This window comes from Eubacterium sp. CAG:156, from assembly GCF_000434315.1.
Classification (GTDB): Bacteria; Bacillota; Clostridia; order Lachnospirales; family Lachnospiraceae; genus Eubacterium_U; species Eubacterium_U album.
Genome location: NZ_FR878142.1, coordinates 57,672 through 103,997, shown reverse-complemented (window position 1 = coordinate 103,997; position 46,326 = coordinate 57,672). Strand labels below are relative to the sequence as shown.

Below are 46,326 nucleotides of genomic sequence, written 5' to 3'. Positions count from 1 at the left end.
AACTCCTCTTATTACGACGATGGAATCCTTTCTTACTCCACTATTTTTCAAATATGTCGCTGCCCTTTGAATCATATCCCAAAATTCGCTGTAGGTTGCTGATTTTTTCTTATCCCCGGCACATAATTTATCAGGAGTTTCTTTCGCATGTATCTTTATTGCTTCTAAAATTGATGCTACTTCATTATTCATTATTGCTTTCTCCTCATATTGATTCTGATCATTTTTCTTTATTTTCTTCTGTTAATGCGTTATTCAAATGCTCCCACAATTCTCCGTATCCTTCGCTTGCAGGTGTTACAGGTTTAGAAATCGGATTATCCATTTTTTCCTTAATTGTTCCATTTTTAGACATAACCATAATTTTGTTTCCAAGAGAAATTGCCTCCTGAATATTATGTGTGATAAAAATTACAGTCATTTTTTCCTTTTCTTTAATATGAAGTAATTCCGACTGCATTTTATTTCTTGTCATGGCATCTAAGCTTGCAAATGGTTCATCCATTAATATAATCTTAGAACCTAACGCAAGTCCTTTTGCAATTGCTACACGCTGTTTCATACCACCACTTAACTGGTGTGGATAATAGTCTTTATACTGTAACAAATTAACTTTATCTAAATACTTTTCAGCTCTCTTTATTCGTTCTTCTTTATTTTTCATTCCACCAACTTTAAGTGGATATGTTATATTTCCTAAAACCGTCTTCCATGGAAATAGCTGATTAAAATCCTGAAATACCATAATTCTGTCAGGTCCCGGTTTTGTAACTTTTTCTCCACTTACTTCAATTGTTCCTTCGTATCCTTCAAATCCCGCTATGCATCTAATCATTGTTGATTTTCCGCATCCTGACGGTCCTAATATACATAAGAAATCTTCTTCGTTTAAATCTAAATCAATTCCTTTTAAAATTACATTTTGTGAATTATCGTACTGTTTTACCAAATTTCTGATTTTTAAAATATTCTTATCCATTATCTTGACATCCCCCATTTCTTAAATGTGTGATTCTCAATAGTTCTAAATACTCCGTATTCAACAACTAAACCAATTAAAATGATAACTAAAATTGTTGCAAATACTCCGGCGATATCCATATTTGTTCTTCTATCTGTAATGTAGTAACCAATTCCTTTTGAACCGCCACTTCCAAAAAGCATTTCTGCACTTATTAAACCTCTCCATGCTCTTGCCCATCCCATTTTTATACCTGAGAAAATTCTCGAAAGAGCTGCCGGCAAAAATACACCAAATACTAATCTTACAGGACTAAGTCCAATGTTTTCTCCTACTTCCAAATATAATTTTGGAACTGCATTAAAGCCATCTATAATACTTCTTGACATCGGCCATACAACTGAATGAATTACGATAAATATAATTGATGCATCTCCAATTCCTAACCAAAGAATTGCAATTGGTGTCAACGCAATACCCGGAATCAGGTCAAACATTGATACAATCATATTGTAAATAGCATAAAATGTATCACTTACAACTGCTAAACTTGAAAAAATAAGTGCCAATATTACACCTATTAAAAGACCTTTTAACATAAGCTGCATTGAATGTGCAACCATAGCTCCAAACCCATTTACCGTAAACGCATTCATAAATGCCTTACCCACACTTCTAAGTTCAGGGAATAAAAGTGTCTTACCACTTGGTTCAATTACGTTATAGTAATACAATTCCCACACTGCAAAAACTGCAACTATAAATACTAACTGTGCAATTAATCTTTTTGTACTTTTCTTCACTGCTTTTCCTGTTCCTTTCTACTCTCTTATGCCTTTATCCATATACGGTTTTCCCATTTATTCACACAAAAATACTACTAAGTTGTTTTACACTACTTAGCAGCATTTTCATTTATGTGATTACTCAATTTCTTCTACTTTATATTAATTTCCTTTTACATTATCAAATGCAATTTCACTTATATCTTTTGGACCATTTTCAAGAAATCCTGCTTCTACCATAAAGTCTGCTAAATCCATAATTCCCTGAAGTTGTGTTGTATAACTTGAAGCCGGATCATTCATCCATGAAAGAATTTCATCTGCTGTTGCATCATATCCATCTGACAATATTTCAGCTGTTTCCTGTGGATTTTCCTTAATGTATTCCATTGCTTCTTCCATTGCATCACAAACTGCCTGATATAATTCAGGTTTATTTTCTTTTAACTTATTTGAAGCAACACCTACAATAAATGTATTTCCATTAGGCCATACATCTTCACCTATTTCAATTTTATGAACATTATCCGCTGCTTCTTCCATAAAATTATATGGAGAAATTACCATGTGACATTGGACTGCACCACTTAATAATGATGTATATCCATCTGCATTTGATAAAACCGTAAGTTTTCCGTCTAGTGCATGTGCATCTCCAAGATATGCCTTAGCCGCCATTGCTAACAAAATATGTGGATGACTGTTCAATCCTGTAATTGCTATCTGATCCTGAGCTGTAATATCTTTTAATGAATTTATATCATCCTGATTTGTTAAAATACCATATGGCTGTGATGAAATTCCCGCAAAAATCTTTCCCGGAATTCCTGCTTTAATACCTGTAATCGCAGGAGCTGCTCCCATGCAACCAATATCAACTGAGCCTGATGTTAAACCTTCATTAATAGCTGCACCATTTGCAAGCATCTGCCAGTCTATATTCACTTCTCCGTCATAATGTTTTTCAATAAGTTTTTGATTCATCATTACCAGTATCGGTGCGTATGCAATACTTGACTGATATGCTATTGTGATTTTTTCTTTACCGTTATCTTTCTTACTTTCTGTATTGTCTGAACTGCTTCCACACGCTGTAAATGTTACTGCCAATATCATTGACATAATCAATGTCACAATTTTTTTCTTCATTTCCATGCTCCTTTATGTTTCATTTTGTAAAATGTTTAATTTTCTCTTTTGTGTTACTTATTTTTCAACTATTATTAATAACAAGCTAAAATATTTAAACAGGCTAGTCTTATTCAACTTTGTTATTTAAACACTTTAATTTCCTTCCACATTATCAAATGCTATTTCACTTATGCTTTCAGGTCCTTTATCGAGGAAATCTTCTTCTACCATAAAATCAGATAACTTCATAACGCCCTGAAGCTTTGCTGAAAATACTGACGCATCATTAGTTAACCATGACACAATTTCTTCCTGCGATGCATCGTAATAATCTTTTAAAATATCTGCTGTTTTTTCCGGATTATCATTTATAAATTCAATTGCTTCATCCATTGCCTTACAAACTGCTTCATATAACTTTGGTCTTTCTTCTTTTAACTTATCTGTCGCAACACCTACAATAGTTGTATCTCCTACAGGCCATACACTTTCATCAACCTCAATCTGATGAATTCCCTCTTTGTTTTGTTCCATAAAGCAATACGGTGACATTATCATGTGACACTGAACTGCACCACTTACTAATGATGTATATCCGTCTGCATTTGGCTGTGCTACAAGGTTAGCATCCAATGCATGAGCATCTCCAAGATAAGCTTTAGCTGCCATTGCCAAAACTATATGTGGCTGGCTGTTAATTCCTGTAATAGCTATCTGGTCTTCCTTTGTTATATCCTTTAAAGTCTTAATTTCTTCTTTATTTGTTGATATTCTATAAGGCTGTGATGACATTCCTGCAAAAATCTTATATGGTGCACCTGCTTTAGCCCCTGTAATTGCAACTCCTGTTCCTATTGCTCCTACATCAACTGTATTAGAAGTTAATCCCTCGCTGATTGCTGCTCCACCCGAAAGCAACTGCCAATCAATATCAACATTTCCATCATAATTCTTTTCAATAAGTTTCTGATCCTTCATTACTAAAATTGGTGCATAAGCAATTCCTGACTGATATGCAACTTTTAAAGATTCAGTACTATCCTTTCCCTGCTTATCGTTGTTCTTTCCTCCACAAGCTGTTAATGATACTACCATTGCAGCTATCATAGCTAATGCTATAACCTTTTTTCTCATTTTCTTCTCCTTCTCGAGTTGAGTTATTACTTTTTAGTTATATGTATTATAACTTTATTTTTAAATTACCAAATCATTATAACACTTATAATTAAAAAAGCAACAGGAAATTAAAAAAGTTTTTTGTTTAACTTTTACAATTTTCTGTTGCTTTATATTTTTATAAAATGATATTGAGGTCAAAAGCCTCAACTTTGATGCCTACGGATTGTTCCCCACAATCCTACCCAATCATAAAATCCCTTTAGAATTAATTCTGTGCCACTAATTTCATAAATCCCTGTTCATCTATTATTTCAACACCAAGTTCCTTTGCCTTTTTATTTTTTGATGAATTTGAATTTATATCATTATTGATCAAATAATTTGTCTTTCCTGTAACACTACCTGTTACTTTTCCCCCTCTATCTTCAATAAACTTTTTAAGTTCATTTCTATTTGAAAATTCATTTACAGTTCCTGTTATAACAAACGTTTTTCCTTCAAGTACCTGTTCATCATTGCTTTGCTCAATATAAAGTTCAACCTCTAATAATAAATTATTAAGCTTTCTATTGTTTTCTTCATCTGCAAAATATTCAACAAACTTCTTTGCCATAATCTCTCCAACTCTATCAATAGCCACAAGTTCTTCAACTGTTGCATTTCTGATTTTGTCGATAGAATCTAACTGCTTACAAATCATCTTTGCATTTGAAATTCCTATATTAGCAATTCCAAGACTATAGATAAACGAAGGAAGAGTTACTCTTCTGGATTTTTCAACTGCTGCTGTTATATTATTATATGATTTTTCACCAAATCCTTTTTTATTTACTATTTCCTCTTTAAATCTGTCTAAGTGGAAAATGTCAGCAAATTCTTTAATATAACCTTCATCTATAAATTTTTCCAAAGTTTCTTCTGATAGTCCTTCTATATTCATTGCATCTCTTGATACAAAATGAGAAAATGCCTTAACATGTTTTGCAGGGCATTTAGGATTGTCACAATACAAAGTCTTAATTCCGTTTTCATTCTTTATTATTGTATTGCCCATACATACAGGACATTTGTCAGGAATTTCTACATTTCCACTTTTTGTAAGATTTTCTGCAATCTGCGGGATAATCATATTTGCTTTATAAACTAAAATACTATCACCCACACCAAGTTCAAGTTCTTCCATAATACTTACATTATGAACACTTGCCCTGCTAACAGTTGTCCCTTCAAGTTCAACAGGTTCAAACACAGCCACAGGATTTATAAGACCTGTTCTGCTTGCACTCCATTCAATGTATTTTAATTTTGTTTCGGCCTGCTCATCTGCCCATTTGAATGCTATTCCATTTCTAGGAAATTTTGCTGTCGAGCCAAGAGATGCTCCATAAGCTAAATCATCATACATTAATACAAGTCCATCTGATGGAACATCAAATGTCTTTATTTTTTCTGCAAAATATTCTACAGCCTGCTGCATATTTGCTTCAGTTACCTCTTTATGTTCTACAACCTGAAATCCCTGTTCTTCAAGCCATTTCATCTGATTTGCCATAGAATTTCCAAAATCTACTCCCGGAGCACTAATCAGGGCAAATGCAAAAAAGTTTACATTTCTTTTTGCAGTTATCTCATTGTTAAGCTGACGTACTGAGCCCGAGCATAAATTTCTGGGATTTTTATATTTTGCATCCGCATCCTCTATTGTGGCATTTATTTTTTTAAAATCCGAATACTTAATTACCGCTTCTCCTCTTAGCACAAGCTGTCCCTTATATGAAATATTAATTGGAATATTTTTAAATGTTTTAGCATTATTTGTAATTACTTCTCCTACAATACCATTTCCTCTTGTAACTGCCTTTTCAAGAGTTCCGTTATTGTATGTTAAAACTACAGTAAGTCCGTCTAGTTTCCATGACAAAAGTGCTTTTCTTTCTCCTGCAAATGAAGCAAGTGTTGCTACATCCTTTGTCTTATCAAGAGATAACATAGGACTTTCATGTGTTTCTTTTTGTAATTCACTAATAACCTCGTAACCTACATTTACAGTAGGGCTATTTGCCAATACAATGCCTGTTTCCTTTTCAAGTTCTACTAATTCATCGTATAACCTGTCATATTCAATATTAGGCATAATTTCTCTGCTCTCCTGATAATATGCCTTTGAAGCTTCGTTTAAAAGCTCAACTAACTCCTTTATTCTATCTAACTGCGACATTTTATTTACCTTTCAAAATTATTTATAATTTTTATTTTCTAAAACTTTCTGCCATTGTTTCAAATTCTTCTTTTGTCACATCTCTATAACTTCCAATTGGAAGATTTCCTAACTCGATGTTCATTATACGGATGCGCTTTAATTTTACAACCCTATAACCTAATGCCTCACACATTCTTCTAATCTGTCTGTTAAGCCCTTGTGTAAGAACTATTGAAAACATATTTTTCTTTAATCTGACTACTTTACAAGGTCTTGTAACCGTATCTAATATTTCAACTCCACTACTCATCTTTTCAACGAATTCATCTGTTATCTGCTTATCTGTCCACACGTGATATTCTTTTTCATGTCCATTAGACGCTTTTAAAATGCTATTAACTAACGAGCCATCATTTGTCATTAATATTAATCCCTGTGAATTTTTATCCAAACGTCCCACCGGATAAATTCGCTTTGGATAATTTACAAAATCAACAATATTATCTTTATTATTCAAATCTGTTGTACATTCTATTCCAACAGGCTTATTAAGTGCTATAAGTATTCTTTCGTCTTCTCTTGAAACCCTTTGTCCATTTACAACAATATCGTCATTTATAGTCACTTTTTGTCCCATTAATGCGACTTTACCATTAACAACTACTTTACCTGCTTCAATAAGTCTGTCCCCTTCTCTTCTTGAACATACTCCTGCATCACTTAAAAATTTATTTAACCTTATTAATTCGTGTTCGTCTTTTACTTCTTTCTTTTTATTATCCATATCATGTTCCTTTAGAATAAAAAACGCCGGGATTATTCCCAACGCTATTTACATTTTTCTACATCTATCTTATCACCAATATTTTAACGGTCATAAATAATTAAAAGTGCACCTTTTTTCACTTCAACACTTACATCATTTCCCACAAATGTATTGCTTACTGCAAGTGGATAATCATTTGTCAAAGTTCCATCTTTAAGTTCATACTTTGCTCCTAAAATAGAAACTCCTTCCGCTTTATCACCTAAAGCAAAAATGGACAGATTTACGCAAATTCTATTTTTTAATATGATTTTAGAATCATTTATTACGTTGTAAACTCTATCGCTATCTACCATACGCATATCTGCACCTTTTTTTGCACCATAAAGCAAAGTCTGTATATTTGCAAATGTATGGTCAGCTCTTCCACCTGTACCACCGTAAATTCTAATATCTGTATATCCTAGCTTAATAGCTTCCATAACGGCAATCATTGTATCTGTATAATCTTTTTCTACTTGAAAAGTCTTTATATTTAATTCATCAGGAACATAACCTAATGAATCAAAATCTCCTAATGTCAAATCAGGACTAATTCCTAATTTTTTAACAATCTTATATCCGCCATCCACTGCTATTACATAATCATTTTCTTTTTTTGTAAAATTGGTGCCGGTATTATCCCCGGCACCAACTATATAGCATATATTATTCATTTTGTTCTCTCTTTATATATCTCTAAAGTTTCTAACTTTCAAATGCTACTGAGCTGCTCCATCATCTGTACTCTGATTTGCATTGTTCTTAGCTGCAAGTGCATCGTAGAAATTCTTTAAATCTCCATCTGCATTCAATGCATCATTTAATGAATTGTTAACTTCCGTATACAATGCTACAACATCGTCATCCTGAGAAATCATACTAATATAATCAAGAACTTCTTTATCTGTAACTCCATTATGAATATAAATATTCCCCGTTTCATCATCTCTGATTACATATAGTATAGAGATTCCAGGTGCTGGAGTTGCAATATTCTTAATCTGTAATGAATATCTTACAAATACTACATATGTGTTAGCATATAATCCATTCTTTGTATAGCATGTTATATCTGAATATCCTGTTATATAAGATGATTCTTCTGCTAAGCTATCCTCAGTAATACCATCCATATTGTCTACATATTGTGCTAATGCATTAACATCACCTGCTGCCTTTGCCTGATAGTAAAGTTTTACAACATCAGAGATATCTTCATATGAATCTTCCTGTAATGGATTGCTTGCCTGATCATATGATGTTGTTTCAGGTTCGTCATTTTTCTTATAATTTGTTGCGTTAATTCCAACTGCTATAAGTGCAATTACCGCTATAACTACCACAACAATTCCTATTACAGGAATAAATCTGCTAATACCTTTATCGTCATCATCGTAGTCATCATCATCATTTTCTCCATATATTGAATGACTATATCCGGCTTTTTGATTATTATTCTTAGCACTTTTTTTCTTCTTTTTCTTTTTTCCTTTTTGTTTCTTTTCTTTTTCTTCTTTTTCCTCTTTGGCTTTCTTTGCCTTTTTGGCAGCTTCTTCATCAGCATAAATCTGCTTTAACAATCTACTTACTTCATCCTGAGGTTCTTCTTCCTCCGGCTGCTGTTTCATCACTTCATCTAAATATGCATTATCTAACGTTTCAAGCGTAGCCTCTTCCGACTTAATTTCATCTTCGCTTTCTGTATCATTTATAACTGTATCTGATGTCTGTGATTCAGATACTGTATCTTCTGTTATATCTGTTGATACATCTACCGGATTACCATTCTGTTCTTTATCTATTGAAATTTCATTGCCATCTTCACCCATCATTGTTAATCCGTCAGGTGTATCCTGAAGTTCAACAACTTCTGTGTCATTAGAAATTGCCTGCTCTTCCTGCTTCTGTAATTCCTGCTGTTTTAAAGCTTCTTCTTCAAGTCTTTTCTTCTCAGCTGCTGCTCTTTCTTCTTCAAGCTTAGCTAATCTCTTCTTTTCTTCCTGTTCTCTTTTTAATGCTTCTATATCAAAATCATTTATTCCATTACTTTTAAAGCCCATTATTAAATGCTCCTTGTATTATCTTTGTATTTCTATCGACTTCCTGTTGTCGTTTTCCAATACTCATTGTCCAATACATAATTTTATTTAAATATTTCTATATTATTTTAAACAAAACCTCCTTAAACTATATCAAATTATTTCTCCAAATTCAATACGACACTATTTATTATACAACAAAAATATTTGATATTTTCTTAAGATTCCTGTATTATATTTTTATGCGCCTATAGCTTAGTGGATAGAGCGCCGCCCTCCGGAGGCGGTAACGCAGGTTCGACTCCTGTTAGGCGCGTTTTTTACAAATTCACATTTAACTCAATTATTATTATCCATAATTCGATAATTTCCCATTGTTTTTCACTATTTTCAGTTATAAAAAGCAAAATAAAGGCTCTAAACTTTACTTGGGGTGGGTAAGGTTTAGAGCCTTTTTAATTTTTAAGTAAAAAAAGTAGGCACAGGAACCTATAACCTTTATAATTAAATCACCACAAAATAACCGAAAGGAGATTGCCTATGCCTAACAATGATTTTATATCAAATATCCTAGAAATAAAAGACTTAATTATAACAAATGTTGAATCATATCCAGAAGAAATGCATATTTACTTTAAAATTGAACGTCGTGATCACGTTTGTCCATGTTGTGGTGCAGTGACAAATAAAGTTCATGACTATCGTCCTTCAATTATAAAAGATGCACCAATAATGGGTAAAAACACGTATCTTCATTACTCAAAAAGAAGATATCACTGTGATTGTTGTGGCAAACATTTCAACGAGAACTTTACTTTACTTCCTAAGCATTGCAGAATTACAAACAGACTAAATTTTCTTGCTATAAATATGCTTAAAGAGGCTCAAAATGTTTCTGCAGTAGCCCGGCAGGTTGGAATATCACCTTCTACTATTTTTAGAAGAATGGAAGATATTAAATACCCTAAACCTTCTGTTCTTCCACAAGTTTTATCCATTGATGAATTCAAAGGAAACGCCGGTGGCGAGAAGTTTCAGGCAATACTAACGGATCCGAAAAATCATAAAATATTTGATATTCTTCCTTCAAGAACTCAATATAAACTGAAGGATTATCTATTAGAATTTCAAAACAGAAAAGATGTACGATATTTTATTATAGATATGAACTATGTTTATCGAGACATTGCAGAAACTTATTTTCCTAATGCAAACATAGTCATTGACAGGTTTCATGTGGTCAGATATATTACCTGGGCTTTAGAAAATGTAAGAAAACGTATTCAAAAGGATATGCATCCTTCAAAGCGTAAGTATTTTAAGAGAAGCCGGCGAATATTGTTATCTCATTATTGAAAAGTAAGCAGGCATTGGAAGTCATGCTTATGCAGTCAAATGACTTAGCTGTAGCTTATTATTTAAAAGAACAGTTCTATGACTTTATGGAATCTAAAAACAGGGATGAAGCTTATAGGAAACTTAGAAAATTTATACTATCAGTGCAGGCAAGCGAACTGGAAGAATTCAACGCTACATTAACAATGTTATCAAACTGGGCCAAATACATACTGAATGCTTTTGACTGTCCTTATTCCAACGGATTTACAGAAGGAACCAACAACAAGATTAAAGTAATTAAGCGAAATGCTTACGGATATAGAAATTTTGAGAACTTTAGGAATAGAATCCTTATGACTTCTGCTTAAAAGAGAAAACACAGTTGTGAACAATGGTTCACAACTGTGTCAAAAATCTTTTTACCCCCACTCTTGACAAAGAGCCATATATTTATTGCATTATGCCTTTTAATTTGATACAATTTAAAAAGAGGTTTTGCTAGGATTTAATTAATATTTTAGTTTACAATGTAAACTATTTATAAAGGAGAATGGACTATGTTTAAGAAATCAAAATTACGTAAAGGTATTAAAAAATGTAAAGATGAAATCACTCTACTTGAATCTAAACGTTCACGTTCACAGTCTGCGATAGTACAGGCTATTCTCGAGCAGCGCGATCCAGATGAAGAAGAGGTTGAATTTTTCAATCAATATACAGCTAAAATTGACGAAGTAAGAAATAATATGTATGCACTTCAGCGTGAATTAGATAATTTAGAATATAGATAGTTTATTTATTTTATACCATAAAAAAGGACAACCGTTGTCAAATTAACTGTTGTCCTTTTTTATTTTACATGTATATTCTGTCGTCTCTTCTGCAGTATAAATACATATGATTTGATAAAATTTCAACTGTTTCTAATTCATTTTCATTAACTTCACCAATCATCTCATTTATTTCTTCATCTGAAATTTCATTATCTTTTGGTATCAATATTACTTCATGAACAGAACTTGGAATTATTATTAAATCTTTTTCTATTTTATCCGCAAACTTCTTAAGTAATCCATCATAAAACATCGTTCCTGCACCATTAATTCTTTTTTCATTTGTCAGAACATACATATCAATCTTATCATCATATTTCATTTTTTCAATTTCTTCACGTACATATTCTGACACTTTTTCTTTCGGATGTCCACCATAAGCACAATCTTCTTTAACAAAATCCCATTGTTCCTGTTCATCCTCATCATCCCATTGCATCGAAATATCATTAATAATCATCTCAGCAAGTAAATCTTCCATTCTCATTATAACCGGAGGCATTAATTCAGGTGTATTAGTTAACGCTACTTCTTCAATTTCTTTTTTGCTGACTTGCCACATATCTAAATGTTCTTTCTTAATCATCGCAGTAACTGAATTATACGCATCTTCTTCTATCACAATATTAAACACAATTGCCAAATCTAAAATATGTAAATGTGGAACAGTCTTAAGCATCTCCCTGTTCATATCGTAATTAATTACTTTATATGCTATTTTATTCTTTATATAGGAATAGTTCATAAAATCTTCCATACTAAAATTTAGTCCACAGGAATTCATAATATACATTTCAAATATCTCATTTGCTATATCTGAAATATCCTTTCCCTGACAAAATTCTTCATAGTAAGATTCCAAATAGATTGTTGGCGTTGCCCGATTTTCATCATTAACAACACTTATAGATTTTAGATGTACATTGTTATTCTTTACTACATCCCTAATAACAACTCTTCCTGAAAGACCTTTTCTTTCAGCAAGCATTTCAAATTCCCCGTGAATTTCCTTAACAAAATTCTCATAATTCATTGGTTTGTACCCCTTTACACTTAATATCGTGTAATGTTACAAATCATTTATAGCCAAATTGATTTTATTATATTTCCAAATAAAAATCAACTACTTTTTTTAATTTTATTTCTGTTTCTACTTTTTTAATTTTATTTCTGTTTCATAGCGTGATTTCTTCAAAATTAATAAACTGAAGCCAAACTATGCCTTTCACTTTATTTTCACAAAAATAATAAAACGATTACTCATGACATAAATCATAGGTAATCGTTTCTTATTGATTTGCAAATTATAATTTTATTTATTTCTTTGCGCTCTCTTTCTCATTGTTGGGTCAAGAATTTTCTTTCTAATTCTAAGACTTTCAGGTGTAATCTCTAAAAGTTCATCAGTATCAATATATTCAAGTGACTGCTCTAAGCTTAATACTTTCTTTGGTACAAGTCTTAAAGCTTCATCTGAACTTGATGTTCTTGTATTTGACAAATGTTTTGTCTTACATACGTTAACTTCGATATCTTCTGCTTTTCCTGTCTGACCAACTATCATACCTGCATAAACTTTTTCACCAGGTCCGATAAATAATGTTCCTCTTTCCTGAGCGTTGAATAATCCATAAGTAATAGCTTCACCTGCTTCAAATGCAATTAATGAGCCTTGTTTTCTATACTGAACATCTCCCTTGTATGGACCATATCCGTCAAATACTGTATTCATAATTCCGTTACCTTTTGTATCAGTCATAAACTGACCTCTGTAACCAATTAATCCTCTTGAAGGAATTGAAAATTCCAATCTTGTATAGCCACCATTTGTTGGAGCCATCCCCTGAAGTTCGCCTTTACGGTCACTTAATCTCTGAATGATTGTTCCTGCAAATTCTTCAGGCACATCAATATAGCAGATTTCCATAGGCTCTAATTTCTTACCTCTTTCATCTTCTTTATAAATAACTTCAGCTTTACTTACTGCAAATTCATATCCTTCTCTTCTCATATTTTCGATTAATACTGAAAGATGAAGTTCTCCTCTTCCTGATACTTTGAAAGAGTCTGTTGATTCTGTTTCTTCCACTCTTAAACTTACGTCTGTATTCAATTCTCTAAACAATCTGTCTCTTAAATGTCTTGAAGTAATAAATTTACCTTCCTGACCTGCAAGCGGACTATCATTTACCATAAAATGCATAGAAATTGTAGGTTCTGAAATCTTCTGGAATGGAATTGCTACAGGATTATCTAATGAACAAAGTGTATCTCCAATATGAAGATCTGTAATTCCTGCAATAGCAACAATTGAACCTACTGTTGCTTCCTTAACTTCTATTTTATTTAATCCGTCAAATTCATATAACTTTGTAATTTTAACCTTCTCCATTTTATCTGGTTCATGATGGTTAACTAAAGCTACGTCCTGATTAATCTTTAAAGTACCGTTATCAATCTTACCAACACCGATTCTACCAACATATTCATTGTAATCAATTGTACTGATTAATACCTGTGTATCTGCATCAGGATCGCCCTGTGGTGCAGGGATATAATCAACGATAGTATCAAATAAGTCTTTCATGTCTGTTGTCTGCTTATCTAAATCTAATGTTGCAAATCCCTGTTTTGCTGAAGCAAATACAAATGGGCAGTCTAACTGTTCTTCATTTGCATCTAATTCTATAAATAATTCTAATACTTCATCTATTACTTCTAAAGGTCTTGCTTCCGGTCTGTCAATCTTATTTATACATACAATAACAGGAAGCTGAAGTTCTAATGCTTTCTGAAGAACGAATCTTGTCTGTGGCATTGCACCTTCAAATGCATCTACAACAAGAACAACACCGTTTACCATCTTAAGTACACGTTCTACTTCTCCACCAAAGTCAGCATGTCCCGGTGTATCAATAATATTAATTTTTGTATCCTTATATGTTACGGCAGTATTTTTTGAAAGAATTGTAATACCTCTTTCTCTTTCAATATCATTTGAGTCCATTACTCTTTCTGCTACTTCCTGATTTTCTCTAAAAACACCACTCTGCTTTAACAATTCATCTACTAAAGTTGTTTTACCGTGGTCAACGTGAGCTATAATAGCTATGTTTCTTACATCTTCTCTAATCATTTTTTCTCTTTCCTACTTAAATAAATCTTTGTTTATTGTATCACAAATGTTCATTTTACCACATAGAAACATCGTTTTCAATAATTTTTAAGTCTATCTGCTTTTATATGTCTATCTGTTTATCATAGTTTTGTTTCAATTTGTCCGATTCTAATTTTATGTTCCTTTGTTGCTTTCAAGTCATTTTCTTTTGTAGCTATGTTATATTTTTATTTATATACTTAACTTTATAAGCAAGCCTATCTTCACTCACCTTCAACAAATTCTGCTTCTTCTCTTTCTCCAAATACTGCTTTTCCATTTGTCGCTTCTACAACTTTCTTTTCAAATCCGTCATAATCTTCCTTCTTAACCGTGATATCAATTATGACTTTTTCAGTGTAAATTGTATCTATGTTTTTTATTCCCATGCTTGCAGCAATATATTGAATCTTTCCAATGCCATTGTAATCAGTTTCTATTTTTGTTCTTATTCCCTGAATTTTGCATACAATAGAAGCATTTTCAATTCCATCCTGAGAAGATTTTGTATAAGCTCTTATTAAACCACCCGTTCCAAGCAGAGTTCCTCCAAAATATCTTGTCACAACAATTAAAATATTATGGATATCATTTCCTTTTATAACTTCTAATATTGGTTTTCCTGCCGTTCCACTTGGTTCTCCATCATCTGAGAATCTCTGCGTTTCATTATTTTTACCTAGTACGTATCCATAGCAGTTATGTCTTGCGTCCCAATATTTTTTCTTTAATTCTTCTATATATCCTTGAGCCTGCTCTTCCGAATCTATTGCATATACATGCGCAATAAACCTGGATTTTTTATCCACGAACTCACCAACTCCCGGTTTTGCAACTATTTTATATTCACTCATTAAAATGCTCCCATAAACTTTTTAGAAATACACTAAATCTAAGTTGAGACGGATGGCATATTTAATTAAAATGCATTTGACGCCGTCGGTTCAAAGCGACAGCTATATTTTTCTTAGGAACATAAGTCCTAAGGAAAATATGAGATGGAGGTTTAGAACCGCTACGAGTGTCAAGCAGCGCGAGCGTTTTTTAATTAAATATGCCATCCGTCTCAAAAAGGATTTGGTGTTTTTCTAAATTATTTAGGTATATTTTAATAGGTAATATTTTATATTTCAACATTGTTCTCGATAAATTTATGAATTTTGTCTTATATTTTTCTTTTTTACTTTATAAAAATATATACTTTTGCTATAATGTAGCGGATAGGAGGATTATTTATGAACTATGGTTATAGAGAAACAATATCTAAACAAAAGAATCTTGTTTCAACCGGTCAACGTCTTTCAAAAAAGAGTTTAGTGGTATTTTTCAAGATTTTATTATACATTTTGCTTTTAATATGTATAACGGGATGTGCCCTTGTTTTTGGTATTGTTCGTGGAATTATTGATGCTGCACCTGATATTCAAGATGTATCAATTGTACCTTCTTCTTATTCAACAACTGTTTATAATAATAAAGAAAAGGAAATTGCAAAACTTGTCACTTCCGGTTCTAACAGAATAAAGGTTTCAATTGATCAGGTACCTGATAATTTAAAATGGGCTTTTATCGATACTGAGGATGCCCGTTTTTATGAACATAACGGTATTGATATTCAGGGTATCGGACGAGCTGTTGTTGTAGCAATTACAACTTTAAACCCTTCCGAAGGTGCAAGCACTATTACACAACAGGTTTTAAAGAATAATGTTTTTACTGATTGGACTTCAGAGGAAACTTTAGGTGATCAGGTCAAACGTAAACTTCAGGAACAGTATCTTGCAATTCAACTTGAAAAAGTTACTAAAAAAGAAACTATCCTTGAAACATATTTGAATACAATCAATCTTGGTTCTAATACATTAGGAGTTCAGGCTGCTTCCCATAGATATTTTGATAAAGATGTCAGTGATTTAACTTTATCAGAATGTGCCGTAATTGCCGGAATCACACAGAATCCGGCTGCTTACAACCCTATATATCACCCGAAGGCTAACGCTAAACGTAGGAAGAAAATTCTAAAAAATATGCTAGATGCCAGTCATATAACTAAAGATGAATATAATGAGGCTATGAAAGATGATGTATACAGTCGTATTCAGTCTGTAGATAATCAGATTACTCAGAGCAACAATGTTTACTCTTACTTTGTTGATGAAGTGGTTTCTCAGGTTATGAGCGATTTACAGGAACAAAAAGGTTATACTTATACTCAGGCTTATAACGCCGTATATAGTGGTGGTTTAAAAATTTACACTACTCAGGATTCAAAAATCCAAAAAATTTGCAATAAAGAATTATCAAACGCTGAAAACTATCCCAATACAGTTTCTTATTCCATTAACTGGGCATGGACAATTCAGCACGCTGATGGAACAACTGAAAACTATTCAGAAAGTTACATCAATTATTATCACAAAGTTCTTTTGAACGAATCTTCTTTTAAATTAATTTTTTCAACAAAAGAAGCTGCAAAAGAATGTGTAAAACAATATAAAAAATATTTATATCCTGATGGATTAGCTGATGATGATGTTGAATATGAAACTTTATATTACACTCCTCAACCTCAGGCTTCATTCACAGTTATGGACCAATATACAGGATACGTTAAAGCTATTGTTGGTGGAAGAGGTTCTAAGAAGGTTAGTTTAGGTCTTGACCGTGCTACTCAATCAACAAGACAGCCGGGTTCAACATTTAAAGTTTTATCAACCTATGCACCGGCAATTGATACAATGGGATATACTTTAACTACTAAAATAAAGGATGAACCTTTTAATTATTCTAATGGACGTCCTGTTAAAAACTGGTATAGCGGTTACCGTGGTACTGTTACAGTCAGAAAGGCTATAGCTGATTCCATGAATGTATGTGCCGTAAAAACACTTACAGAAATTACACCGCAACTTGGCTTTGATTATTTATTAAATTTTGGTTTTACAACATTAGTTCAAAACAGAACTGAAAAAGACGGTTCAGTTGTTTCTGATATTCAACAGCCTTTAGCACTTGGTGGTATTACTGATGGTATTACTAATTTGGAAATAACTGCTGCATATGCAACAATCGCAAATCAGGGAACTTATACAAGACCTGTATTTTATTCAAAAGTAGTTGATAGTAACGGAAGAATATTATTAGACAATACTACTCCTACTACACATACAGTTCTTAAGTCATCTACTGCTTCACTTTTAACTCAGGGAATGACAAGTGTTATTACTGAAGGTACAGGTAAAGCATGTGCGCTTACAGACGGAATGCCTGTTTCAGGTAAAACAGGTACAACTTCAAGTGCTTACGACTTATGGTTCTGCGGATATACACCATATCTTACTGCATCAATTTGGACAGGATATGATGAAAACAAGGAGCTTGGTTCCGATCAAGCATATCATGAAAGATTATGGTCAAAAATTATGAGCCAAATTGATCAGGTTAAGGGCTATAAAATTAAGGATTTTGAAATGAGTGATGATGTTGAAGAAGTTACTCTTTGTTCATCATCAGGTGCATTAGCAATCGAAGGCGTATGTCCTCATACTTATACAGAGTATTTTTCAAAAGATACTGCACCAACAAATAAATGTAGTTATCATTATGGTACTCCTAAAAAGACTACTAACGAATCATCTACAGAAGCAACAACCTCAGGGACTGTAACAGTTGGCTCGGCAAATGCTGCTGACAATGCTGCTGACAGAAAGACTTCAGTTTCAAGTGGTTCTTCTGATTCGTCAGGTTCTGATGATGCTAAAGACGGTTCAGGTAGCTCAAATGATGGCTCTTCCGGTTCTAATGGTGCTAAAGAATAATAAACAAAGAACCACAAATAAAACAATGTTTTATTTGAAAATTAAGTTTATAAACTTTGTCTTACAATATACAAATAAAAATGCGTAGTGTTTCAATTTACACTACGCATTTTTATGTATTAAATGATACTATAAACCGTATTTAATTTTTCTTATAAGCTAATCTACAGCCATTTTTGTAGTATCTCATCTAATTCTTTTATATCTACAGGTTTAGCTATATGTTCATTCATTCCTGCTGCTTTTGCTGTAAGAATATCTTCCACAAACGCATTCGCTGTTACTGCTATAATTGGAATTGTATGAACATCTTTTCTCTGATCCATTTGTCGAATTGCTTCTGCAGCCTGATATCCATTCATAATCGGCATCTGTATATCCATGAACACAATATCGTAATAATTCTCAGGTTCGCTTTCCAATTTTTCAACTGCAACTTTACCATTTTCTGCACGGTCTACTTTGATTCCAGTCATATTAAGCATTTCTCTCATAATCTCTGCATTAAGTTCATTGTCTTCAACTACAAGTGCTCTACGATTACTATAGTCTTCATTCTTAAGTACAGATAGCGGATTCTCTTCTTCCTGATTATTATTAAGCAATTGCTTAAATGTCGTCGTAAGCCTTGACTTAAACAACGGTTTAGAAATGAATGCATTAACACCGGCTGCTTTTGCTTCTTCTTCTATATCGCTCCAGTCATATGCCGACATAATTATTATCGGAACATCTTTTCCAACAGCTTTTCTTATCTCTTTTGTTGTTTCTATTCCGTTCATTTCCGGCATATTCCAGTCAATTATAGCTGCATAAAAATCATCATTCTTTTCATGTTCTTCAACAACTCTTGTAACGGCTTCTTTTCCTGTTGTAACACCTTCGCTGTTCATTCCAATAGAATTTAAAACTTTGCACGTTGAATCACATACAACTTTTTCATCGTCAACAACTAAAACCTTTAAGTTTATTAATTCCTTATCTGTTTCCTCTTTATCATCCTGTAACTTTAGAACCATTGTAACGGTAAACCTGGAACCTTTGTTTATTTCACTTTCGACCTGAATTTCTCCACCCATCATGTGAATTATGTTATTAACAATAGCCATTCCTAAACCGGTACCCTGAATCTTATCAATTCGGCTGTCTTCTGCCCTTTCAAATGGAACAAATATTTTCTTCACAAATTCTTTAGACATACCAATTCCTGTGTCTTCAAATATAAATTCAAAACAGGACGTTGACTTGCTATGTGTAGGTTTTTCATTTACCGTAATACTAATTTTTCCTCCATTTGGAGTATACTTAATTGAATTGCTTATAATATTGGTAAATATCTTCTGTATTCGAATACTGTCGCCTATAACCTTTTCATGCTTCATATTTTCTATCGACACATTCAAATCAAGATTCTTATTTTTCACATCGCCCTTTACCAATTCAAGGACGTCTTCAAGCAATACTGATAACTCAATATCTTCATCCACAAGTTTAATATTACCTGATTCAATTCTGGACATATCCAAAACTTCATTGATTAATCCAAGCAAAAGTTTGCTTGAAGAAGTAATCTTCTTTAAGCATTCTAACATTCTGTCTTTATCATCTATATAACTTCCTGCAAGAGCCGTCATTCCAATAATGGCGTTCATAGGAGTTCTTATATCATGAGACATTTTTGATAAGAAATCACTTTTTGCATTACTTGCATTTTCTGCTGCCTGATACGCTTCTCTAAGTGCTTCCTGATCACGGACTTCTTTTTTCTTTAGTTCCGTTTCGTCCTGAGATGCCATTAATACCTTTGTAGGTACACCTCTTCTTCTTTCTACACAAAGAACAGCCAGATTTGTCCATCTAAATTCATTATCTGTATCAAATTCTTCTGAATATTCAAGGCTAAAACTATCTTTTCCAAAATCTAATTGTTCTATAAGTTTTTCTCTTTGCAACATCGTATCTACTGATGTATGCTTTTCATCATTTTTAAAACATTTGCTAAATATATTCTGAAGGATATCGCCATAACTACCTTCAAATCCGATTCCGGGTAGCTTTTTATTTTCATCTTCTATTATATATTCGTATTTATCTTCATCTAAATCTACTAAAATAAATCTATCAAACATCTGCGTTATTGCAGTTACAATATTCTCAACAGATTCTTTTTCATTCATTATATTACGTTGTTTTTTTACATTAAACACAACCGTTCCTATTAAATAAATAATGAAAAATACCGCTAAAATAGTTACAAGTCTCCAACTATCCTTATTGGCAGTTGCATTCAGTTTATTCGTAGCCTCAACAGGGAATGCCTGAACTAAAATAAGACCACTGTTTTCAAGCCTCATCATATATGCACTTGATTCATAATTTTTACCATGTATTTCAAATGCATATTGATTTTTGTTCTTTAAGCTGTTTCTTAATTCCGCTATACCATTATCATCCATCAGATTGTGTTCTTTAAGGTAACTTGTTAATGTTGTTCTTTGTAAAATACCTACTGAATTTGCAACTATTTCTCCTGATTCACTACAAATAAACGCTGTTGAAGTATAACCAAACAGTTTTGTATTCATAAATTTCTTTAATGTTGCATCATCAAAATTTCCTACTAATACTCCCGCTATCTCTCCGTCCTTCTCTACCGGGGCAAAGAAGCATATTCTGTTTTGCATATCAGAATTACCTAATGGATTTAATGCTATAACCGTATCACCTTTTAACGCATCATAATACGCTGTTGCATCTGCAAATGCATATTCGATATTATTCTGGTCAATTCCTATTCCATGTTTATTTACATAAATCAGACTTTCAAAACTTACATTCTGATTAAGCGATTCTATATCATGTGCTGTTACATTTCCGTTCTCATCAATAATTTGTCCAAATAATTTACCTATTGATTTAATACTTTCCTTTGCATCAACTAACAGACGGTCTATTATCTGTTCATTCTGCATGGTACTTATCTTTATATACTGTGCAGTTTGTTCCGAAACTCTCTTTCTCGTCGTCTGTATATTCATCAATACTGCTAGAGCAACAGCAAATATCATCACCCCTAATGATAAACTCCCCATCATTCGTCCTAAATGACTATTTTTACTATTCTCTAATTTCAATTTTTCTCCTTTAATTACATTCCGGATTGTTTAGCTTGCAAATTTACCTCCTTACAAATTATTTTTACGTTGCAATTTATATCTAATCAAATCTGAAATTTTCGTATTAATTCATAATTTTTATAAAATAAAATGCTATCAGTGCGAAACATAAATTTCTCATTCTAACAGCATTTTTACTTCGGTCATTTATTCTATTATCACTTATTAATGTTACTCCTTTTAGGTTGTTATGTCAACATTTGCAGCCTTTATGTTTTAGATTTTCCATAAATTATTTTACAAAATTTTTACGTTATTTTTGTTTATTTTTTCTTTTGTTTGTTTCAGATTTTTTATTCTTTTTTTCTGTAAATTTTCTGCTACTATTTTCGGATTCTACAAATCCCTTTTTTCTTCTTTTTTTATCTGATTCATTATTTTTACCATTATATTTCTTCTTTTCTGCTTCACTATTTTTTCTATTATATATGTTCTTTCTTCCTTTCTCTGTTTGTTTCCCATTTTCTGTACGTCTGTTCTTTACTGCTTTATTTTTTCTACCTATACCATTATTTTTTCTTTCTTTTCGTACAATTACAAGTGGTTTAACATCTGATAAGCCGCTATAATCATTATTTTTTCTATTCATCATATCCATTAATGCTAAAGTAATTTTTTCCAAAGAATATCCTTCTTCAATTAACATTTCAACAATTTCTTTTTGATTTGAACTATTGTGCTTATCCATAAATTTCTTTAATCTGTTAATGTTTCGCTGATAATCCTGAGTTTTTATTTCATCAACTGTCGGAAGTTTACTTTCAATAATTTCACATTTAGCATATCTTTCAATGTATCGTAAATCTTCTAGTTGTTTTCTTCCATCTATTAATGTAAATGATTTTCCTTCATTTCCTGCTCTTCCGGTTCTTCCGATTCTATGAACATAATATTCATTATCTTCAGGTAAATCATAATTAATTACAATATCAAGATTGTTAACATCAATTCCTCTTGCTGCCACATCTGTTGCAACAAGAATATTAAATGTACCTTTCTTAAACTGGTTCATTACATTTGTTCGCTGTTGCTGTTTTACATCACCATGTAACCCCTGTGCTAAAAATTTATTTTTTCCAAGGAAATCTACCAACTCATCAACCATTCTCTTCGTATTACAAAAAATAATTGCAAGTTTTGGTCTGTAATATCTAAGCAACAATGCTGTAGCACTTTTCTTTTTATTTTTATCTACAAGATAAAATCTTTGTTCGATACTGTCTACAGTCATTTGCTTATTTTTTATTTTAATTAATTCAGGATTTTTCTGATAATTATTTGTAATATCTAATATTTCCTTTGGCATTGTAGCTGAAAACAGAATTGTCTGTCTGTCATCAGGTGTAGCCTTTAATATAGTTTCAATATCTTCTCTAAATCCCATATTAAGCATTTCATCCGCTTCATCTAACACGACCATCTTTAACTGTTCTAATTTAAGGCTTTTTCTACGGATATGGTCCATAACTCTTCCCGGTGTTCCAACTACAATATGACTTCCTTCACGCAAATGTTTAAACTGTCTTTCTATGTTCTGCCCTCCGAATATAGATACTACATTTAATCCTTTTATGTATTTTGCAAATTTTCTTAATTCTTCTGCTGCCTGCAATGCTAATTCTCTTGTTGGGCATAGTATAAGAACCTGATTTAATTTTTTGTTCATTGTCATATCTACAAGTTCTATCGCCGGTATTCCAAATGAAGCAGTCTTTCCACTTCCCGTCTGGCTAAATCCTATTACATCTTTTCCTTCCATAATTGCCGGAATGCTTTTTTCCTGTATTGGAGTTGCTTCTTCATATCCTAAATCTTTTACTGCTTTCTTTATTTCATCTGATATATTTAATTCCTGAAACTTCATCCTTACTTTTCCTTTCTCAATATTAATTTTATAAAAAATAAACTTTTATAAATATAAATTTTCTCTGTTATAAAAAGCAAAAAACGTCAAAAAATAAAAACATCACAAAGACACTTTTACTTTTTGACGTCGACTTTAAATGGTAACACATTTAATTCTGTTTTGCAAATATGTTTCTAATATTTTAATATATATTATTACATAGTCTCTTATTTTTTATATTAATACACATTTTCTTTATAGAATATCTTCCCATTTTTATTTCAAACTATTTTACTTTACTTTTGATACAGATTTGTTAATTTCCAATATAATCTTCTTCTATTTTCATCACAACTCTATATTTATCATCAAGTTCACTTATCTTCTCTTCAATATTATTTTTTATTTCATCATGTTTCTTTTCTACACAAAATGGAACAACAACATCAAATATAAGATTTGTATGTGTATCTCCTGTTATCATTCTAAAATCATGTATGGACATATGTTCATCTATACTTTTAACTATGTTTTCAACTTTACTTCTTGTATCTGTAACCACCTGATTATCAACTTCAATCGGATCCATGTGAATTACTGCCTCACATCCTATTTTTTCCTGTAGTTCAGATTCAATATTGTCTATCATGTCATGTAATTTATATACATTTTCATTTCCGGGAACTTCTGTGTGCAGTGAAATCATCATTCTACCCGGGCCATAATCATGAACAACCAAATCATGAATTCCGTATACTAATTCATGTTTCATTACAATATCACGAATTTTGTCCACAAGTTCAGGCTCTGGTATTTTACCTAAAAGCGGAGATATCGTATCTTTAAACGCACCAATTCCTGCATATATAATCAAAATTGCTACTAAAAGTCCGCATATACCATCTATATTTATTCCAAACTTCATATTAACAAGTACACATATTAATACTACTGTTGTAGCCACGGAATCACTTAAGCTGTCTATTGCTGTTGCTTTCATTGTTACTGAATCTATTTTCTTTCCTATACCCGTATTGTAAAATGCCATATACAATTTTACACAAATAGATATAAGTAATATTGTTATAGCCAAAATACTAGATTCTAATTCCTGTGGATGAATAATTTTATCAACAGAACTCTTTGCTAGTTCAAGTCCCATTAATATTATCAGGCAGGAAACTGCCATTCCTGATACATATTCAAATCTCCCATGTCCAAACGGATGCTCTGTATCAGGTTTCTTTCCTGCAAACCAAAAGCCTACTAATGTTATTATTGATGAACCTGCATCTGACAAATTGTTAAATGCATCTGCTGTAATTGAAATTGCACCCGTTAACACTCCTGCAAAATATTTTCCAACAAATAAACATATGTTTAAAAAAATTCCAACTACACTACACAATGTGCCATATGCTTTTCTTCCTTGAGAATCATTCATCTTTACGTCTTTCAAAAAAATTCTAGCCAATGCTGTAACCATTTTCTATTCCTCTAAAAAATTATTTTCATCTAATATTATGATATTGCTTTTATAAAATGATATGCTTTTTACCAACAACTAATATTTATTTCTTAAACATCTATATCTGCACTCTTTTAATATTATTTAACACTTATCAAAATTAGACTCATATTATATTTGTTTTCAACAACTAACTTTTCCTAAACGTAGAACAACAGGTACATTATATGTACCTGTTGTTCTACGTTAAAGTTATATATATACCAATCAAAAATTATTCTTTTCAACAGCATATTTTGTGGATTTAATATAGTATATTTCATTTTACTACTTTGGTCAAGATATTTGATTAAAATAGCGCATATGTGTACTTTTCTTTTTATCCTGTTTTTTATTTTTTCTTCCTATTTCTTATTTTTTCATTCCATTTAACTTTATTTTATTGTAAAATATTAATCAGGTATGTCCTAAATTTATGTAAAGGAGAATCTTAATTTGAAAAAATTTTTATGTATTTTACTTAGCCTCACAACACTTATGTTATCAGGCTGCGGCATTAAAAATGAAAAAATTCGCTTTGGCTCTGCCGGTATTGGTGGAATGTATTATACTTTTGGAAATGCGTTCACGGAACTTGCTTCTAAAGAAAACGATAAGTTTAACTTTGAAGTAAAATCTACTGCCGGTTCAGCAGCAAACATACGATTATTATCTAAAAATTATATTGAAATGGGAATTGCTCAGGCTGATTTAATTAATGATGCCTATAACGGAACCGGAATGTTTGTCAGTACCCAGTGTTCTGGTTACAAGGCAATCGCAGCATTATACCCTGAAGCTTGCCAGATTGTTGTTCACAATGATTCAGGCATAAATTCAATCGATGATTTACTAGGTAAAAAAGTCAGCATCGGTGAAAGTGATTCAGGTACTGAGCAGACTGCTAATTTAATTTTACAACTTAACGGCTTATCAGACAAACTAGTAGACACTTTAAATTATGACTATACTACTGCCGCCGGCAAATTACAATCCGGTGAAATTGATGCATTTTTCTGTACTGCAGGATTGCGCACAACAATAATAGAAGAATTAGCGCAACAATGTCCTATTAAATTTTTAAGCATTAGCGATTCATGTTCTAAAAAACTTGAATCTGCTTACGATACTTATGTTGACTATACAATTCCGGCGAATACTTATACCGGACAAACTGAAGAAATAAAAACAGTAGCTGTTCAGGCTGTTTTACTTGCTAGCAACGAATTGTCTGACATCGTTGTAGAATCTTTAACAGAATTTTTATTTGAACATTCAGCGGATCTTCAATATTCCGTTCCTTTGAATTTACAGCTCGATGAAACTTCTGCCGTTAAAGGTATTTCCATTCCGTTTCATCCAGGTGCAGTAAAATATTATAAAAAGCACAACATAAAAGTAAAATCTGAATAAATTTGTCAAAGGAAAGGAGTTTTATGGATATACAATTAGATATGTATCAGACACTTGCCATCGCAGTAGTCGTTTTAATACTCGGGCAGTTTTTGAAGCATAAAATTTATTTTTTGGAAAAGTTTTGCATTCCTGCCCCTGTTATTGGTGGTTTGCTATTTGCCATATTTACATGTATATGTCATTCAACGGGATTAATCGAATTTTCGTTTGATGATACCCTTCGTGAAGTGTGTATGGTATTTTTCTTTACATCAGTTGGTTTTCAAGCCAATTTAAAGGTTTTAAAAAGTGGTGGTAAATCTCTTTTTATTTTCCTATTACTAGTTATAACGCTTATTGTTTTTCAGAATTTTCTTGCTGTTGGGATGTCACATTTTCTTGGCTTAGACCCACTTATAGGAATGTGTACCGGTTCAATTCCAATGGTTGGAGGACACGGAACTGCCGGAGCATTTGGTCCTGTACTTGAAGATTTTAACATTAGCGGAGCTACAACCATTTGTACTGCTGCTGCAACATTTGGTTTAATTGCAGGAAGTTTAATCGGTGGTCCTATTGGTCGTCGTCTTATTGAGAAGAAAAATCTTTTGAACACAGTTGTTGCAGAAGATGACAGTCTTTTAATCGAAGACGAAAAAAGGCATGAAAGACATGCAAATATGTATGCAATGGCAGTATATCAGTTGATTCTTGCTATTGGTATAGGAACTATTTTTTCATGGATGTTAACTAAAACAGGCTTAACATTTCCTATTTATATTGGAGCAATGATTGCAGCTGCTTTAATAAGAAATATTGGAGAATATTCAGGCAAATTTGATATATGTATGGGTGAAATAAATGACCTTGGTGGTATTTGTCTTTCATTATTCTTAGGTATAGCCATGATTACACTTAAATTGTGGCAATTAGCATCTTTGGCATTACCACTTGTTATGCTTTTAGGTGCACAGGTTATTTTAATTTTTCTTTTCACATATTTTGTTATATTCTATGTTATGGGGAAGGATTACGATGCTGCTGTTCTTGCAGCGGGAACATGTGGATTCGGTATGGGTGCTACACCAAATGCAATGGCAAACATGCAGGCTCTATGCGACAGATATGCACCTTCAATAAAAGCCTATTTGTTAATTCCGCTTGTTGGTAGTTTATTTGCAGACTTTATTAACAGTCTTGTTATTACATTTTTCATCAACCTGTTGTAGATTACAAAGTATTGAAATTTAACTATAAAAATTTAAATATCAATGAATTAAGATACGTTTCACTCTCATAACAAAATTGTAAATTTATTTATAAAGTATTTGGAGGTAATTATGGAGTTTAAGAAATCAAAAAAATTTAATAAAAAACACGACTTTAATCTTTCTATTGATAATTTAGCTATCCCTGAGATTCATACACACAAGCAGGATGATACTTTAAAAGCCACTAAGGATCAGCCTTCTGTAAACTATGATACAGCTATACCGGAGATTCATATTAAGAAGAAAAAACAGTAAAATCTAATATATTAAAAACACTACATTTTTCTATGAACAGATATTATTAAAATATATTAAAAGACTGCATTTTTGCTATCACTTAATATTGTTACGATACCGTAAATAAAGATGTTGATTATATTATCGTATCTACTCTACAATATTAAATTTATCGAAAATACAGTCTTTGTATTTTTATTTTTTTAATATTTCTTTTCTAAACTTTTTCCATATTTTATCATCCATTATTGGTGCCGGGCAATGTTTTCCATTAACATCAAAATGTCTTATTATCTTATTCGCATTAGGACAATATCTTTGTATATATTTTATTAATTTTCTTACTGATTTTAATAAGAGCTATCGCATACACGATAGCCCTGTAAAGACGTTATAACGTCAATTATTGCATTATAATGTGTTTTCTAATTAGCAAACACCCTGTGCTTCCATAGCTTCTGCAACCTTTTCAAATCCGGCAATGTTAGCACCTACTACGTAGTTACCTTCAAATCCGTATCTCTTAGCTGCATTACTGATGTTATGGTAAATGTTAACCATGATTGTCTGTAATTTAGCGTCAACTTCTTCAAATGTCCATGAAAGTCTTTCGCTGTTCTGTGACATTTCAAGAGCTGATGTAGCAACACCACCTGCATTAGCAGCCTTACCACCAACGAACCAAACTCCGTTTTCCTGTAAGTATTCTGTTGCATCAATTGTTGTAGGCATGTTAGCGCCTTCACAAACTGCCTTACATCCATTAGCTACTAACTGTTTAGCATCATCGATAAGTAATTCGTTCTGTGTAGCGCATGGAAGAGCGATATCACATTTAATCTGCCATACTCCACGTCCTTCATGATATTCAGCTGAAGGTCTTGCAGCAGCATATTCTGTAAGTCTTGCTCTCTTAACTTCTTTAACTTCTTTAAGAAGGTCTACATCGATTCCTTCAGGATCATAAATCCAACCTGTTGAATCTGAACATGTAACAACCTTAGCCCCCATCTGATGAGCTTTCTGAATAGCATAGATAGCAACGTTACCAGCACCTGAAACAACTACTGTCTTGCCTTCCATACTTTCGCCATGGTCTTTCATTAATTCCTGTGTTAAGTAAAGTAATCCGTATCCTGTAGCTTCTGTTCTTGCTAAAGAACCACCGTATGTAAGTCCCTTACCTGTAAGAACACCTTCGTATAATCCACGGATTCTCTTATACTGACCGAACATGTATCCGATTTCTCTTGCACCTGTTCCGATATCACCTGCTGGTACGTCAGTGTCAGCACCAATATACTTGCAAAGTTCTGTCATAAAGCTCTGGCAGAATGCCATAACTTCTCTATCTGATTTTCCCTTAGGATCGAAATCAGAACCACCTTTACCACCACCGATTGGAAGGCCTGTAAGTGAATTCTTGAAAATCTGTTCGAAACCTAAGAATTTAATAATACCAATATTTACTGATGGGTGAAGTCTTAAACCACCCTTGTATGGTCCAATAGCTGAGTTAAACTGTACTCTGTAACCTGTGTTAACCTGTACCTGTCCCTTATCATCAACCCAAGGAACTCTGAACTTAAACTGTCTTTCCGGTTCACAAATTCTTTCAAGTAAAGCTTCTCTTCTATACTTTTCCTCGTTTGCATCAATTACAGGTCTAAGTGAATTTAATACTTCTTCAACTGCCTGTAAAAATTCTGGTTCACTAGCATTCTTTTCTTTAACCTTTGCTAATACCTCGTCTACATATGACATTTTGTAGTCCTCCTTAATATATTTTTACTTAATCCTTGTAAATGCGTCAAAATTTATCTTCCGATGCCATTCACATGACTACAATTATATTATATAGACTTTATTTTTTCAACTATTCTTCTGTTCTTTATTTAATAAATTAAGTAATGATTGATAATTTTAAGCACAAATTAAGTTCTATCCTTTATTTTCAACGTTTAAACTTAATAATCAAAAGTATTGACTTTTTTTAATGTAGTCAGCACCTCATTTTATCCGTCTGTTTGTTAATTTATTAACATTTTCCTTTATAAAATAAACATTTATTTTATGTTTTTTATACATTAAATAAATCATAAATATATTTATTTCTATTGCATTTTTGATTTAAAGAACCATGAACCAACATAGCTCAATATTAATGCTGCCGATATACCAATGGCACTTGCGGTAAATCCTCCTTCAAATATTCCAATTAGTCCATCCTTGTCTATATGTTCTGCCATTCCCTTCCATAAGTTATTTCCAAATCCAATAAGAGGTACACTTGCCCCTGCTCCTGCCCAATCAATTAAAGGCTGATATAAACCAAAGAAACCAAGTATAGTACCTAAAACTACTAATAAAACCATAACCCTTCCCGGTAACAATTTTGTTTTATCCAGTAAAATCTGAACTAATGCACAAATTATTCCGCCTATTAAAAAACTTTTTAAAAATATCATTTTTTCTCACTTTCTAACCTAATTTTCGTTTTACAATTTCATTTTCTAAATCATTACACACTTTCAATCACTACAAGATGAGCAATTCCCGGAACAGACTTTCCCTGATTAAAGCTTATAGGTGACATCAAAGCACCCGTTGGGATAAATAAAATTTTCTTCCACGCTTTTTTCTTCAGTTGTTTAAATACATAACTTGTAAGTACTGTCGCAGAACATCCGCATCCACTTCCTCCTGAATGAGTATCCTGATTTTCTTTATCAAACATTTCAATTCCACAATCCATATGCACTTTCGAAATATCTATTCCCTTTCGTTTCAGCAAATCAATTAGTATCGCCTGCCCTACATATCCTAAATCACCTGTTATTATTTTGTCATAATCATCAGGAGCGGTTCCAAAATCATTTAAATGATTATAAATAACATCTGCTGCTGCCGGAGCCATACATGCCCCCATATTCTGGGCATCCTTCACTCCATAGTCAATTATCTTTCCCGTTGTTACTCCTGTAATTCTTGCAAATCCTTTTCTTTTTGTAACTATTGCCGCTCCACACCCTGTAACAGTCCATGTTGCCGAAAATGGTCTTTGATTTCCATATTCTAATGGAAATCTAAATTGTCTCTCTGCGCTTCCAAAATGACTTGACGCCATGGCTATTACATTTTCTCCATAACCTGCTGCAACCATCATTGCTGCCAGACTTAATCCTTCGCCCATAGTTGAACATGCACCATATAGTCCCATAAATGGGATTTCATAATCCATTATTCCAAATGTGGTTGCTATTAACTGTCCTAACAAATCACCTGCAAAAATATATCTTATATCCTCTTTTTTTAATCCTGATTTTAACAACAGTTTTTGCACGGTTTCTTTTTGCAGTAAACTTTCTGCTTCTTCCCAGCTTTTACTTCCAAGCATTGGATCCTGCTCAATCACATCAAATAATTTTCCAAGTGGGCCTTCTCCTTCTTTAGGTCCAACTACAGATGCTCCCTCAAAAATATATGGGGCTTCCGCAAATTTAACACTTTGCTTTCCTATCATTTCTCCCATAATATTGATTTCCTCCCGATTTCATTAATTTTTCTATAATTAGTATTTGCATTGTAATATTTTATTATTCACTTTATTTTGTTTATAAAATTGCTTATTTGTAGATTTTTGTTGATAATTTCTTATTTTTTTCATAAAATAGTAGAATATATGCGTTTATTTACGGCATTTTTATTGCTTATGAAAATTTACGATTATACTTTACTTATGATTTCTGATTTTCTAGCGAATAACAAATGAAATAAACCAAATTATAGTAAATTTATTTTTGCACGAATATTAGTCTAATTCGTGTGGTTCTAATTTTGAACAGTAAGGAGGAAAAATGACTACATCTGAAATTGGCATTCTTATTGCCATTATTGGCTATATGATAGGAATGATTTGTATAGGTTTTTACTATACAAAAAAGAGCCGAACAACACATGACTTTTATCTTGGGGGTAGAAAGCTTGGTCCTTTTGTTACAGCAATGAGTGCCGAAGCTTCTGACATGAGCAGCTGGTTACTTATGGGATTGCCCGGAGTTGCTTACTTTACAGGCGTAGCTGATGCTTTTTGGACAGCTGCCGGACTTGCAATAGGTACATATGTTAACTGGTTAATTGTTGCTAAAAGAATAAGACATTACTCATATGTTTCAAGGAATTCTATTACTTTACCTGACTTCTTTGCAAACAGATACAGAGATAATTCAAATATTTTAAAATTTATTTCCGCAACTATTATAATTATTTTCTTTGTTCCATATACAGCTTCAGGTTTTGCTGCCTGTGGAAAATTATTTAACCGTTTATTCGGAATTGATTATATGACAGCCATGATTTTTAGTGCTATCGTTATTGTAGCTTACACTTCGCTTGGTGGTTTCTTAGCTGCAAGTACAACTGACTTAATCCAGAGTATTATTATGTCCATAGCACTTGCAATCGTCCTTTTCTATGGAGTTAATTCTGTAGGCGGAATGGATGTTGTATATTCAAATGTAAAAGATTTATCAGGATATTTAAGTTTAACTCATTTATATGATGCAACAACAAATTCAGCAACAAATTATGGATTCTTGTCAATTGCATCTACTCTTGCCTGGGGATTAGGATATTTTGGTATGCCTCATATCTTATTGAGATTTATGGCTATTGAAGATTCAAGAAAACTTACTTTATCAAGAAGAATTGCAACAATCTGGGTTGTTATTTCAATGGCTATTGCAGTATCCATTGGTATAATAGGATACAGCATGTCTATAAATGGAATTGTTCCAAGTTTTGGTTCTTCCTCAGAAGCTGAAACAATTATCGTACAGATTGCTCACCATTTAAGCAATAACGGACTTTTATTTGCAATGGTTGCAGGATTGATTCTTGCCGGAATACTTGCATCAACAATGTCAACATCTGATTCACAGTTACTTGCTGCTTCATCAAGTGTTACTGAAAATCTTATTGGTGGTGTATTTAATATTAAATTATCTGCAAAAGCAAACATTATTGTTGCCCGTATTTCAGTTATTGCAATCTCAATAATTGCAGTTTTCCTTGCAAGTAATCCTAACAGTTCTGTATTTCAGATTGTTTCATTTGCATGGGCGGGATTTGGTGCAACATTTGGTCCTGTTGTTTTATTCTCATTATTCTGGAAGCGTTCAAATAAATATGGTGCTATTGCCGGAATGATTTCAGGTGGAATTATGGTATTTGTATGGAAATTTCTTGTTAGACCTATCGGTGGTTCATGGAATATTTACGAATTATTACCTGCATTTATTATCGCCTCACTATTCATTGTTGTTGTAAGTTTACTTACTCCTGAACCTGAGCAGGAAATTTACGATGAATTTGACAAAGTAAAGAGAATGACAAATTAATATCGGCTAATTTTAATTAGATGCGATTTACTATTTAATAAAAAAACGACTTTATTTGTAAGCTTTATAAGCTTCAATATAAAGTCGTTTTTTTCTGTTTATAAACTAAATTTAATAATTATACTGCCTTCTTTTCATTGAAGATAAACTTTTCAATTACATGTACAATTCCATCATCATCGTTTGATTTTGTAACATAATCTGCACTTTCTTTTACAATTTCCTGTGCATTTTCCATTGCAACACCAATTCCGGCATACTTAATCATTGATAAATCATTGAATCCATCACCACAGCATATTGTATTCTCTTTATTAAGTCCTAACATATTTACAAGAACATCTAAAGTTGCTGCTTTATCTACATTCTGTGGCATTATCTCAACGAAAAACGGTTCTGAACGATATATACTCAATTCATTTCCATACATTTCATTAAGCTTATTTTCTACTTCCAATGCTTTTTCAGGTTCTGCTGTCATAAGACATTTATTTACATTAAAGTTTACATAGTCCGGGAATGGAGCTACGTCTTTAATTCTTATACCATTAATCTTAGCTTCATGCTCCATATATTTATCATGACGTGTTCCTGTAACTACACATTCATCTTCATAAGTAACTAATCCAACATTATTTTCTTTTGCAAAATCATATAATATTCTAATATATTTTGCCGGTAATACCTGCTGGTATACAACTTCATTTGTTCTCCAGCTTGTTATCTTAGCTCCATTGTAAGATAATACAAATCCACCATAAACATCAAGTTCTAATTCATCTGCTATATCTATTATTCCTGCTGTTGGTCTTCCCGATGCTATAACAACTATGTGTCCATTTTTCTGCAACTTAATTATTGCTTCCTTTGTCTTAGATGTAATTTCCTTCTTACTGTTTGTAAGTGTTCCATCAATATCTAACACTAACATTTTTCTTTCCATTAAGTTTTCTCTCCTAATACATCAATTTCTGCTAAACAGTTGATTTTTCTTATATCTTGTATTCTATTAGTTTTAGCCTTTGTACTTTTGCATTCTATGTATTCTAGTACATAAAATTCATTTTGTAAACTTATTTTACTAAATTTTTCATTATTTTAATAAAATGGTTTCAATTATTTTTGCTGCTACTACTCCATCACTTGCAGATGTAATGACCTGCCGTATTTTTTTATGTGTAACATCACCTACTGCGTATATCCCATTAACTGACGTTTTTTTATCATCATCGACATAAATATAGTTATTTTCATCACGCTTAACACTTTTAGGAGCAATTTTACTTTCAGGTTCATAACCCACAAAAACAAATACACCATAACCTTCGTTATCTTCAAATTCCTTTGTATTTTTATTATTGTTTTCGTATTCTATATCTCCTATAGTTTCTTCATTGTATTCCGCTTCACTTTTAATTATTCCAACTCTCTGTACAAAATCATTTCCTGATACTTTTTCTATTTTAGAATTATAGAATACCTGTATTTTAGAATTGTCATTCAATTCTTTAACAATTGTTCCACTACAGGAAAGTTCATTTTTTCTTACTATCAAATTAACTTTTGATGCAAATTGTGCTAAAAATATACTTTCCTGACATGCAGAATATCCTGCTCCTACAACAAATACTTCTTTTTTCTCAAAAAATCTTCCATCGCATGTTGCACAATAAGACACTCCTTTTCCTATAAACTCTTCTTCGCCCTCAAAACCTGCCTTTTTGGGTGCTGCGCCTGTAGCTATAATTATTGCCCTACATTCTATTTTTCTCTTATCAGTAATAACAATTTTCTTATCATTTTCATCAATTATTTCTTTGGCAACTTCAAAAGAAAATTCTCCTCCATATCTTTCTCCCTGTTCATGAATACTGTCTGCCAAATCTTTTCCTGATATTTCATAAATTCCGGGATAATTCTTTACTTTTTGCGTAAGGGCAATTTGTCCTCCATAGCCTGATTTTTCCAATAATACCGCCTTAACCTTAGCTCTTGCCAAGTAAAGAGCTGCCGAAAGTCCTGCCGGTCCTCCACCAATAATTACTACATCATACATAAAAAACACCTCCATGTTTATTTTTTACCTGAAAGTAAAATAATATACATGAAGGTATCTTTCATATTACAATCCACTTTATAAAAATTCTATATTTGATTTCAAAGTATTAACATAAATAATATTCAATATACTTTTATATTTTTCGATGCATTTTATTTATTATCATTTATTTTGAAAAACTCATCTACCAAATGTTTCTTATCAAATACATTATTGTATTCAGAATAACAATAGTCCATTATTTTATCATAATATGGCGAAGATTTATCAAATGTGTGATAATATTTTCCGTCAGCTCCTATATATCCTCCGGCAGTAATTATTGGAATATCTTTTCTGATTTCGTTTACCATCTGTTGATATCCGCTCATAGAATTTCCTGCAAGTTCATCTACCATTGTTCCCATATAATTTGCACTTATCTTTACATCCGTTTGTTCCTCTATATCGTAATTTGCCCATATTACAAATGGAGTATTATACTTTTCAAACATTTTATATTCATCACCTAATGAAAATCCTTTTTCAACATTTTCATAAAAATGATTATTTAGCTTTGGCTGATGGTCACCAAACATTATAATCATTGTAGGTTCATCTACATTTGAAAAATATTCAACTAATTTTTTAAAAGCGTCATCTGATGCTTTCACCAGATTAAGATAAATATTTACATCATCACCATAATCTTTAATAGTTGATATGTCATCGGATAAATTGTCCCATTTTCTATCATAACTACTGTGATTTTGCATTGTCACATCAAATAAGAAAAATGGTTTTTTATCCTTTTTTCTATTTTGCTCGTATACTTCAATTATTTTATCAAAATTTCCTTCATCTGAAACATGATTTCTTATAACTTTAGCATTGTTAAATTCCGGTAAATCATAAAATTTATCAAATCCCAAAAAAGGATATACTTTGTTTCGCTTATATCCACTTCCCTTATGCGGATGCATGGCCACCATTCCACCATAGCCTTGTGCTCTTAAAGTTGTAGCTAAAGAGGATGTTTTTCTGTTTATATAAGTCACATATGGAGTTGAACCTTTTGGCATAAATGCCATACTATTTGAAGTAAGCGCTTCATACTCTGTTTTTGATGTTCCACCTCCAAATATAGAAACAAACAAATCACCTTTTACTGTATTTTCAGTTAATCCATGTATAAATGGCATATAATCTTCATTTGTTTCGATATCTGATATTGATGAAAAATCTGCAAGTGCTTCATTCATAATCATTATAATATTAGGCTTTTTACCATTGCCTTTTATTCCGGGATATTGTGCTGAAATCTGTTCAACCTTATCTTCAGAATATCCTTCCGGTTTATGCCCCTTTATGTATCTGATACTATGTGTAAAAGTCAGATAATCCCCATATTTTCTGTAACTTTCCTGTGGTTTAAACATTTTAATTTTTAATGAATCATCAAATCTGCTACTCTGTATAAATAAAGAGAAACCACAAACAACTGCTAAGATTACTATTCCTACTGAAATAAGTCTTTTCTTTTCCTTGAATAAATTATGCCTGTCTAATTTCAAAACATAAATGCTCAATACATATGTTAATATCACAAACAAATAACATCTGTAACTCATTCTGTAATTATAATTTCCAGCCACATTTGCTGCTGTTGTTGCTGAAAAAATATCAACTGCCAAAACCGCTGTACCTCTAAATTTTATTACATAATAGTAAACCAGACCAAATACAACTGATATTATGTTTATTCCAATTATTGATGCTTTAAAGCTATTTGTAATAGCAAATATTATTAATACTATTATTGATATAATTATCAGATTAGCCATTATCTTATTTATCGAGAAATCCAATATTCTATGATGTGATGTATATTCTAACATAACAAAATTATAAGGAACCGATAAAATTACAAATAGAAATGAGGCTATTGTATTATATTTTTGTGGGATTTTGTCTTTGATTAATATTCCTATACTTCCTACAATAAAAAGAAATGTAATAATAACAATCCTTGATGGAATAAATCTATGTCTAAGATACATTAAATTCTGTTTCCAAAAGGCAATATAAATTATGCACATTATAATCCATAATATTACATCTGCTATTAACTGTTTTTTATCTCTTTGAAATTTATTTTTAATATTTAAGTTTCCGTTACTCATTTTATACATTGTTGTCGCTCCTAATTATTACAATTTATTTATAACTCTAATATCTGATGTCGGTGTTCCGAGTTTTTTCACCCACTTATAATCAAACTCATGTTGGATTATACCTTTTGATTTTGCTATCATATTATATCAATATAAGATTAAGTAAATTTTATGTAAATTCTTAAGATTTACTTTCTTTTTTATTACAGAAAAATATTCCGGAGCGAAAATAAAACTCTCCTAAATAAAAATTCCAAAATGCTTTTCTTATGTTCACTTTAAAATTTTTGTTTTCGGAGAGTCTTTTAATTATTTTTATTTAATAATTTTCAGCTTTTACCTGGAAATATGACTGTGGGTGTGCACATACAGGACAAACTTCAGGAGCCTGTTTTCCAATACATATATGTCCACAATTGCTACACTGCCAGATTGTATCACCATCTTTTGAAAATACTAAACCTTTTTCAACATTTTCCAACAATTTCTTGTATCTTTCTTCATGTTCTTTTTCAATTGCTGCAACGCCTTCAAATAAAGTTGCTATTTCGTCAAATCCTTCTTCTCTGGCTTCTTTTGCAAATGTTGCATACATATCGGTCCATTCGTAGTTTTCACCTGCTGCTGCATCTGCTAAATTTTCTGCAGTAGTTCCAATTCCACCTTTTAATAATTTAAACCATATTTTTGCATGCTCTTTTTCATTTGCTGCAGTTTCTTCAAAAATATTGGCAATCTGAACATATCCTTCTTTTCTTGCTTTTGAAGCATAATAAGTATACTTATTTCTTGCCTCTGATTCTCCTGCAAATGCTGCTAATAAATTTTCTTCTGTCTTTGATCCTTTTAATTCCATTATGTAACCTCCTGTAAATTTAAATATTAAATCGGAAAACCTGCAGGTGTATAGTAAATCATTCTAATGATGTAATACACTATGGTTAGTCCGCAACATACAATCCAATAATAATCCATATATTTATATTTCTTTTCAAGTATATATCTTTGCACAAACATCATTGCAATTCCAATATCCCAAATGACAGCTGCTGCATTATAATGCATTGCAGCTTTAAAATGCCCTGTAAGAAGTGAAATACTGCCTCTGGTAAGTCCACATCCCGGACATGATATTTTAAATAATATCTTACTTGGACATATATCATTAAATATCAAAGATGTGATAAAAATGTAAATTATCACGCAACTTATAAGCGGATAATACTTTTTTATATCCTTAAAAATATTGTTAATTATTTTTTTTATTTCATTAATCACATTTATCGTCATTACTTTGTATTTTTCAAGTTAATTTCTTATTCTGTTTATACTATTAAAATAAGAAATTAACTCTCAACTCATTCTATATTTTCTATCTTTATTTTTCTTCTGATTACTAGTTTTATTGTAACACAATTTACCTAAAAAATGTCTTGTAAAATGTCTTTTTATTCTATAATATATCATTTTTATTTTATTATCAGTTAAAATCTAAACGCTTATTTTCTTTATTTCAACTGTTCTCTATTTTTGACTCAATTACTTTTATTATTATCACCATACTAAATTAATAATCCAATATATGATTCCTAATACCCAGCTGCTAAAAATTCCGTATAGAATAACCGGTCCTGCTATAGTAAATATTTTACATCCAATACCAAAGACCTGACCCTCTGCACCGAATTCTGTTGCCGATGATGCCACACCATTTGCAAATCCAGTAATCGGCACTAACGCACCTGCTCCACCAAATTTTCCAATCTTAGGATAAATATTTAGACCTGTTAATATTACACTTTCCGCTATCAATACAACCGTTGTCCAATTGACTGCCTGTTCTTTGTCCATTCCAAAGTATTTAAATAATTCAATCCAAACCTGCCCCATAAGACAAATTAATCCACCTGTAATAAACGCTTTTAGCATATTTTTCCATAATGGAAATGAAGGTGTTATATTTTCAACATATTGATTATACTCTTCTTTTGTTATATTTTCATTCCCAACACATTTGTCACTGCTATTATTTTTAAACTCTTTCTCATCATTTACATTTACTGTTTTGTCTCCACTCATTTTTCTTCTCCATCTACAATTTATTTTAATTACGTCGTTCTACTACTGTAATATATCAGACTAATTTACGTTCCATCAGCTTTAATTCATACTAAAAAAATAAATTAAAGCTCCAACTCCTTTTCCTAGAGCCACACTTAACACAATAAAGCTCAATCCTACTGCTAACTTCATTCTTCTTGCAAATATAGCTGTCGCATTTAACGCCTCGGCCAGAGAAATTGCCAAACATCCTACGAATATCCCATGACACAAACCTATTAATGCTAATAATTGATTTCCTAGTTTCATTCCCTCATAATTTAGTTCAAACACCCAGAATATATTAAATAGAATTGCACCAAAAGCAACTGCATTTTCATATTGTCTGACATATTTTGCAGTATGTGTTTTTTCAGAAAATCTTGTCATTACACCTGTAGTCGTTATAAGTGCAAAAACTCCCGCTGCTATTATTCCACCACCTGCAAGTCCTATTATTGATAAAATTATTATTTGTCCAATACTCATGAATTTCTCCATATTCTACATTTTATTTTTAGGACTTTATTTTAAATCCAGTTTTCTATCTTCTCTGTTATGCCCATCAACTAGTGCATCATTTATTTCATTTTCATATTTTCTCATTTCTGTTTCTATTGGAGTTGGATCTTTAGTAATTTTCTTTGGTCCAAAATGATTGTAAAATACTGTTATTCCCACTGCCAAACCTATGGCATAAGTAAGTTCTAAAATTTTTGTTCCACCAACTGTATCTTCGCTAATCTGTCCACTTATCTGCAAAAACATTTGGTCTATAGACACGTCATTATTGAATGACATAATAGAAAATCCTGCTCCGAAAAATAATAAAATACATATAATACCTGTCTTTAATATTTCTAATGGTTTACATGGAGTATTTGATTTTTTAAATTCTACAATACAATCTGTTTCTCCTATATTTGATATATCAACATTCTGAAATTTTTCATCTATTATTTCTATTATTCTCATAATCGAAATAACATATCTGTTACCTAATTCAGGCTTATCTGCTAATATTTTTATTGATTTTATATTATTAACTATATTCTTATTTTTAGATTCTATTTTTGCTATATCCCCTATTGTCACCTTCTCATGAGTTACTTCCACACTTCTGTCCATTTTTATATAAACTGTATCACTCATTACATTTTCTGCCTTTCACTTGATTAACACTTATTATGTACATTTTTTGTAATTTTATTATTTTTTAATAATTAATGCTAAAAAATTATGGTCTAAAAATAGGGGGAATCGAAATTTTTTTAAGTACACCTCTAACTTAACCTCAACTAGATTAGTTTCTCAAAAGCTTCGATTATCCAATTTCTTTCCAGCCTATGGCTTCATTAGTAAAAAAAGCAGATGGATTCTTATTCCTTTTTATTCTTAAGGAATATCATTCATCTGCCTTTCATCATTTTACAACATTATACTTTTTTCATTAATCTGTAATATTATAATCTTTCATTAATTTCTTCTGATATTCAATATCTTTAGTAGCCCTATCTAAATCTTCATACCTTTTACTATCTAATAAAATTTTAGTTAGCTTGGTAAATGCTTCTAGCTTTGCCTCTCCAGCCTTGCTTTCGTTAAAATTCTTTTCTCCAGCCTCGATACCTGAACTTGTGATATTCCCAGTTGCTCTCCTACATCTTTTTGTGACATATTTGAAAAATATCGCATTTTTATTAATCGGCGCTCGTTGTCTGTCATTTCATTTAATATTTGTGAAATCATTACTTTATTTATTGCTTCCTCTTCGCAGCCTTCCTCATTTTTTAATTTATCCATTAAATATATTTCATTTCCATCATTTTGGTATATTGTCTGATGCAGTGATTCAACTTCCATTGACGAATCTATTGCCATCGATATTTCTTCCTCACTCACTTCCAACTTACTAGCAAGTTCACTTATAGTTGCATCCCTTCCAAGCTCATTTTTAATTCTTTCATTTTCCTGATATGCTTTGTACGCCAGTTCTTTTAACGCCCTGCTTACTTTTATAAGTCCGTCATCTCTTAAGAACCTTTTTATTTCACCGGCTATCATAGGTACTGCATATGTAGAAAACTTAACATCGTACTGTATATCGAAGTTATCTACTGATTTAATTAACCCGATGCATCCTATCTGAAATAAATCCTCTGCCTCATATCCTCTATTTGTAAATCTTTTTACAATGCTCCATATAAGTCCTGTATTTTCAAGAATTAATTTATCCCTAGCCATCTTATCACCTGCATGAGCCTGTTTAATCAGCGTTATTGCATCCATTATTTCCCTTCTTTTCAATTCTTTTTAGTTCTTTTGTCATTGTCACGCTTGTTCCTATGTACGGCTTAGACCACACGTCTACCGTATCCATAAATAATTGCATAAATGCAAATCCCATTCCGGCACGGTCATTCTCCGGTTTAGATGTATACATAGGCTCCATTGCTTTTTCTATATCATCTATTCCTGTTCCATCATCTCTTACAATGATTGTTATTAACGATATATGTAAAATTTCATCTTCTTTTTCAATTATTGTTTCTCTTAAATGGCATTTAATTTCTACGATTCCTTTTTTATCTCTATATCCATGTATTATTGAATTCGTAACTGCCTCAGAAACAGCTGTTTTTATATCATTTATCTCCTCTAAAGTAGGGTCAATTTTTGTTAAAAAGGATGCTACACCCATTCTTGCTAAAGACTCATTCTCAGACACGCTATCCATTTCTAACTTCATATTATTTTCAAATATTTTCTTTACCATTTGTCTCCTCCTAAATATTTACAGTCAGACTTGAAGCTTCTGATTTTTTGCAAATTTTATATAGTCCTGAAATAGAAAAAATTCTATCTATTGTATCATTTATATTTAACACGGTAATTTCCCCACATGCCTTCTTTACAAGTTTGTATCTGCCTAAAATGACCCCTATTCCTGAACTATCCATAAACGTGGTTCTTTTAAAATTAAATATTACATTTTTTAACTGATTAGCTAATATATACCAATCGCACTGTTCCATTATCATTCTTGAATTATGATGGTCTAATTCCTCCGGCAAAAATACAATTAAATTTTCACCTCTTATTTCATATAAAACTTCCATAAAACCTCCATTTGAAAATTATTTTTATACAACAAAAGAAAAAGCCATTGCATTTATCGCAATAGCTTTTTCTTTTGTATCTTATATTCTTATATTTAATTGTACTCTTATTCTTCAGAAGTTGTAGTTTCATCACTTGATGTTGTAGTATCATCAACTCCTGCCTGAGTCTTTGCTGTTGTGTAATTCTTAGAGTTAGGGAATTTGTCCACTATCTCCTTGAAATATTTTTTAGCATTCTTTTCATCACCGTTATTTTTATATGACCATGCTAAATAGTAATAAGCATCATCATTATTAGAATCAGCTTCTATTGCCTTAAGGAAATTAGTAATGGCTGTAGAATAATCTTTTTTATTTAATGCTTCCATTCCGGCATCATAACTTGTTTCTGCTACTCTTGATGCAATCTTACTGTTCAAAGTATTATATACTTCAGTAAATGCTGATGAGTTCATTTCCAAAGATGTATCAACCTTTAAAATACTTTTAGCACTGGCATCATAATCGCTCTTTAAGTAACTTGCAACCGCTGATAATAACTGAGTATAATTCTTACTTAAAGTATTGTCTGTATCTGTATATTCACCAAGTCTTGCTGCCAAATCTTCCTTTTCAGCTGTTAAAGTATCTACACTCTTTTGTAACTCTGAAATAGAAGAATCCTTAATTGCAATTTTTTGATTGTAATCAACTTTTACTTGTGATATCTGATCACTAACAGTTGATACTCTTGCCGGTGTTACAATGAAAAATACCAAAGCTGCACCTAACAAAACACCCATAACTATATGAATTATACTCTGAGCACTTGAAGTTGCTTCTTTAAAATTATTCTTTGGAATTATAACATCATCACCACTTAAATATGGTCTGTCTATCATAGTTCCACGAAGATCCATTCTACGTTTTCTTCTACGTTCAGGATTATTTTTCTTTTCATCTTCTAAATAATTTGTAATTTCTCTTAAGTATCTTACACAAAGTGGATTACACTTATCAATCTTTAAAGCTTTCTTTGTTGCTTTTCTGGCTCTTTCGTACTCACCATGTTTCATGTAAAGTACGGCTAACAACTGATATCCTTTTATAAGGTTTGGATTCTGATTCAAAACCTTCTTCAGCTGAATAATAGCCATATCATCTGTTCCATCTTTTGCATATTCTAATGCAATATTAAATTTCTTAATTGTATGGTTTAATTCATCAATTTTGCCCTTATCGGCCTGAATTGCCGCCATATATTTATCTGCTGCATTGTTGTCCGGCTGAAGGTTCATGCTCATTACCCATTCCGAAAAAGCCTGAACTGTTTCACCCATTTCAAAATAAACAAGGCCTAAAAGGTTTCTTGCATCAGTATTTCTTTTGTTTAATTTTACACTTCTTCTTAAGGCATCTGCTGCACCTGACAAATCTCTGTTAAGTGCCTTTGTAAGCCCCATGTTGTAATAAGTGTTTGACAACTTCACAATCTTTTTATATATGCTGACATCCATACCACAATGACTGCAATAATCACTATTTGTAAGGACATTACCACAGTTAAAGCATATCATATTATTTCTCCATCTATGTTGCCCTCAGTCTAAGCCATACACATATGTTATATGGCTAAAACGACTTACTGGTTGTTAGTTCCTTTTAATCCATTTACCATTTCAATCATAATATCAGTTATATCTGACACATCGTTATTGTATATGGCATCTTCAGCTTCTTCAATTTCAAGACTTGGATGAAATTTCTTAATTTCTTCATCAAAATTAATCATTCTGATTCCTCCTTTTTAACCTGATACAGTTTATTGGTGAATATAAATTTATACCACCATAAACTGTAATCAAACCTGCCACAATTATTTCTTTAAGTTTTCTAACTGTGACTGAACCTGCTTCATCATTTCCTGATATTTAGCCTGTTTTTCTTTTTCTTCATTAATCTTCTTTTCAGGTGCCTTACTTACGAAGTTAGGATTTGCAAGCATTCCATTAACTCTTGCTAATTCCTTGTTTAATCTTTTTACTTCTTTTTCAAGACGTTCTATTTCTTTTGCAATATCAACTAATTCTGCAAATGGCATATATACAATTGCTTTGTGAAGAACTACTGATACGGCATCATCATCAATGCCTGTCTTATCAGCCTGAATAATTACTTCACTTGCATGGCCAAGTGTTGCAAAGAATACTTTACCATTTTCAAATATATTTCTTGTAACTTCATCATCTGATACAACAAATACTTTTGCTTTCTTGCTTGGTTTAACATTCATTTCAGCTCTTGTATTTCTAATACCACGAACTGCTTCTTTAATTAATTCTACTGCATTTTCTTCATTAGCGAAAGCATATTCTTCTGTGTATACAGGCCATGATGAAATCATAATTGATTCTTCTTCATCCTGAATTGTACAGAATATTTCTTCTGTTACAAATGGCATATATGGATGAAGCATCTTTAATGCATCAATTAACACTTTCTTTAATGTCCAAAGTGCTGCATATCTTGTGTCATCTGTTTCACTGTATAATCTAGGTTTAACCATTTCAATGTACCAGTCACAGAATTCTTCCCAGATGAATTCGTAAATCTTATCTGCTGCAATACCAAGTTCGTATTTTTCCATGTTGTCTGTTACATCTTTTACTAATGTATTTAACTTAGATAAAATCCACTTATCAGCATCTGTAAGCTGTTCAGGTTTCTTATTTAAATCAATACCTTCTTCAGGCATGTTCATCATAATAAATCTTGAAGCATTCCATACTTTGTTAGCAAAGTTTCTGCTTGCCTCTACTCTTTCCCAATAGAAACGCATATCATTTCCGGGAGCATTACCTGTAATTAATGTAAATCTAAGAGCATCTGCACCATATTTATCAATTACTTCAAGTGGGTCAATTCCGTTTCCAAGAGACTTACTCATCTTACGTCCCTGTGAGTCTCTTACAAGGCCATGAATAAGTACTGTATCAAATGGAACTTTTCCTGTATGTTCAAGCCCTGAGAACATCATTCTGATTACCCAGAAGAAAATAATATCATATCCTGTTACAAGAACATTTGTAGGATAGAAATAATCCATCTCTTCTGTATTATCAGGCCATCCGAGTGTTGAAAAAGGCCATAATGCTGATGAGAACCATGTATCAAGTGTATCAGGGTCCTGTCTCATTTCTTTACCACACTTAGGACATACTGCATGGTTATCCTTTGTTACAACCATTTCTCCACAGTCATCGCAATAAAATGCAGGAATTCTATGACCCCACCATAACTGACGTGAAATACACCAGTCACGAATATTTTCTAACCAATGGTAATAAGTTTTGTCAAAATGAGGTGGTACAAACTTTGTATCTCCATTCTTAACTGCTTCAATTGCAGGTTTTGCAATTTCTTCCATCTTAACAAACCACTGTTTTGATACTCTCGGTTCAATTGTAGTATGGCATCTGTAACATGTACCTACATTATGTTCATGATCTTCGATCTTAACAAGATATCCTTCTTTATCCAAATCTTCAACAATTGCTTTTCTTGCTTCATATCTGTCCATACCTGCGTATTTTGGATAATCATCAACAATCTTAGCATCATCTGTTAAGACATTAATTACAGGAAGATTGTGTCTAAGGCCTACTTCAAAGTCATTAGGATCATGTGCCGGTGTAATCTTAACAACACCTGTACCAAAGTCAATACCTACATAATCATCTGCTACAATAGGAATCTCTCTTCCAACTAAAGGAAGTGTAAGAGTCTTTCCTACTAAATGCTTATATCTGTCATCATTTGGATTAACTGCTACTGCTGTATCACCAAGTAATGTTTCAGGTCTTGTTGTAGCAAGCTGAATATATCCTGAACCA

General features: G+C 32.0%; 39 protein-coding genes, 1 tRNA gene and 1 pseudogene (1 of these 41 cut by a window edge). 9 read left to right on the top strand and 32 right to left on the bottom strand.

All coding sequences use genetic code 11. From position 1 onward, the window contains the following. The 9 genes and pseudogenes from ABMA45_RS02740 to ABMA45_RS02700 form a co-directional block, all read right to left on the bottom strand. Positions 1 to 192 (bottom strand): annotated as a pseudogene (locus ABMA45_RS02740) (hypothetical protein); the annotation flags it as partial. A 28-nt stretch (positions 193 to 220) separates the two neighbouring features. Beyond that, positions 221 to 979: an ABC transporter ATP-binding protein gene (locus tag ABMA45_RS02735; protein ID WP_022088352.1), complete on the bottom strand. Its 759-nt coding sequence runs from the start codon at positions 977 to 979 to the stop codon at positions 221 to 223. Further along, a complete protein-coding gene (locus ABMA45_RS02730; protein WP_022088351.1) occupies positions 979 to 1,764 on the bottom strand; it encodes an ABC transporter permease in 786 nt (261 codons plus the stop codon). Before ABMA45_RS02730 ends, ABMA45_RS02735 begins: the two co-directional genes overlap by 1 nt. Before the next feature lie 144 nt (positions 1,765 to 1,908). Continuing rightward, positions 1,909 to 2,895 (bottom strand): ABC transporter substrate-binding protein, encoded by a 987-nt coding sequence (locus ABMA45_RS02725; protein WP_022088350.1) that lies wholly within the window; start codon positions 2,893 to 2,895, stop codon positions 1,909 to 1,911. 135 nt (positions 2,896 to 3,030) lie between these two features. After that, positions 3,031 to 4,011, bottom strand: coding sequence for an ABC transporter substrate-binding protein (locus ABMA45_RS02720; RefSeq protein ID WP_022088349.1), 981 nt, complete (start codon positions 4,009 to 4,011; stop codon positions 3,031 to 3,033). A gap of 250 nt (positions 4,012 to 4,261) precedes the next feature. Then, the gene (gene ligA / locus ABMA45_RS02715; RefSeq protein WP_022088348.1) at positions 4,262 to 6,214 is read right to left on the bottom strand and encodes an NAD-dependent DNA ligase LigA; all 1,953 of its coding nucleotides are present in this window, start codon (positions 6,212 to 6,214) and stop codon (positions 4,262 to 4,264) included. A gap of 31 nt (positions 6,215 to 6,245) precedes the next feature. Next, positions 6,246 to 6,980, bottom strand: a complete 735-nt coding sequence (locus ABMA45_RS02710) for a pseudouridine synthase (protein ID WP_022088347.1) — start codon at positions 6,978 to 6,980, stop codon at positions 6,246 to 6,248. An 83-nt stretch (positions 6,981 to 7,063) separates the two neighbouring features. Next, entirely contained in the window at positions 7,064 to 7,678 is a 615-nt protein-coding gene (locus ABMA45_RS02705) for a thiamine diphosphokinase (protein ID WP_022088346.1), read from the bottom strand. Positions 7,679 to 7,723: 45 nt separating this feature from the next. Beyond that, a complete protein-coding gene (locus ABMA45_RS02700; RefSeq protein WP_022088345.1) occupies positions 7,724 to 9,064 on the bottom strand; it encodes a hypothetical protein in 1,341 nt (446 codons plus the stop codon). A gap of 223 nt (positions 9,065 to 9,287) precedes the next feature. Between ABMA45_RS02700 and ABMA45_RS02695 the strand changes: the two genes are divergently transcribed. From ABMA45_RS02695 to ABMA45_RS02680, 4 genes are all read left to right on the top strand, one after another. After that, positions 9,288 to 9,359, top strand: a tRNA-Arg gene (locus ABMA45_RS02695). Positions 9,360 to 9,583: 224 nt separating this feature from the next. Further along, complete coding sequence (locus ABMA45_RS02690) at positions 9,584 to 10,399, top strand: ISL3 family transposase (protein WP_022088344.1); 816 nt, start codon at positions 9,584 to 9,586, stop codon at positions 10,397 to 10,399. Then, entirely contained in the window at positions 10,396 to 10,749 is a 354-nt protein-coding gene (locus tag ABMA45_RS02685) for a transposase (protein ID WP_118565458.1), read from the top strand. The genes ABMA45_RS02690 and ABMA45_RS02685 overlap by 4 nt, the downstream gene beginning before the upstream one ends. 189 nt (positions 10,750 to 10,938) lie before the next feature. After that, a complete protein-coding gene (locus tag ABMA45_RS02680; protein WP_022088342.1) occupies positions 10,939 to 11,172 on the top strand; it encodes a hypothetical protein in 234 nt (77 codons plus the stop codon). Positions 11,173 to 11,236: 64 nt separating this feature from the next. Here ABMA45_RS02680 and ABMA45_RS02675 read toward each other — a convergent pair whose 3' ends face one another. From ABMA45_RS02675 to ABMA45_RS02665, 3 genes are all read right to left on the bottom strand, one after another. Then, positions 11,237 to 12,247 carry a DUF5688 family protein gene (locus tag ABMA45_RS02675; protein ID WP_022088341.1) on the bottom strand — a complete coding sequence of 337 codons (1,011 nt, stop codon included), beginning with the start codon at positions 12,245 to 12,247 and terminating at the stop codon, positions 11,237 to 11,239. A 279-nt stretch (positions 12,248 to 12,526) separates the two neighbouring features. Continuing rightward, on the bottom strand, positions 12,527 to 14,350 hold the full coding sequence (typA, locus tag ABMA45_RS02670; protein WP_022088340.1) for a translational GTPase TypA: 1,824 nt from the start codon (positions 14,348 to 14,350) through the stop codon (positions 12,527 to 12,529). A gap of 245 nt (positions 14,351 to 14,595) precedes the next feature. After that, positions 14,596 to 15,225 carry a YigZ family protein gene (locus ABMA45_RS02665; protein WP_022088339.1) on the bottom strand — a complete coding sequence of 210 codons (630 nt, stop codon included), beginning with the start codon at positions 15,223 to 15,225 and terminating at the stop codon, positions 14,596 to 14,598. A 381-nt stretch (positions 15,226 to 15,606) separates the two neighbouring features. Between ABMA45_RS02665 and ABMA45_RS02660 the strand changes: the two genes are divergently transcribed. Then, positions 15,607 to 18,189: a transglycosylase domain-containing protein gene (locus tag ABMA45_RS02660; protein WP_022088338.1), complete on the top strand. Its 2,583-nt coding sequence runs from the start codon at positions 15,607 to 15,609 to the stop codon at positions 18,187 to 18,189. A gap of 164 nt (positions 18,190 to 18,353) precedes the next feature. Here ABMA45_RS02660 and ABMA45_RS02655 read toward each other — a convergent pair whose 3' ends face one another. The 3 genes from ABMA45_RS02655 to ABMA45_RS02645 all read right to left on the bottom strand — a co-directional run bounded on the left by ABMA45_RS02655 (position 18,354) and on the right by ABMA45_RS02645 (position 24,697). Further along, positions 18,354 to 21,323, bottom strand: a complete 2,970-nt coding sequence (locus ABMA45_RS02655; protein WP_022088337.1) for a hybrid sensor histidine kinase/response regulator — start codon at positions 21,321 to 21,323, stop codon at positions 18,354 to 18,356. A gap of 295 nt (positions 21,324 to 21,618) precedes the next feature. Then, positions 21,619 to 23,229, bottom strand: coding sequence for a DEAD/DEAH box helicase (locus ABMA45_RS02650; RefSeq protein ID WP_022088336.1), 1,611 nt, complete (start codon positions 23,227 to 23,229; stop codon positions 21,619 to 21,621). Positions 23,230 to 23,527: 298 nt separating this feature from the next. Continuing rightward, on the bottom strand, positions 23,528 to 24,697 hold the full coding sequence (locus tag ABMA45_RS02645) for a cation diffusion facilitator family transporter (RefSeq protein WP_022088335.1): 1,170 nt from the start codon (positions 24,695 to 24,697) through the stop codon (positions 23,528 to 23,530). A gap of 477 nt (positions 24,698 to 25,174) precedes the next feature. On the opposite strand from ABMA45_RS02645, the gene ABMA45_RS02640 reads away from it, so the two are divergent. The 3 genes from ABMA45_RS02640 (at position 25,175) to ABMA45_RS02630 (ending at position 27,639) form a co-directional block, all read left to right on the top strand. After that, the gene (locus ABMA45_RS02640; protein WP_022088334.1) at positions 25,175 to 26,131 is read left to right on the top strand and encodes a TAXI family TRAP transporter solute-binding subunit; all 957 of its coding nucleotides are present in this window, start codon (positions 25,175 to 25,177) and stop codon (positions 26,129 to 26,131) included. Between the two features lie 23 nt (positions 26,132 to 26,154). Then, positions 26,155 to 27,342 (top strand): sodium/glutamate symporter, encoded by a 1,188-nt coding sequence (gltS, locus tag ABMA45_RS02635; protein ID WP_022088333.1) that lies wholly within the window; start codon positions 26,155 to 26,157, stop codon positions 27,340 to 27,342. Between the two features lie 111 nt (positions 27,343 to 27,453). Beyond that, positions 27,454 to 27,639 carry a hypothetical protein gene (locus tag ABMA45_RS02630; RefSeq protein WP_022088332.1) on the top strand — a complete coding sequence of 62 codons (186 nt, stop codon included), beginning with the start codon at positions 27,454 to 27,456 and terminating at the stop codon, positions 27,637 to 27,639. Positions 27,640 to 28,050: 411 nt separating this feature from the next. Here ABMA45_RS02630 and gdhA read toward each other — a convergent pair whose 3' ends face one another. The 3 genes from gdhA to spoVAD all read right to left on the bottom strand — a co-directional run bounded on the left by gdhA (position 28,051) and on the right by spoVAD (position 31,153). Continuing rightward, entirely contained in the window at positions 28,051 to 29,385 is a 1,335-nt protein-coding gene (gdhA, locus tag ABMA45_RS02625; protein WP_022088331.1) for an NADP-specific glutamate dehydrogenase, read from the bottom strand. 350 nt (positions 29,386 to 29,735) lie between these two features. Continuing rightward, entirely contained in the window at positions 29,736 to 30,089 is a 354-nt protein-coding gene (locus ABMA45_RS02620) for a SpoVA/SpoVAEb family sporulation membrane protein (RefSeq protein ID WP_022088330.1), read from the bottom strand. 53 nt (positions 30,090 to 30,142) lie between these two features. Next, on the bottom strand, positions 30,143 to 31,153 hold the full coding sequence (gene spoVAD / locus ABMA45_RS02615; RefSeq protein WP_022088329.1) for a stage V sporulation protein AD: 1,011 nt from the start codon (positions 31,151 to 31,153) through the stop codon (positions 30,143 to 30,145). A 325-nt stretch (positions 31,154 to 31,478) separates the two neighbouring features. Here spoVAD and putP point away from each other — a divergent pair, with 325 nt between their 5' ends. Beyond that, positions 31,479 to 33,020: a sodium/proline symporter PutP gene (putP, locus tag ABMA45_RS02610; RefSeq protein ID WP_022088328.1), complete on the top strand. Its 1,542-nt coding sequence runs from the start codon at positions 31,479 to 31,481 to the stop codon at positions 33,018 to 33,020. 118 nt (positions 33,021 to 33,138) lie between these two features. On the opposite strand, the gene ABMA45_RS02605 is transcribed toward putP, so the two are convergent. From ABMA45_RS02605 to ABMA45_RS02540, 14 genes are all read right to left on the bottom strand, one after another. Next, positions 33,139 to 33,963: a Cof-type HAD-IIB family hydrolase gene (locus ABMA45_RS02605; RefSeq protein WP_022088327.1), complete on the bottom strand. Its 825-nt coding sequence runs from the start codon at positions 33,961 to 33,963 to the stop codon at positions 33,139 to 33,141. Between the two features lie 150 nt (positions 33,964 to 34,113). Next, a complete protein-coding gene (locus ABMA45_RS02600) occupies positions 34,114 to 35,076 on the bottom strand; it encodes an NAD(P)/FAD-dependent oxidoreductase (protein WP_022088326.1) in 963 nt (320 codons plus the stop codon). Positions 35,077 to 35,231: 155 nt separating this feature from the next. Continuing rightward, entirely contained in the window at positions 35,232 to 37,250 is a 2,019-nt protein-coding gene (locus ABMA45_RS02595) for an LTA synthase family protein (RefSeq protein ID WP_022088325.1), read from the bottom strand. Between the two features lie 301 nt (positions 37,251 to 37,551). After that, entirely contained in the window at positions 37,552 to 38,091 is a 540-nt protein-coding gene (rbr, locus tag ABMA45_RS02590) for a rubrerythrin (protein WP_118565468.1), read from the bottom strand. Between the two features lie 23 nt (positions 38,092 to 38,114). Then, positions 38,115 to 38,510, bottom strand: coding sequence for a DUF2752 domain-containing protein (locus ABMA45_RS02585; protein WP_158574515.1), 396 nt, complete (start codon positions 38,508 to 38,510; stop codon positions 38,115 to 38,117). 276 nt (positions 38,511 to 38,786) lie between these two features. Beyond that, positions 38,787 to 39,311: a SpoVA/SpoVAEb family sporulation membrane protein gene (locus ABMA45_RS02580; protein WP_022088322.1), complete on the bottom strand. Its 525-nt coding sequence runs from the start codon at positions 39,309 to 39,311 to the stop codon at positions 38,787 to 38,789. Between the two features lie 81 nt (positions 39,312 to 39,392). Further along, on the bottom strand, positions 39,393 to 39,821 hold the full coding sequence (locus ABMA45_RS02575; RefSeq protein WP_022088321.1) for a stage V sporulation protein AB: 429 nt from the start codon (positions 39,819 to 39,821) through the stop codon (positions 39,393 to 39,395). Positions 39,822 to 39,857: 36 nt separating this feature from the next. After that, a complete protein-coding gene (locus ABMA45_RS02570) occupies positions 39,858 to 40,484 on the bottom strand; it encodes a stage V sporulation protein AA (RefSeq protein WP_022088320.1) in 627 nt (208 codons plus the stop codon). 420 nt (positions 40,485 to 40,904) lie between these two features. Then, positions 40,905 to 41,621, bottom strand: a complete 717-nt coding sequence (locus ABMA45_RS02565; RefSeq protein WP_022088319.1) for a SigF/SigG family RNA polymerase sporulation sigma factor — start codon at positions 41,619 to 41,621, stop codon at positions 40,905 to 40,907. Continuing rightward, a complete protein-coding gene (spoIIAB, locus tag ABMA45_RS02560; RefSeq protein ID WP_022088318.1) occupies positions 41,599 to 42,108 on the bottom strand; it encodes an anti-sigma F factor in 510 nt (169 codons plus the stop codon). Before spoIIAB ends, ABMA45_RS02565 begins: the two co-directional genes overlap by 23 nt. Before the next feature lie 10 nt (positions 42,109 to 42,118). Beyond that, positions 42,119 to 42,451: an STAS domain-containing protein gene (locus ABMA45_RS02555; protein ID WP_022088317.1), complete on the bottom strand. Its 333-nt coding sequence runs from the start codon at positions 42,449 to 42,451 to the stop codon at positions 42,119 to 42,121. A gap of 107 nt (positions 42,452 to 42,558) precedes the next feature. Beyond that, positions 42,559 to 44,010 carry a tetratricopeptide repeat protein gene (locus tag ABMA45_RS02550; protein WP_022088316.1) on the bottom strand — a complete coding sequence of 484 codons (1,452 nt, stop codon included), beginning with the start codon at positions 44,008 to 44,010 and terminating at the stop codon, positions 42,559 to 42,561. Between the two features lie 65 nt (positions 44,011 to 44,075). Beyond that, positions 44,076 to 44,225 (bottom strand): hypothetical protein, encoded by a 150-nt coding sequence (locus tag ABMA45_RS02545; RefSeq protein ID WP_022088315.1) that lies wholly within the window; start codon positions 44,223 to 44,225, stop codon positions 44,076 to 44,078. A gap of 84 nt (positions 44,226 to 44,309) precedes the next feature. Continuing rightward, positions 44,310 to 46,326, bottom strand: the 3' portion of a protein-coding gene (locus ABMA45_RS02540; RefSeq protein ID WP_022088314.1) for a valine--tRNA ligase. Its footprint extends 623 nt past the window's final position; 2,017 of the gene's 2,640 nt are visible here — the last part of the coding sequence; the start codon falls outside the window, past its right edge; the stop codon is at positions 44,310 to 44,312.

Excerpts from the sequence above, each read along its gene's own strand:
- ABMA45_RS02720 (WP_022088349.1), bottom strand. The coding sequence starts at position 4,011 with ATGAGAAAAAAGGTTATAGCATTAGCTATGATAGCTGCAATGGTAGTA.
- ABMA45_RS02575 (WP_022088321.1), bottom strand. The coding sequence starts at position 39,821 with ATGAGTATTGGACAAATAATAATTTTATCAATAATAGGACTTGCAGGT.
- ABMA45_RS02570 (WP_022088320.1), bottom strand. The coding sequence starts at position 40,484 with ATGAGTGATACAGTTTATATAAAAATGGACAGAAGTGTGGAAGTAACT.
- ABMA45_RS02665 (WP_022088339.1), bottom strand. The coding sequence starts at position 15,225 with ATGAGTGAATATAAAATAGTTGCAAAACCGGGAGTTGGTGAGTTCGTG.
- ABMA45_RS02550 (WP_022088316.1), bottom strand. The coding sequence starts at position 44,010 with ATGATATGCTTTAACTGTGGTAATGTCCTTACAAATAGTGATTATTGC.
- ABMA45_RS02735 (WP_022088352.1), bottom strand. The coding sequence starts at position 979 with ATGGATAAGAATATTTTAAAAATCAGAAATTTGGTAAAACAGTACGAT.
- ABMA45_RS02725 (WP_022088350.1), bottom strand. The coding sequence starts at position 2,895 with ATGAAGAAAAAAATTGTGACATTGATTATGTCAATGATATTGGCAGTA.
- gdhA (WP_022088331.1), bottom strand. The coding sequence starts at position 29,385 with ATGTCATATGTAGACGAGGTATTAGCAAAGGTTAAAGAAAAGAATGCT.
- ABMA45_RS02620 (WP_022088330.1), bottom strand. The coding sequence starts at position 30,089 with ATGATATTTTTAAAAAGTTTTTTAATAGGCGGAATAATTTGTGCATTA.
- ABMA45_RS02600 (WP_022088326.1), bottom strand. The coding sequence starts at position 35,076 with ATGTATGATGTAGTAATTATTGGTGGAGGACCGGCAGGACTTTCGGCA.
- ABMA45_RS02680 (WP_022088342.1), top strand. The coding sequence starts at position 10,939 with ATGTTTAAGAAATCAAAATTACGTAAAGGTATTAAAAAATGTAAAGAT.
- ABMA45_RS02645 (WP_022088335.1), bottom strand. The coding sequence starts at position 24,697 with ATGGTTACAGCATTGGCTAGAATTTTTTTGAAAGACGTAAAGATGAAT.
- ligA (WP_022088348.1), bottom strand. The coding sequence starts at position 6,214 with ATGTCGCAGTTAGATAGAATAAAGGAGTTAGTTGAGCTTTTAAACGAA.
- ABMA45_RS02650 (WP_022088336.1), bottom strand. The coding sequence starts at position 23,229 with ATGAAGTTTCAGGAATTAAATATATCAGATGAAATAAAGAAAGCAGTA.
- ABMA45_RS02605 (WP_022088327.1), bottom strand. The coding sequence starts at position 33,963 with ATGGAAAGAAAAATGTTAGTGTTAGATATTGATGGAACACTTACAAAC.
- ABMA45_RS02580 (WP_022088322.1), bottom strand. The coding sequence starts at position 39,311 with ATGAGTGGAGACAAAACAGTAAATGTAAATGATGAGAAAGAGTTTAAA.
- ABMA45_RS02545 (WP_022088315.1), bottom strand. The coding sequence starts at position 44,225 with ATGATTAATTTTGATGAAGAAATTAAGAAATTTCATCCAAGTCTTGAA.
- ABMA45_RS02660 (WP_022088338.1), top strand. The coding sequence starts at position 15,607 with ATGAACTATGGTTATAGAGAAACAATATCTAAACAAAAGAATCTTGTT.
- ABMA45_RS02595 (WP_022088325.1), bottom strand. The coding sequence starts at position 37,250 with ATGTATAAAATGAGTAACGGAAACTTAAATATTAAAAATAAATTTCAA.
- typA (WP_022088340.1), bottom strand. The coding sequence starts at position 14,350 with ATGATTAGAGAAGATGTAAGAAACATAGCTATTATAGCTCACGTTGAC.
- ABMA45_RS02565 (WP_022088319.1), bottom strand. The coding sequence starts at position 41,621 with ATGGATGCAATAACGCTGATTAAACAGGCTCATGCAGGTGATAAGATG.
- ABMA45_RS02710 (WP_022088347.1), bottom strand. The coding sequence starts at position 6,980 with ATGGATAATAAAAAGAAAGAAGTAAAAGACGAACACGAATTAATAAGG.
- spoVAD (WP_022088329.1), bottom strand. The coding sequence starts at position 31,153 with ATGGGAGAAATGATAGGAAAGCAAAGTGTTAAATTTGCGGAAGCCCCA.
- ABMA45_RS02705 (WP_022088346.1), bottom strand. The coding sequence starts at position 7,678 with ATGAATAATATATGCTATATAGTTGGTGCCGGGGATAATACCGGCACC.
- ABMA45_RS02630 (WP_022088332.1), top strand. The coding sequence starts at position 27,454 with ATGGAGTTTAAGAAATCAAAAAAATTTAATAAAAAACACGACTTTAAT.
- ABMA45_RS02675 (WP_022088341.1), bottom strand. The coding sequence starts at position 12,247 with ATGAATTATGAGAATTTTGTTAAGGAAATTCACGGGGAATTTGAAATG.
- ABMA45_RS02690 (WP_022088344.1), top strand. The coding sequence starts at position 9,584 with ATGCCTAACAATGATTTTATATCAAATATCCTAGAAATAAAAGACTTA.
- spoIIAB (WP_022088318.1), bottom strand. The coding sequence starts at position 42,108 with ATGGTAAAGAAAATATTTGAAAATAATATGAAGTTAGAAATGGATAGC.
- gltS (WP_022088333.1), top strand. The coding sequence starts at position 26,155 with ATGGATATACAATTAGATATGTATCAGACACTTGCCATCGCAGTAGTC.
- putP (WP_022088328.1), top strand. The coding sequence starts at position 31,479 with ATGACTACATCTGAAATTGGCATTCTTATTGCCATTATTGGCTATATG.
- ABMA45_RS02700 (WP_022088345.1), bottom strand. The coding sequence starts at position 9,064 with ATGGGCTTTAAAAGTAATGGAATAAATGATTTTGATATAGAAGCATTA.
- ABMA45_RS02555 (WP_022088317.1), bottom strand. The coding sequence starts at position 42,451 with ATGGAAGTTTTATATGAAATAAGAGGTGAAAATTTAATTGTATTTTTG.